47 protein-coding genes and 2 pseudogenes are annotated in these 55,278 nt (G+C 75.3%); 18 read left to right on the top strand and 31 right to left on the bottom strand.

What is annotated here, in order from left to right; genetic code table 11:
- Positions 1-142: 142 nt before the first annotated feature.
- Positions 143-1,846, bottom strand: coding sequence for a pentapeptide repeat-containing protein (locus LPA42_RS30205; RefSeq protein WP_228987037.1), 1,704 nt, complete (start codon positions 1,844-1,846; stop codon positions 143-145).
- 510 nt (positions 1,847-2,356) lie between these two features.
- Between LPA42_RS30205 and LPA42_RS30200 the strand changes: the two genes are divergently transcribed.
- The gene (locus LPA42_RS30200; RefSeq protein WP_077939908.1) at positions 2,357-2,719 is read left to right on the top strand and encodes a hypothetical protein; all 363 of its coding nucleotides are present in this window, start codon (positions 2,357-2,359) and stop codon (positions 2,717-2,719) included.
- A 218-nt stretch (positions 2,720-2,937) separates the two neighbouring features.
- Here the strand turns inward: LPA42_RS30200 and treZ are convergent, their stop codons facing one another.
- The 3 genes from treZ to glgX are packed head-to-tail and all read right to left on the bottom strand — an operon-like array spanning position 2,938 to position 9,150.
- Positions 2,938-4,671, bottom strand: coding sequence for a malto-oligosyltrehalose trehalohydrolase (gene treZ / locus LPA42_RS30195; protein ID WP_077939907.1), 1,734 nt, complete (start codon positions 4,669-4,671; stop codon positions 2,938-2,940).
- On the bottom strand, positions 4,668-7,025 hold the full coding sequence (gene treY / locus LPA42_RS30190; RefSeq protein ID WP_077939906.1) for a malto-oligosyltrehalose synthase: 2,358 nt from the start codon (positions 7,023-7,025) through the stop codon (positions 4,668-4,670). The genes treZ and treY overlap by 4 nt, the downstream gene beginning before the upstream one ends.
- A gap of 4 nt (positions 7,026-7,029) precedes the next feature.
- Positions 7,030-9,150 carry a glycogen debranching protein GlgX gene (gene glgX / locus LPA42_RS30185; protein WP_077939905.1) on the bottom strand — a complete coding sequence of 707 codons (2,121 nt, stop codon included), beginning with the start codon at positions 9,148-9,150 and terminating at the stop codon, positions 7,030-7,032.
- Between the two features lie 322 nt (positions 9,151-9,472).
- On the opposite strand from glgX, the gene LPA42_RS30180 reads away from it, so the two are divergent.
- Positions 9,473-10,891, top strand: coding sequence for a glycosyltransferase family 4 protein (locus LPA42_RS30180; protein ID WP_077939904.1), 1,419 nt, complete (start codon positions 9,473-9,475; stop codon positions 10,889-10,891).
- Between the two features lie 72 nt (positions 10,892-10,963).
- Here the strand turns inward: LPA42_RS30180 and LPA42_RS30175 are convergent, their stop codons facing one another.
- The 4 genes from LPA42_RS30175 to LPA42_RS30160 form a co-directional block, all read right to left on the bottom strand.
- The gene (locus LPA42_RS30175; protein WP_077939903.1) at positions 10,964-12,247 is read right to left on the bottom strand and encodes a citrate synthase; all 1,284 of its coding nucleotides are present in this window, start codon (positions 12,245-12,247) and stop codon (positions 10,964-10,966) included.
- Between the two features lie 241 nt (positions 12,248-12,488).
- Positions 12,489-14,552 (bottom strand): sulfatase-like hydrolase/transferase, encoded by a 2,064-nt coding sequence (locus tag LPA42_RS30170; protein ID WP_228987036.1) that lies wholly within the window; start codon positions 14,550-14,552, stop codon positions 12,489-12,491.
- The gene (locus LPA42_RS30165; protein WP_077939902.1) at positions 14,545-15,975 is read right to left on the bottom strand and encodes a bifunctional 2-polyprenyl-6-hydroxyphenol methylase/3-demethylubiquinol 3-O-methyltransferase UbiG; all 1,431 of its coding nucleotides are present in this window, start codon (positions 15,973-15,975) and stop codon (positions 14,545-14,547) included. Before LPA42_RS30165 ends, LPA42_RS30170 begins: the two co-directional genes overlap by 8 nt.
- 17 nt (positions 15,976-15,992) lie before the next feature.
- Positions 15,993-16,142 (bottom strand): hypothetical protein, encoded by a 150-nt coding sequence (locus tag LPA42_RS30160; protein ID WP_165949904.1) that lies wholly within the window; start codon positions 16,140-16,142, stop codon positions 15,993-15,995.
- 206 nt (positions 16,143-16,348) lie between these two features.
- Between LPA42_RS30160 and LPA42_RS30155 the strand changes: the two genes are divergently transcribed.
- The gene (locus LPA42_RS30155; RefSeq protein ID WP_077939901.1) at positions 16,349-16,747 is read left to right on the top strand and encodes a VOC family protein; all 399 of its coding nucleotides are present in this window, start codon (positions 16,349-16,351) and stop codon (positions 16,745-16,747) included.
- A 10-nt stretch (positions 16,748-16,757) separates the two neighbouring features.
- On the opposite strand, the gene LPA42_RS30150 is transcribed toward LPA42_RS30155, so the two are convergent.
- The 5 genes from LPA42_RS30150 to LPA42_RS30130 all read right to left on the bottom strand — a co-directional run bounded on the left by LPA42_RS30150 (position 16,758) and on the right by LPA42_RS30130 (position 23,470).
- Positions 16,758-17,438, bottom strand: a complete 681-nt coding sequence (locus LPA42_RS30150) for a helix-turn-helix domain-containing protein (protein ID WP_077939910.1) — start codon at positions 17,436-17,438, stop codon at positions 16,758-16,760.
- A 340-nt stretch (positions 17,439-17,778) separates the two neighbouring features.
- Entirely contained in the window at positions 17,779-19,086 is a 1,308-nt protein-coding gene (locus LPA42_RS30145) for a glycosyltransferase (RefSeq protein WP_077939900.1), read from the bottom strand.
- 4 nt (positions 19,087-19,090) lie between these two features.
- Positions 19,091-21,214, bottom strand: a complete 2,124-nt coding sequence (locus LPA42_RS30140) for a glycosyltransferase family 39 protein (RefSeq protein WP_077939899.1) — start codon at positions 21,212-21,214, stop codon at positions 19,091-19,093.
- Between the two features lie 44 nt (positions 21,215-21,258).
- Positions 21,259-22,752: a cell wall metabolism sensor histidine kinase WalK gene (locus LPA42_RS30135; RefSeq protein ID WP_077939898.1), complete on the bottom strand. Its 1,494-nt coding sequence runs from the start codon at positions 22,750-22,752 to the stop codon at positions 21,259-21,261.
- Positions 22,730-23,470, bottom strand: a complete 741-nt coding sequence (locus LPA42_RS30130; protein ID WP_091284281.1) for a response regulator transcription factor — start codon at positions 23,468-23,470, stop codon at positions 22,730-22,732. The genes LPA42_RS30135 and LPA42_RS30130 overlap by 23 nt, the downstream gene beginning before the upstream one ends.
- A gap of 162 nt (positions 23,471-23,632) precedes the next feature.
- Here LPA42_RS30130 and LPA42_RS30125 point away from each other — a divergent pair, with 162 nt between their 5' ends.
- The 4 genes from LPA42_RS30125 (at position 23,633) to LPA42_RS30110 (ending at position 27,155) form a co-directional block, all read left to right on the top strand.
- Positions 23,633-24,463: an FAD:protein FMN transferase gene (locus tag LPA42_RS30125; protein ID WP_228987035.1), complete on the top strand. Its 831-nt coding sequence runs from the start codon at positions 23,633-23,635 to the stop codon at positions 24,461-24,463.
- A 143-nt stretch (positions 24,464-24,606) separates the two neighbouring features.
- On the top strand, positions 24,607-25,578 hold the full coding sequence (locus LPA42_RS30120; protein ID WP_077939896.1) for a serine/threonine-protein kinase: 972 nt from the start codon (positions 24,607-24,609) through the stop codon (positions 25,576-25,578).
- A gap of 11 nt (positions 25,579-25,589) precedes the next feature.
- Positions 25,590-26,015, top strand: a complete 426-nt coding sequence (locus tag LPA42_RS30115; RefSeq protein ID WP_077939895.1) for an OsmC family protein — start codon at positions 25,590-25,592, stop codon at positions 26,013-26,015.
- Between the two features lie 384 nt (positions 26,016-26,399).
- On the top strand, positions 26,400-27,155 hold the full coding sequence (locus tag LPA42_RS30110) for a hypothetical protein (RefSeq protein WP_228987038.1): 756 nt from the start codon (positions 26,400-26,402) through the stop codon (positions 27,153-27,155).
- A gap of 6 nt (positions 27,156-27,161) precedes the next feature.
- Here the strand turns inward: LPA42_RS30110 and LPA42_RS30105 are convergent, their stop codons facing one another.
- The 5 genes from LPA42_RS30105 to LPA42_RS30085 all read right to left on the bottom strand — a co-directional run bounded on the left by LPA42_RS30105 (position 27,162) and on the right by LPA42_RS30085 (position 31,643).
- On the bottom strand, positions 27,162-27,701 hold the full coding sequence (locus LPA42_RS30105) for an ATPase (protein WP_077939894.1): 540 nt from the start codon (positions 27,699-27,701) through the stop codon (positions 27,162-27,164).
- Positions 27,702-27,864: 163 nt separating this feature from the next.
- On the bottom strand, positions 27,865-28,311 hold the full coding sequence (locus LPA42_RS30100; RefSeq protein WP_043968664.1) for a response regulator: 447 nt from the start codon (positions 28,309-28,311) through the stop codon (positions 27,865-27,867).
- 68 nt (positions 28,312-28,379) lie between these two features.
- Positions 28,380-28,727 (bottom strand): STAS domain-containing protein, encoded by a 348-nt coding sequence (locus LPA42_RS30095; RefSeq protein ID WP_077939893.1) that lies wholly within the window; start codon positions 28,725-28,727, stop codon positions 28,380-28,382.
- Positions 28,728-28,812: 85 nt separating this feature from the next.
- On the bottom strand, positions 28,813-29,862 hold the full coding sequence (locus tag LPA42_RS30090) for a B12-binding domain-containing protein (RefSeq protein ID WP_077939892.1): 1,050 nt from the start codon (positions 29,860-29,862) through the stop codon (positions 28,813-28,815).
- Positions 29,863-29,903: 41 nt separating this feature from the next.
- The gene (locus LPA42_RS30085) at positions 29,904-31,643 is read right to left on the bottom strand and encodes a PP2C family protein-serine/threonine phosphatase (RefSeq protein ID WP_077939891.1); all 1,740 of its coding nucleotides are present in this window, start codon (positions 31,641-31,643) and stop codon (positions 29,904-29,906) included.
- A gap of 217 nt (positions 31,644-31,860) precedes the next feature.
- Between LPA42_RS30085 and LPA42_RS30080 the strand changes: the two genes are divergently transcribed.
- From LPA42_RS30080 to LPA42_RS30055, 6 genes and pseudogenes are all read left to right on the top strand, one after another.
- Positions 31,861-32,268 (top strand): STAS domain-containing protein, encoded by a 408-nt coding sequence (locus LPA42_RS30080; RefSeq protein WP_228987034.1) that lies wholly within the window; start codon positions 31,861-31,863, stop codon positions 32,266-32,268.
- Between the two features lie 46 nt (positions 32,269-32,314).
- Positions 32,315-32,656: an STAS domain-containing protein gene (locus LPA42_RS30075; protein WP_228987033.1), complete on the top strand. Its 342-nt coding sequence runs from the start codon at positions 32,315-32,317 to the stop codon at positions 32,654-32,656.
- 219 nt (positions 32,657-32,875) lie between these two features.
- On the top strand, positions 32,876-33,817 hold the full coding sequence (gene bla, locus LPA42_RS30070) for a class A beta-lactamase (RefSeq protein ID WP_198956752.1): 942 nt from the start codon (positions 32,876-32,878) through the stop codon (positions 33,815-33,817).
- 365 nt (positions 33,818-34,182) lie between these two features.
- Positions 34,183-34,830 (top strand): annotated as a pseudogene (locus LPA42_RS30065) (DUF2267 domain-containing protein); the annotation flags it as partial.
- A gap of 97 nt (positions 34,831-34,927) precedes the next feature.
- The gene (locus LPA42_RS30060; protein ID WP_077939888.1) at positions 34,928-35,719 is read left to right on the top strand and encodes a spermidine synthase; all 792 of its coding nucleotides are present in this window, start codon (positions 34,928-34,930) and stop codon (positions 35,717-35,719) included.
- A gap of 127 nt (positions 35,720-35,846) precedes the next feature.
- A complete protein-coding gene (locus LPA42_RS30055) occupies positions 35,847-36,881 on the top strand; it encodes an AI-2E family transporter (RefSeq protein ID WP_077939887.1) in 1,035 nt (344 codons plus the stop codon).
- Between the two features lie 37 nt (positions 36,882-36,918).
- Here the strand turns inward: LPA42_RS30055 and LPA42_RS30050 are convergent, their stop codons facing one another.
- Positions 36,919-38,220, bottom strand: a complete 1,302-nt coding sequence (locus LPA42_RS30050) for an NAD(P)/FAD-dependent oxidoreductase (RefSeq protein WP_077939886.1) — start codon at positions 38,218-38,220, stop codon at positions 36,919-36,921.
- Positions 38,221-38,281: 61 nt separating this feature from the next.
- On the opposite strand from LPA42_RS30050, the pseudogene LPA42_RS30045 reads away from it, so the two are divergent.
- Positions 38,282-39,163 (top strand): annotated as a pseudogene (locus tag LPA42_RS30045) (collagen-binding domain-containing protein); the annotation flags it as partial.
- A 95-nt stretch (positions 39,164-39,258) separates the two neighbouring features.
- Here the strand turns inward: LPA42_RS30045 and LPA42_RS30040 are convergent.
- Entirely contained in the window at positions 39,259-40,905 is a 1,647-nt protein-coding gene (locus tag LPA42_RS30040) for an L-lactate permease (protein WP_077939885.1), read from the bottom strand.
- Between the two features lie 162 nt (positions 40,906-41,067).
- Between LPA42_RS30040 and LPA42_RS30035 the strand changes: the two genes are divergently transcribed.
- Complete coding sequence (locus tag LPA42_RS30035) at positions 41,068-42,390, top strand: NAD(P)/FAD-dependent oxidoreductase (protein WP_077939884.1); 1,323 nt, start codon at positions 41,068-41,070, stop codon at positions 42,388-42,390.
- Positions 42,391-42,425: 35 nt separating this feature from the next.
- Here the strand turns inward: LPA42_RS30035 and LPA42_RS30030 are convergent, their stop codons facing one another.
- The 7 genes from LPA42_RS30030 to LPA42_RS30000 all read right to left on the bottom strand — a co-directional run bounded on the left by LPA42_RS30030 (position 42,426) and on the right by LPA42_RS30000 (position 49,177).
- Positions 42,426-43,625, bottom strand: coding sequence for an alpha/beta hydrolase-fold protein (locus LPA42_RS30030; protein WP_228987032.1), 1,200 nt, complete (start codon positions 43,623-43,625; stop codon positions 42,426-42,428).
- A 269-nt stretch (positions 43,626-43,894) separates the two neighbouring features.
- Positions 43,895-45,160, bottom strand: coding sequence for a hypothetical protein (locus tag LPA42_RS30025; RefSeq protein WP_077939881.1), 1,266 nt, complete (start codon positions 45,158-45,160; stop codon positions 43,895-43,897).
- On the bottom strand, positions 45,157-46,314 hold the full coding sequence (locus tag LPA42_RS30020) for a ThiF family adenylyltransferase (protein ID WP_198956749.1): 1,158 nt from the start codon (positions 46,312-46,314) through the stop codon (positions 45,157-45,159). Before LPA42_RS30020 ends, LPA42_RS30025 begins: the two co-directional genes overlap by 4 nt.
- Positions 46,315-46,451: 137 nt before the next feature.
- Positions 46,452-46,724: a DUF6510 family protein gene (locus LPA42_RS30015; RefSeq protein ID WP_043968643.1), complete on the bottom strand. Its 273-nt coding sequence runs from the start codon at positions 46,722-46,724 to the stop codon at positions 46,452-46,454.
- 19 nt (positions 46,725-46,743) lie between these two features.
- Positions 46,744-47,490 carry a ferredoxin reductase gene (locus LPA42_RS30010; protein ID WP_228987031.1) on the bottom strand — a complete coding sequence of 249 codons (747 nt, stop codon included), beginning with the start codon at positions 47,488-47,490 and terminating at the stop codon, positions 46,744-46,746.
- Positions 47,487-48,077, bottom strand: a complete 591-nt coding sequence (locus LPA42_RS30005) for a sulfite oxidase-like oxidoreductase (protein ID WP_198956748.1) — start codon at positions 48,075-48,077, stop codon at positions 47,487-47,489. Before LPA42_RS30005 ends, LPA42_RS30010 begins: the two co-directional genes overlap by 4 nt.
- A gap of 80 nt (positions 48,078-48,157) precedes the next feature.
- A complete protein-coding gene (locus LPA42_RS30000) occupies positions 48,158-49,177 on the bottom strand; it encodes a TerC/Alx family metal homeostasis membrane protein (RefSeq protein WP_077939877.1) in 1,020 nt (339 codons plus the stop codon).
- 259 nt (positions 49,178-49,436) lie between these two features.
- Here LPA42_RS30000 and LPA42_RS29995 point away from each other — a divergent pair, with 259 nt between their 5' ends.
- A complete protein-coding gene (locus tag LPA42_RS29995; protein ID WP_077939876.1) occupies positions 49,437-50,636 on the top strand; it encodes a CaiB/BaiF CoA-transferase family protein in 1,200 nt (399 codons plus the stop codon).
- A 69-nt stretch (positions 50,637-50,705) separates the two neighbouring features.
- On the opposite strand, the gene LPA42_RS29990 is transcribed toward LPA42_RS29995, so the two are convergent.
- Positions 50,706-51,119, bottom strand: coding sequence for a DUF2267 domain-containing protein (locus LPA42_RS29990; RefSeq protein ID WP_077939875.1), 414 nt, complete (start codon positions 51,117-51,119; stop codon positions 50,706-50,708).
- Positions 51,120-51,305: 186 nt separating this feature from the next.
- On the opposite strand from LPA42_RS29990, the gene LPA42_RS29985 reads away from it, so the two are divergent.
- Both LPA42_RS29985 and LPA42_RS29980 read left to right on the top strand, forming a co-directional pair.
- Positions 51,306-51,575, top strand: a complete 270-nt coding sequence (locus LPA42_RS29985) for a DUF2795 domain-containing protein (protein ID WP_043968632.1) — start codon at positions 51,306-51,308, stop codon at positions 51,573-51,575.
- Between the two features lie 23 nt (positions 51,576-51,598).
- On the top strand, positions 51,599-52,261 hold the full coding sequence (locus LPA42_RS29980) for a DUF1345 domain-containing protein (protein WP_198956747.1): 663 nt from the start codon (positions 51,599-51,601) through the stop codon (positions 52,259-52,261).
- Positions 52,262-52,480: 219 nt separating this feature from the next.
- Here LPA42_RS29980 and LPA42_RS29975 read toward each other — a convergent pair whose 3' ends face one another.
- The 3 genes from LPA42_RS29975 to LPA42_RS29965 form a co-directional block, all read right to left on the bottom strand.
- A complete protein-coding gene (locus LPA42_RS29975) occupies positions 52,481-53,143 on the bottom strand; it encodes a hypothetical protein (RefSeq protein ID WP_077939873.1) in 663 nt (220 codons plus the stop codon).
- Positions 53,144-53,206: 63 nt separating this feature from the next.
- Complete coding sequence (locus tag LPA42_RS29970) at positions 53,207-54,178, bottom strand: pirin family protein (RefSeq protein ID WP_077939872.1); 972 nt, start codon at positions 54,176-54,178, stop codon at positions 53,207-53,209.
- Positions 54,179-54,193: 15 nt separating this feature from the next.
- Positions 54,194-55,048 (bottom strand): hypothetical protein, encoded by an 855-nt coding sequence (locus LPA42_RS29965; RefSeq protein WP_228987030.1) that lies wholly within the window; start codon positions 55,046-55,048, stop codon positions 54,194-54,196.
- Positions 55,049-55,278: the final 230 nt, after the last annotated feature.

Raw genomic sequence — 55,278 nt, 5'->3', positions numbered from 1 at the left:
CCACCCCCCACGCCCCTCCCCCGCTCTCCCCGCTCGCCCCGCGATCTTGCACTTGAGGCCCCCGGTTCGCCCGTTATCAACGTTATGCGGGGGCCGAAACTGCAAGATCGCGGAGAACGGGGGCGCGGGCGGGGGGCGTTAGTCAGGGGGTGGGGGTGGGGGTGGGGAGGTCGTGGGTGGCGTGGAAGATGACCGCGCCGAGGACCTCCGCCGGGGCGCGGAACCTGTCGAGGCGCGCGTCGGCGAAGGTGACGTCGCCGTGGAACGAGGCGCGCCCCTCCGGGCCGCCGAGCCGGAACACCGCACCCTCGAACGTGGACCCGTCGAAGCGGGTGACCCCGTGGAACTGGGCGGCCGTGAAGTCGGCGTAGTCCACCGCGCACCCGCTGAGGTCGAGGTCGACGAGGGTCGCGCCGGACAGCGACAGGCTCATGCCCGCCCAGTTCACCGCCCCGGAAGCCGGCCCGCCCGGCCCATCCGGCCCATCCGGCTCGTTCGGCCCGCCCGGCTCATCCGGCCCGCCCGGCCCGTTCCGCTCGTCGAGCCTGCCCGAACCGCCCGGCTCACCCGGGGCACCGGCCCCCTGGCGCAGGCGTGCGGCGAGGAGTCGCTGGGCGGCGCGGCGCAGCTCCACCTCGCCGGCCTGCGCGGCGTCCAGCTCGCCGGTCACGTGGAACGGCAGCGGGACGCGCAGGTAGCCGCAGACGGCGTCCACCACCCGCTGGCGCAGCTCCGGTCGAGCATCGCCCAACTCGCCGAGGACGCGCAGGCCGACCCGACGCACCTCGGGATCGGGATCGGCGAGCTGGCGGGCGTACGGCGCGACGGAGCCGTCGGGCACGAGCACCGCCGCGCCGCCCGGGGCGGCCGGTCCCTGTGCGCCGGACGGCCCCTGCGGACCGGCCGGTTCGGTCGCGTCGTCCGGGCCGAGTTCCGACGTCCAGCCGAGGGGCCAGCACATCGGCTCGTCGTCGGCCGAGCCGGCCCACCGGGCGTCGGTGAGGTCCACGGCCGGCTGGTCCAGGTGCACAGGCCCACCGAACCACGCCCCGCCGAAGGTCGCCTCCGCGCCGAAGCGCGCCTTGTAGAACCAGGCCGGGCCGGCGAAGCGGGCCCGGCGGAACGAAGCCGGGCCGACGAAGCGGGCCCCGTCACCGCCTTCGGTCCACTCCTGGTAGTCGCCCATCAGCACCGCCACCGGCCAGCCGGGGTCGTCCTCGTTCGGCTCGTCCCACTCAGCGGGCCGGACCTCCTCGATGGTGTCCCAGGCCGGGTCGTCCTCCCAGAACTCCTCCTCGCCGCGCCCGAACCAGGCCAGCCCGCCGAACGCCGCGCCCGCGAAGCTCGCCGGCCCCCGGAACCGGGCCCGCCCGAACACGGCGTCGGCGGCGAAGTGCGCCTCGTCGAAGCGGGCCGCACCGTGGAAGAGCGCGCGGGCGAAGATCGCCTCGCCGGTGAACCGGGCCCCGGCGAACGAGGCCGTCCCCAGGAAACGGGCGTCGTCGAACCGGGCCCCGGCCAGCACGCAGCCGCCGAGATCGGCGTCGACGAGGGTCGCCCCGGCCAGGTCGACGCCGACGGCTGACGCACCCGCGTCGGGCCGGAGCAGCCCGGCGAGCACGCGCCCCGCCACCCGCCGCCCGTCGGCGTCCAGGTTGGCAGGACCGTCAGCCGGCGTACGCAGGTATGCGCACACCGCGTCGGCGGCATCCTGCCGCAGGTCGGGGTGGGCCGCGCCAACCTCGGCGAGCCGCCGCAGGGCGGCCTCCCGCTGCCCACCCGCCGCAGCCAGCACCTGCCGGCCGGCCGCCCGGCACTCCTCGACGCCCGCCGCATCGTCCACCACGTGACCCCCTCCGCACCCGACGGCCACCCCGCACACCGGCCCCGCTGCCGGGTCGGCCCCGACGCGTCGGCGCAGGATAGCCGCAACGACCGACATCGGCGCAGGCACCGGAGAATCGGAACTGTGCCGTGTCCGTCGGCACACGGTCGGGGCGCCGTCATCGTCGACCTGCCGGCGGCGTGCTGGTGGGTCCACCACCGGGCCACCCCGTACGGGCTGCGCCGGCAACAAACGGTGCCAGCACTGCCCGCCCGCGGTTCCTGAGATCACCTCGCGCCCAGTCAGGCTTGACGGGTGACACCCATGACCCGCGAGACAGAACCTGCCGCAAACGAAAGAATGCCAACGAATTCGTAAATGCTTGTGAACTTCCTTCGCCATCGTGGAAGTTGTGCATCAAATCGATTACTGTCATTTTGCCAGCTTGGCGAATTTACGGGGATGGGAGATCCTGTGAGAATGAGAGCTATACCGCCGGCGATTGCTCTGGTGGGTGCGTCGGCAGGAGCGATGATTCTGCTGACCGGAAGCCCGGCCATGGCCGCCGACACCGCCTACCTGGAGCAGACCCAGTACCTCACCAGCACCCCCACGGACTCGCTGGCCACCACGTGCACCAGCAAACGGATCACCCTGGCGGCGGGGGACTACACCTGGGGCAACTACTACCCCGGCTCGGTCCAGGATCAGTACCTCGGCGCCACCACCTACACGTGGACGACCTGCCTGGACCCGAAGAACGGGTACTACCGGCAGACGACGACGCTGGACCCGGATCATTCCGGATGGGCCAACGCCACCATCAGCGATGATTTCGTCATCTCCCCGTCCGGCAACTGGACCTGGGGTTCCTATATCGACCCCCACTTCTGATCCAGCCTCCACCACGGGTGCCCGGGGCGCGTCGCTCCGGGCACCCGGCCGGGTGGGGCGGGGGTGGTTCGCGCGATTCGATCGGAAATCGGGACCCTGGCGCCGGACCGATCGGAGTGGGCGAAGCCGCACGCGGCATGATCGTCTGCTGTTTCCGGAGAACTCGTCCGGCGTGTCGTCTCACTGATCAGCAGACGATCACGCCAGCCGCGCTCCCCTCACAGGGCCACCACCGCCGCCGACTCCGGGGGGAGTTCGATGCGGTCGCGGGTGACCGAGACGCCCTCCTCCGTGGTCAGCAGCACCCGCCGCGCCACGCCCGGCAGGGTGATCCGCTGCGCCCGGCCGGCGAGGTTCGCCACCACCATCCGCTCACCCCGGTGCATCACCAGGAACTGGTCGCCGTGCCGGACGTCGACGGCGTCGAGCCGGGGGTCGGACAGGTCGGGGTCGCTCTTGCGCAGGGCGATGAGTCGCCGGTAGAAGTCGTACATCCGGCGGTGTTCGGGCTTGTCCAGCTCGGCCCAGTCGAGCCGGGAGCGCAGGAACGTCGCCCGGTCCTGCGGGTCCGGCACGTCGCCGGGCGGCCAGCCGTGCGCGGCGAACTCGCGCCTGCGCCCGGTGGCGACGGCGGTGGCCAGCTCCGGCTCCGGGTGGCTGGTGAAGAACTGCCACGGGGTGCTCGCCGCCCACTCCTCCCCCATGAACAGCATCGGGGTGAACGGGCCGGTGAGCAGCAGCGTCGCGCCGACGCGCAGCAGCGCCGGGGAGAGCGTCGCGGAGATCCGGTCGCCGGTGGCCCGGTTGCCGATCTGGTCGTGGTTCTGCAGGTACGCCACGAAGCGGTGCCCCGGCACGCGCTGCCGGTCGACGGGCCGGCCGTGGCTGCGTTCGCGGAAGCTGGACCAGGTGCCGGCGTGGTAGAACCCGCCGGTCAGCACCTGCGCCAGGCACTCCAGGGAGCCGAAGTCGGCGTAGTAGCCCTGCCGTTCCCCGGTGAGCAGGGTGTGCAGGGCGTGGTGGGCGTCGTCGTTCCACTGGGCGTGCAGGCCGTACCCGCCGGCCTCGCGGGGGGTGACCAGCCTCGGGTCGTTGAGGTCGGACTCGGCGATCAGCGACAGCGGCCGACCCAGCCGGGTCGACAGGGCCTCCACCGCGACCGCGATCTCCTCCAGCAGGTGGGTGGCGCGGGAGTCGGGCATGGCGTGCACGGCGTCGAGGCGCAGGCCGTCGACGTGGTAGTCGCGCAGCCACATCACGATGCTGTCGACGATGTAGCGGCGTACCTCGTCGGAGTGGGGGCCGTCGAGGTTGACGGTGCGACCCCAGGTGTTGCTCCGCTCGGTCAGGTACGGCGCGAACATCGGCGCGTAGGCCCCGGAGGGCCCGAAATGGTTGTAGACGACGTCGAGGATCACCCCCAGCCCTTTGGCGTGGGCGGCGTCGACGAACCGTTTCAGCCCGTCGGGGCCGCCGTACGGTTCGTGCGGGGCGAACCAGCAGACCCCGTCGTACCCCCAGTTGTGCTCGCCGTTGAAGGCGTTGACCGGCAGCAGCTCGACCAGGTCGACGCCGAGGTCGACGAGGTGGTCGAGGCGCTCGATCGCCGCGTCGAAGGTGCCCTCGGGGGTGAACGTGCCGATGTGCAGCTCGTAGAGGATGCTGCCGGGCAGTTGCCGGCCGGTCCAGCCGGCGTCGCCCCAGCGGTGGGCGGCGTGGTCGTAGCGCCGGCTCGGCCCGTGCACCCCGGCGGGCTGCCAGGGCGAGCGGGGGTCGGGCAGGGCCGGGCCGTCGTCGCCGAGGACGAACGCGTAGTCGGTGCCGGGGCCCGCGCCGGGCACCTCGGCCCGCCACCAGCCGCCCGGCTCGGGGCGCATCTCGTGGTCGTCGTCACCGGCCAGCCGCAGCCGGACCCGGGCGGCCTCGGGCGCCCACACGGTGAACTCGGTCATGCGGCAGCCTCCACGGAGTCGGTGGGTGCGAGGAGGGCGACGGGGAGAGTGTCGAGCAGATCGTCCAGCAGCAGCTCACTGCCACTGTAGACCCGCCCGGTGAACACGTCGGTAACACTGTTGCCGCCCAGCGACAGGCGGGTGCCCCGCCAGCCGCCGGCGCGGGCCAGCCGCAGCGGCAGCCGGGTGGCCACGGCGAGGGCCCCGGGCGGGTGCGAACCGCCCGCAGAGAAGACGCCCCGGTCGGCGGTGCCCCGGTCGAAGGCGACGACGTGGGCGGCGGCGGGGCCGTGCGCGGGCACCGGGCGGTAGCCGGCGAACAGCTCCGGGTGGTCGCGGCGCAGCCGCAGCGTCCGCGACACCACGAGCAGCTTCGCCGCGCCGGACGCGTCCACCGCCGGGGACAGGCCGGCGTCGAGCCGCGCCAGCTTCTCCCGGCGTACGCCGAAGTCGACCGGGCGGCGGTTGTCGGGGTCGACGAGGGAGTTGTCCCACAGCTCGGTGCCCTGGTAGGTGTCGGGCACCCCGGGCATGGCGAGCTGGACGAGCTTCTGCCCCAGCGAGTTGGACCAGCCGGCGGGGGTGATCTCGGTGGCGAACGCGGTCAGCTCGGCGTGCAGCTCCGGGTCGTCGTACATGCGGTCGACCAGGGCGTGCATGGCGCGTTCGAAGCCGGGGTCGGGGTCGGCCCAGCTGGTGGCCGCCGACGCCTCCCGGGCGGCCTTCTCGGCGTACCCGTGCAGGCGCTCCCGCTCGATGGGCCACGCGCCGACGGCGGTCTGCCAGAGCAGGTGGGCGAACGCCGGGTCGGGCAGCGGCGCGGCGGCCGTCCACCGGGTGACCCGCTCGGCCCAGCGGTCGGGCAGTTCGGAGAGCACGGCGAGGCGGGCCCGGACGTCCTCGCCGCGCTTGGTGTCGTGGGTGGAGAGGGTGGTCATGGCCGCCGGCCAGCGCACCTGGCGGGCGGCGGCGAACCGGTGGAACTCGGCCGGCGGGGTGCCGAAGTGGGCGGGGCTGCCGCCGACCTCGTTGAGCGCGACGAACCGGCTCCACCGGTAGTAGGCGGTGTCCTCGACGCCTTTGGCCATCACCGCGCCGCTCAGCTGCGGGAAGCGTACGCCCAGCTCGTCGTCGGGGTCGCGGAGCCGGCGGGTGACCGCGTCGAGGGCGGGGGCCAGGTCGGGGCGGCGGCGGCCGGCCTCGGCGCGGGCGGCGGCGAGGTGGCGGGCCCCGTGCGGCGGGTAGCCCCGGTAGACCGGGAAGCAGGCGGCCAGCTCCGCCAGGGCGGCGCGGGCGGAGTCGGGGGCCAGCTCGGGGGCGAGCGCGGCGAGGCGGGTCAGCTCGGCGGCGAGCAGCCGGGTGGCGGCCTCCAGCTTGGTGTCGTGGGTGAGGTCCTGCCAGGAGGTGTGCCGGCCGGTGAGCCGGGCGTCGAGGGCGGTGAAGTCGGCCTCGGCGGCGCCGTCGACGAACAGGCCGCCCACGGCGGCGAGGGCGTCGTAGCCGGTGGTGCCGTCGACCGGCCAGTCGGGCAGTTCCTCGCCGTACTCCAGGATCTTCTCCACCAGCAGCCACGCCTGTGGCGCGGCGGCGCGCAGCCGGGCCAGGTAGCCGGCGGGGTCGCGCAGCCCGTCGGGGTGGTCGACGCGGATGCCGTCGACCTCGCCGGCCGCCGCCCACCGCAGGATCTCGGCGTGGGTGGCGGCGAAGACCTCCGGGTCCTCCACGCGCAGGCCGGCGAGGTCGGCGACGGCGAAGAACCGGCGGTACGTCAGCTCGCGGTCGCCGCGCCGCCAGGAGACCAGCTCGTAGTGCTGCCGGTCGTGCACCTGCCGGGGGCTGCCGTCGCCAGTGCCGTCGGCGATCGGGAAGCGGTGCTCGTGGTAGCGCAGCTCCCCGTCGGCGATGGTGAGGTCGTCCAGGGCCTCGGGGGTGTCGGCGAGCACGGGCAGCAGCAGCCGGCCCCGGTCCCAGTCGATGTCGAACCAGCGCGCGTACGCCGAGTCGCGGCCCCGGCGCAGCACGTCCCACCAGGCGGGGTTGGCCGCCGGCCGGGCCACCCCGGCGTGGTTGGGCACGATGTCGACGACGAGGCCGAGCCCGGCGGCGCGCAGCGCCCGCACCAGCCGCACCCGGGCGGCCTCGCCGCCCAGCTCGGGGTTGACGGCCCGGTGGTCGACCACGTCGTAGCCGTGCTGCGAGCCGGGGGTGGCGGTGAGCAGCGGGGCGCTGTAGAGGTGGGTGACGCCGAGGTCGGCCAGGTAGCCGGCGAGGCCGGCGGTGGTGTCGAGGTCGAAGCCGGGGCGGACCTGCACCCGGTAGGTCGAGCCGACGGGCACGGAGGGGGTGTCGGGCATCGGCTCAGACCGTCCTCTCCAGGACCACGAGGCAGCGGTCGGGCACGCAGATGGTGCCGCCCGCCTCGACGAGGGTCGGCTTCTCCGGGTCCGGGTCGGCGGTGCTGATCACCTGTTCCCAGCGCTGGCCGAACTCCTCCCCGGGCAGGGTGAAGTCGAGCGGGGCGTCGTGGGCGTTGAAGCAGAGCAGGAAGGACGAGTCGTGGTGGCGCTGGCCGTACTGGCCGCGTTCGCGGATGCCGTCGCCGTTGACGAACAGGGCCACCGAGCGGCCGAAGTCGTTGCCCCAGTCCTCGCCGGTCATCTCCCGGCCGTCGGGGGTGTACCAGGCCAGGTCGGGCAGCCCCGAGCCGGCGGCCCGGCCGCCGACGGGCAGGCCGGTGAAGAAGCGGCGGCGGCGGAACACCTGGTGGTTGCGGCGGAAGTCGACCAGCTTCCGGACGAAGTCCAGCAGCGGCTCGTCGGCGTCGTCCCAGTCGACCCAGGCCAGCTCGCTGTCCTGGCAGTAGGCGTTGTTGTTGCCGCGCTGGGTGCGGCCCAGCTCGTCGCCGTGGCCGAGCATCGGCACGCCCTGCGACAGGATCAGGGTGGCCAGGAAGTTGCGCCGCTGCCGCTGCCGCAGGGCCAGCACGCCGGGGTCGTCGGTCTCCCCCTCGACGCCGCAGTTCCAGGACCGGTTGTGGCCCTCGCCGTCGCGGTTGTCCTCGCCGTTGGCCTCGTTGTGCTTGTCGTTGTATGACACCAGGTCGTTGAGGGTGAACCCGTCGTGGCAGGTGACGAAGTTGATGCTGTGGAACGGGCGGCGGCCGTCGTCCTGGTAGAGGTCGGCGGAGCCGGAGATGCGGGAGGCGAACTCGGCGAGGGTGGCGGGCTCGCCACGCCAGAAGTCGCGCACCGTGTCGCGGTACTTTCCGTTCCACTCGGTCCACAGCGGCGGGAAGTTGCCCACCTGGTAGCCGCCGGGGCCGACGTCCCACGGCTCGGCGATGAGCTTGACCTGGCTGACCACCGGGTCCTGCTGGACCACCTCGAAGAACGTCGACAGCCGGTCGACCTCGTAGAACTCGCGGGCCAGGGTGGCCGCGAGGTCGAACCGGAAGCCGTCGACGTGCATCTCGGTGACCCAGTAGCGCAGCGAGTCCATGATCAGTTGGAGGGAGTGGGGGCTGCGGACGTTGAGGCTGTTGCCGGTGCCGGTGTAGTCGACGAAGTAGCGCCGGTCCTCTTCCGAGAGCCGGTAGTAGCTGGGGTTGTCGACGCCCTTGAAGCTCAGCGTCGGGCCGAGGTGGTTGCCCTCGGCGGTGTGGTTGTAGACCACGTCGAGGATGACCTCGATGCCGGCGGCGTGCAGCGTCTTGACCATGCCCCGGAACTCCTGCACCTGCTGGCCGAGGCCGCCGAGGGCCGCGTACCCGTGGTGGGGGGCGAAGAAGCCGATCGTGTTGTAGCCCCAGTAGTTGCGCAGCCCCAGGTCGGCCAGCCGGTGGTCGTGCACGAACTGGTGCACCGGCATCAGCTCCACGGCGGTGACCCCGAGCCGCTGGAAGTATTCGATCATGACCGGGGAGGCGATGGCCGCGTACGTGCCGCGCAGCTCCTCGGGGATGCCGGGGTGGCGCATGGTCAGCCCGCGCACGTGCGCCTCGTAGATCACCGAGTGGTGGTACGGGGTGCGCGGCGGCCGGTCGTTGCCCCAGTCGAAGTACGGGTTCACCACCACCGACTTCGGCATGAACGGGGCCGAGTCGGTCTCCGACATCCGGTTCTCGTCGCCGCCCACCTCGTAGTCGTAGACGGCCGGATTCCACTCGACGTCACCGTCGACGGCCTTCGCGTACGGGTCGAGCAGCAGCTTGTTCGGGTTGCAGCGGATCCCGTTCGCCGGGTCCCACGGGCCGTGGACCCGGTAGCCGTAGCGCTGCCCCGGCTCGATGCCCGGGATGTAGCAGTGCCAGACGTACGCGTCGACCTCGCGCAGCTCGACGCGGCGCTCGGCGCCGGTGTCCCACTCGTCGAACAGGCAGAGCTCGACGCGCTCGGCCACCTCGGAGAAGATCGCGAAGTTTGTGCCCATCCCGTCGTGGGTGGCTCCCAGCGGGTACCGCTCGCCCGGCCAGACCTGCATGTCGCTCCTCAGCCCATGATGATGAGCGCCCCGGACGGGGCCGTGCCCGCCGGGTGCGCACGCCGCTAATGCCCCGCCGTCGGTCGGCCCAATCCACCCGTTGGTGCCGTAACCATTTCCACCCACCTGATACCGACTAGACCTTTGGGTGGTGTCCGTCACCTTGGGCCCTCTCAGGATGCGGTTCGGGCCCGGATGCCCTTTCCTTGATACGGGGGCGTGTGGAAGCGCGCGTTCCCGCTCGGCCCTCGGCCACCCCACCATGTCCTGTCACGCCGCCATCGTTGCCGGCGCGTTCCACCCTGCACGGACGGAGTTCGATGTGACGACCCTGCGGGCCGGCGAGCAGACCGCCACCGCCGCGGACCGGCTCTGCCGGCCCAGCACCACCTCACGGTCCCTGATCCCGCAGCCGGCGCTCCCGCAGCCCGTCGGCTCCGGGGTGCCCCCGCAGACCCGCCGCATCCTCATGCTCTCCTGGGAGTACCCGCCGGTGCTCGTCGGCGGCCTCGGCCGCCACGTGCACGCCCTCTCCGTCGCCCTCGCCGCCGCCGGCCACGAGGTCACCGTCGTCACCCGCCACGCCGACGGCGCACCCCTGGAGGAGTACGCCGACGGCGTCCGCGTCCTGCGCGCCGCCGAGGACCCCGTCGCCTTCCCCCTGGCCACCGGCAGCCTCCTCGCCTGGACCATGGCCTTCAACCACACCCTCACCCGCGCCGCCCTGCGCGCCACCGAGAGCGGCTCCTACGACGTCATCCACGCCCACGACTGGCTCGTCGCGCACACCGCGATGACCCTGCGGGACCACCTCGACATCCCGCTGGTCAGCACGATCCACGCGACGGAGGCGGGCCGGCACCAGGGCTGGCTGCCGCAGGAGATGAACCGCACCATCCACGGCGTCGAGCAGTGGCTCAGCGGCGAGTCCAACCGGGTGATCGTCTGCTCGGCGTACATGCGCGACGAGGTCGGCGCGCTGTTCGACGTGCCGGCCGCCCGGGTCGACGTGGTGCCCAACGGGGTGGAGCCGCACCGCTGGAAGGTGCCGACGTCGGCGGTCGCCTCGGCGCGGGCCCGGTTCGCCGGGGACGGCCCGCTGGTCACCTTCGCCGGCCGGCTGGTCTACGAGAAGGGCGTGCAGCACCTGCTGGCCGGGCTGCCCCGGCTGCGGGAGCGGCACCCGGGGCTGCGCGCGGTGATCGTCGGCGACGGGCCGTACAAGCCGGCGCTGGAGGCCGAGGTGCACCGGCTCGGCCTCGGCGGCACGGTCAGCATGCCGGGCTTCCTCGGCGGCACCGACCTGCCCGCGGTGATGGCCGCCTCGGACTGCTTCGCGGTGCCGAGCATCTACGAGCCGTTCGGCATGGTCGCCCTGGAGGGGGCGGCGGCCGGCGCGCCCCTCGCGGTCGCCTCGACGGGCGGCCTGGCCGAGATCGTCGAGCCGGGCGTGACCGGGATGACGTTCGCCCCGCAGGACCCGGCGGGGCTGACCGAGGCGGTGCACGCCCTGCTGTCCGACACCGAGCGCGCCCGGGCGCTGGCCCGCCGGGCCCGCAGGATGGTCCACGAGCAGTACGGCTGGGCCGCCATCGCGCGCCGCACGGCCGACGCGTACGCCTCGGCGATCGCCAAGGCCCCGGCGTTCACCGCCGAGCGCGCCGAGCGGCGGATGAGCGGGGGCGCCGCCCTGCGGCGGGTCGCCGAGGGCAACCTGCTGGCCGCCGCCGGCCTGCGCTGAGGCGCAAGGAAGGGCCCCCTGTTAACGCTATCTGCATAGCAGGGGGCCCTTCTTAACAGCGCACAGGCAGCGTCAGCGGTCGGCGGGCCGCTCGTACGCGCGCTCCGGGGAGCCGATGTAGATCTGCCGCGGGCGGCCGATCTTGGTCTCCGCGTCGCCGAGCATCTCGCGGTACTGGGCGATCCAGCCGGGGAGCCGGCCGAGGGCGAACAGCACGGTGAACATCTTCGTCGGGAAGCCCATGGCCTTGTAGATCAGGCCGGTGTAGAAGTCCACGTTCGGGTAGAGCCGACGGGAGACGAAGAAGTCGTCCGCGAGGGCGATCTCCTCCAGCTGCATCGCGATGTCCAGCAGCGGGTCCGGCTTGGCCATCCGGCCGAGGACGTCCTGCGCGGCCTTCTTCACGATCGCGGCCCGGGGGTCGTAGTTCTTGTAGACCCGGTGGCCGAAGCCCATCAGCTTGACGCCGTCCTGCTTGTCCTTGACCTTGCGGACGAAGGACTGCACGTCGCCGCCGTCGAGCTGGATCTTCTCCAGCATCTCCAGCACGGCCTGGTTGGCGCCGCCGTGCAGCGGGCCGAACAGGGCGTTCACCCCGGCCGAGACCGAGGCGAAGAGGTTGGCGTTGCTGGAGCCGACCAGCCGCACGGTCGACGTGGAGCAGTTCTGCTCGTGGTCGGCGTGCAGGATGAACAGCATGTCCAGCACCTTGGCCATGACCGGGTCGACCTCGTACGGCTCCGCCGGCACGCCGAACGTCATCCGCAGGAAGTTCTCCACGTAGCCCAGGGAGTTGTCCGGGTACAGCAGCGGCTGCCCGATCGACTTCTTGTACGCGTACGAGGCGATGGTGGGGACCTTCGCCATCAGCCGGACCGTGGACATCTCGACGTGGTCGGAGTCGAACGGGTCCAGGCTGTCCTGGTAGAAGGTCGAGATGGCGCTGACGGCCGAGGAGAGCACGGCCATCGGGTGCGCGTCGCGCGGGAAGCCGTCGAAGAAGCGACGCATCTCCTCGTGCAGCAGCGAGTGCCGCCGGATCCGCTCGCTGAACTCGTCGAGCTGCTGCTGGCCGGGCAGCTCACCGTAGATGAGCAGGTACGAGACCTCCAGGAAGGAGGACTTCTCGGCCAGCTGCTCGATCGGGTAGCCCCGGTACCGCAGGATGCCCGCGTCGCCGTCGATGTAGGTGATCGCGGAGGAGCAGGCCGCGGTGTTCACGAAACCGGGATCGTACGTTGTCATCCCGGTTTCCTTGAGGAGCTTGCTCACGCCGATGCCGGCGGGGCCCTCGACCGCCGACTGCACCGGCATCGACAGCTGCCCACCGGGGTGATCGAGCTTGACTTCCGTCATGTGTTCCTCGCTTCGCCGGCAGATCTACGTTGAAATTGCCTTCGCTTTTACCGTAAACACGGTTGCGGGGACACCGCCCGTCGTGGTTCCGCAGGTGAGGTATGCGTCACCCGATTCCCGGGAGGTGGGCGCGGAAACCCGGGGGCCGGGGACCGACCTCGAACGGGGCCAATGTGACAAAAGGCCCCCGATCACGCACGAAGCGTGACCGGGGGCCCGGTGGGCAGCGGGAACGAAACTCTCAGGAAATACTCAGGTGACGCAGCTCGCCGCCCGGGCCGATCTGGTACAGGTCCACGCGGTTGTCCCCGGCGCGGAACAACCGGTCGTCGGTGAGGAAGGCCGCGAACCGGCGACCGCCGACATCCGGCGGCACCACCGGGACGACCGCCCCGATCCGCCCGTTGACGGCGACGGCGAGCAGCGTGCCGTCGCGTACCGAAGCCGGCACCGTGCCCCAGACCAGGGCCGGCAGCTCGCCGGTGTCCGGGTCCACGGCGCGGAACGCGGCGAGGTCGGCGACCCGCGCCGACCCGCCGGCCGGCCGCTGGCCCACGGTCGTGCCGACCAGCGGGTGCGGCTTCGGCGGCGGCAGCGCAGCGGGCACCCCGCCGGAGATCGTGACCGGCTCCGCCGGCCGGTCGTAGAAGCGCTTGTCGGCGCGCTCGCGCGGGGCCTGCCGGGCCGAGCGCCCGTCGACCTGCCAGGGGATCCGCACGTGCGCGTAGTCGGCGACGGTGGGCAGCAGGTCGACGTGCTCCCAGTTGCGGTCGTCGACCCGGCCGGCGCGCTGCCCGGGCTCCTTGACGAACATCGGCACCCACGCCACCTGCCCGGCCGCCGCGCGGATCGCGTCCATCCCCCGCCCCTGGGCGCCGTTGTCGAAGCTGACCCCGTGGTCGGCGGTGACCATCACCAGGGCCCGGTCGTACAGGCCGGTGGCGCGCAGCGTACGCAGCGTCTCGCCGATCAGCCGGTCGGTGTACTCCAGTTGGGCCAGGTGCCGCCGCCGGGCCAGGTCGACCCAGCCCGCGCCGTCGTTGGGCAGGTCCTCCGGGGCGGCGTAGCGGGCCCCCGAGGGCAGGAACTGCCACGGCGCGTGCGGCATCAGCAGGTGCAGGAAGTGCAGGGTGGGCCGGTCGCTGGGGCGCAGCCCGGCCAGGAAGCTGGTGAACCGGGCCGGCTGGTTGGCGTTCAGCCGGTCCCAGCGGAACTTCGGGTCGGCGGGGACGGGCTCGGCCGCGTCCAGGCCCGCCTCGGCGGCGGTCTGCTCGCGGTAGGACTCCTCCGGGTCGACGTGGCTGTCGACCGGGGCGGTGACCTGGCGCAGCAGCTTCCCGCTCTCCCGGACCAGGGTGCCGAGCCCCTGCCGGGGGCTGACCGGCTGGTCGCACCGGCTGGGCGGGCAGAGCCGGGTGATGCTCTCCTCGGCCCGGATGTCGTACAGGCCGCCGAGGGCGGTGAACAGGTTGTCCGGGTACTGCGAGTAGTGCGGGGCGACCGGCTTCGCCGGGTAGCGGCCGGTGAGCATGGCCGGCAGCGCGTACGGCGTCCAGCCGCTGACCCCGGTGGCGTTGCGGTACCAGGTGGAGCCGCCGGCCAGCTCGGCGAAGTGCGGGTAGCGGGCGGCGTCGATCCGCCCATCGGGGCCGAGCAGGGAGACCAGGGGCAGCTCGTCGAGGATCAGCATGACCACCGGCGGGTGCCCGCCCGGGGCGGCCACCCCGGCCGCGCCGGCGTCGCCGCGCGGCAGCACCACCGCCGAGGCCGGCGAGGCGAACAGGAACAGCGCCACGAAGGCCGCCGGCCCGGCCGCGGCCACCCGCAGCGCCAGGCCCGGCCAGCGCCACCGCCGGTGCGCCGCCGTCCCGGCCGCGCCGGCCAGCACGGCGACCACCAGCAGCGGTACGCCCCGCAGCGGCGTGACGTGCCGGCCCACCTGCACGGCGAGGGCGGCCAGCAGCAGGCCGACGAGCACCGTGTGCACGGCCGAGCGGGCGGACCGCCCCGCCAGCCGGCTCGCCGCCCCGAGCAGCGCCAGCGCCACCGTGGGCGCGACGGCGATCAGCGCGACGAGGGCCAGGATCTCGCCCCGGGTGGCCCGGTGGAACAGGAAGAAGTCGGGGCCGCGGCCCAGCACGTCCAGCATCGGCTGGGTGACCACCAGCCCGACCAGGGCCGTCACCTCCAGCAGCCGGCGCAGCTCGGCCCGCCAGCCGGCCGGCCTTCCGGGGCGGTCCGGGGTCGCCGCGGCGGCGGGCGGCGCGGCGGCCGGCGGTACGGGCGCGAGGGCCGCGTCAGCCACCCACCACCGCCTGGTAGAGCGTCCGGGTGCCGCCGGGCAGCTCGACCCGCCGCTCGACGCGGCACCGGGCGGCGAGCAGCCGGGCGAACTCGTCGGGCCGGTAGTCGGGGAAGAGACCGGCAGGCTTGTTGGCCAGCAGCCGCCGGGCCATCGGGTCCTCGGGGTGGACGAACTCGACCACCAGCCGACCCCCGGGGAGGCAGGCGTCGGCGAGCTGGTCGACGACCTGCGGCAGCGGCACGTTGCGCCCGATCGCCAGGTGGTGCACGACGGCGAGGGCCAGCACCAGGTCGGCCCGTCCTCGGGTGGCGAACGCGGCCCGCTCGACACCGCGCCAGCCGCCGCCGGGCGACGGATCGGCCAGGTCCATCACCAGCGGCAGCACCCGCCGCTGCTCGTCGGCGCGCAGCGCCGCGTACACCTCGTCGACCACGGCCGGGTCCTGCTCGACGGCGACGACGTAGCCGGCGTACCGGGCGGCGAGGCGGGCGTACCGGCCGTCGTTGGCGCCGAGGTCGAGCACCAGGCCGGGCGGTCCCGCGGCGGTCAGCGCCAGCTCGACGAAGCGCTCCTTGGCGGCGCGGTCGGCGGCGGAGTAGCTGCACGTGCGCTGGTAGTCGGCCCAGTGGCTGCGCACGTGGCGGGGGCGCAGCCGCCGGACCAGCCGCTCGATCCGGCGGACGGCGGCCAACGCCAGCTCCCGGGAGAAGCCGGCACCGCGCAGCTGCTCGCGTACCTCGCCGCTGGCCGCGTCGGCGTTGCGCTGCTGCATCGCCGAGTGCAGGTGCACGTGGGTGGGCACGCCGGGCAGCAGCCGCCGGACGCCGGTGAACAGCCGGCGCATCTGCTCCGGTGGGATGCCGTCGACCTGGGCCCGCAGCCAGGGCTGGAAGTCCACGCCGAGGTGCGCGGTGAGCAGCAGCGGGTAGAGCATGGTCTGGCAGAACTGCCGGTAGCCGGCCCAGGGCTCGCCGTCGCGGGCCGGCTCGAACGAGCCGACGTCGATGAAGACCGGCTCGACGCCGCGCCACTGCAGGTTGTAGGCCGAGCCGTCCTTCGTGGTGAAGCCGGCGGTCAGCGCGGCGCGCAGGATCTCCAGGTGCAGCAGGGCGGCGTCGCGCAGCATGCCGAACGACCACTCGTACGGGTGGGAGACGAACGGGATGCGTTCGTGGCGCAGCACCGCCGCCCACTGCGCGCCGGCCACGGCGGCGAACCGGGCCGGTTCGACGGCCTCGGTGCCGCAGACCTTGCCGGCCGCGAGCAGCGGCGGGAAGAAGTCGCTGGCGGACAGGGCCCGCCAGTCGCGCGCCGCCCGGGCGTCGAGGCCGCGCAGCACCTCCCCGTCGGCGTAGAAGACCCGGTTGGCCGGGTCGCGGAACGAGCCCGGATCGGTCCGGACGTCGGTGTGCGGGATGGTCATCGCCGGTGTGCCCCCGCTCAGGAACGGTCGGTGCGCTGGCGGCGGTACCGGGCCGTCAGCCGGCGCCAGTAGAGCTTCGCGGCCACCGCCGCTCCGGCCACCCCGCCGACCACCGCCTGCACGATCAGGCTGCCGGATCCCGCATCCAGGTAGGCCAGGTGCATCACGGCCGCTCCTTCCCCTCGCCGTCTCGGAGCCGACCCGGGCACCCGCCACTCTGGGGTGTTCGTGCCCAAAAGCCGGACTTGTCTCATTGCCACCGTACGCGACGCTCCGTCCCGTCGAGGCAACACCGGCCACTCCGGCCCGCCCGATCGGCGCGGTGTCCGTTCCGTTCAAGACGCCCGGCCACCCCGGCCGTACGGTCGGCGGTATGACACCTCAGTTCGATCTCGTCGGCACGACGGTCGCCGACATGGCCCGCACCCTCGACTTCTACCGCCGCCTCGGGCTGGACATCCCGGCCGGCGCGGAGGCCGAACCGCACGTGGAGCTCACGTTGGACAACGGGCTGCGGCTGGCCTGGGACACGGTGGAGACGATCCGTTCCTTCGACCCGGGCTGGACGCCGCCGACCGGCTCGCCCCGGATGAGCCTGGCGTTCCGGTGCGCGGACCCGGCGGAGGTGGACCGCCGCTGGGCCGAGCTGACCGGGGCCGGGTTCCACGGCCACCTGCCGCCGTGGGACGCGGTCTGGGGCCAGCGGTACGCCGTCCTGCACGACCCCGAGGGCAACGGGGTGGACCTGTTCGCCCCGCTGCCGGCCGGCTGACCGGGGCGGTTCAGCCGCGCAGCAGAGCGGCGGGCGCGACGCCGGCCAGGTCGCGCACGTCCCGGCTCAGGTGCGCCTGGTCGGCGTAGCCGCTGGCGGCGGCCACCTCCGCCAGCGGCGTCCCGGCCCTGGCCAGGGCGAGCGCCCGGCGCATCCGCAGGATGCGGGCGAGGGTCTTCGGGCCGTACCCGAACAGGGCCCGGCAGCGTCGGTGCAGCGCCCGGGGGGTCAGGCCGACCTCGGCGGCGGCCCCGGCGACCGGCCGCCCCGCGGCGAGCAGCCCGGCGACGCGCGCGCCGAGCGGGTCGGGGCCCCCGGCCGCGGCGAGCCGGTCGGCCGCGAGCGCCGCCAGCCCGGCGCCAGTGGGCGGTCCGCCCAGCCGCTCGGCGGCCTCGCGGGCCGCCCGGCCCCACAGCGCCTCCAGCGGCACCCGGGCGTCGCGCAGCTCGTCGGCGGGGACGCCGAAGACCGCCGGGCCGACGCCGGGCGGCAGGCGCAGCCCCAGCCACCGCTCCCCCGGCGCGGAGACGCTCAACTGCGCCGTGCGGTCGGGGCCGGCGACCAGCAGCCCGGAGCGGCTGGACCAGAGCAGGTCGAGGCAGCCGTCGGGCAGCACCCGGCTCGGGGTGCCGTCGCTGGTGGCGGTCCACAGCACCGCTCCGGGCAGCGCCGCCGGCCGTTCCTGGTACATCCGGCCCAGCATCCCACGCTGCCGCCGCATTGCCACCCGCACCGCCTTCCGCTCCCGCCGCTCCCGCTTTCACGCCGCCCAGTCTCGCCTGCGCCGCCAGCATTCGGTCACGCTCCGCAGCGTCCGGGTCCGACGTTGCGCTCCGTCACGACCTCCGGACCTCGTCCCACGCCTCGCGCCTCCTTTGCTCTGCACCCACATCCGCAACATGCGGCTGAGCTTGACCTTCATCGGATCAGGTCGGGCGTGACGCGTCGCCGCCGGTTACGCAGCGTGCACCGTTGCGCATGCGGGTGCAGAGCAAAGGGGTTCGCCGGGAGTGGAGCCAGTCGATCGGAGATTACCCAGCGTCATGAGCCGGCGGCGTGGCCGCCTCGCTCACCGGCGCGGGCTGGTCCCGGTGCCCGGCGACGGCGGCCGGCGATCGGCGGTGGTGCATCGCGGCGCGCAGCAGGACGAAGCGCAGGGCCGTGGCGGCCAGGTTGGCCGCCACCAGCACCGTGAGCTCGACCGCGCGGGGTGGTGCCGCCGCGACGGCGTGCAGGGCCGCCAGGGAGCCGCTGGTCAGCGCCAGGCCCAGGCCGAACGCCAGCAGGCCCTGCAGGTGGTGGCGGCCGGCGTGCCGGCCGCCACTGATGCCGAAGGTCAGCCGCCGGTTCGCCGCCGTGTTCGCCACGGCCGTCACCAGCAACGCCGTCAGGTTCGCCCACTGGGGGCCGAGCGCTCCCCGGGTGGCGACGAAGAGCACGAGGTACGCCAGCGTGCTCGCCACACCCACCGCGGCGAACCGGGCGAGCTGGCGCGGCAGCCCGACCGGCACCCGGGCCGGCGGCGGGGCCAGCGGGGCCCGGCCGAGTTGCGCGCGCAGCTCCGCCAGGGGCAGCGACCCGGTCAGCAGGGCCCGACCCAGCCGCCAGATGCCCCGCAGGTCGGCCAGGGCGGTGGCGACGATGTCCACCCGGCTGTCCGGGTCGTCCACCCAGTCGACCGGCACCTCGTGGATGCGCAGCCCGGCCCGCTGGGCCAGCACCAGCAGCTCGGTGTCGAAGAACCACCCGGTGTCGCGCACGAGCGGCAGCAGCCCGGCGGCCACGTCCGCGCGGATCGCCTTGAACCCGCACTGGGCGTCGGAGAAGCTCACCGCGAGGGTGCCGCGCAGCAGCAGGTTGTAGCCGCGCGAGATGACCTCCCGCTTCGTGCCCCGCACGACCCGGGAGGTGCGGGCCAGCCGGGTGCCGATCGCCAGGTCGGAGTGGCCGGAGATGAGCGGCGCGACCAGTGGCAGCAGCGCGGCCAGGTCGGTGGACAGGTCCACGTCCATGTACGCCAGCACCGGCGCGTCCGACGCCGACCAGGCCGCCCGCAGCGCCCGGCCCCGGCCCTTGGCGTCCAGGTGCCGCACCGTGACCTGCGGCAGCTCGGCGGCGAGGCCGTCGGCCACGGCCAGGGTGCCGTCGGTGCTGGCGTTGTCGGCGACGGTGATCCGGAACGGGTACGGGAAGTGCGCGGTGAGGTGCGCGTGCAGCCGCCGCACGCAGGGCCCGAGGTCGGTCTCCTCGTTGTAGACGGGGATCACCACGTCGAGCACCGCGGGCGGGGCGGCGACGCGGGCGTCCACGGTGGGGCGCGGCTCGGTGGATGCGGTCATCGGCTCAGCCCTCCTGTCCGCTGGTCAGGTCGTAGACGGTGACGCCGTCGACGGTCTTCGCCTCGAAGGCCTCGGCGACCCAGGCAGCGATCTCCTGCGAGGCGGAGCTGCCACCGTTGGCGCGGAACCCGCTGCCGCCGACGAAGTAGTGGATCTTGCCCTCGGCCACGTACCGCTGGAACTGCGCGAGCGTCGGGGACGGGTCGCTGCCGTTGAACCCGCCGATCGACATGACCGGTTCGCCCGTGGCGAGCTGGTAGCCGGAGGCGTTCTGGGAGCCGATGGTGGCCGCCACCCAGGTGTAGTCGACGGCGTTGGCCTCCAGCAGGCTGCGCAGCTCGGCGCTGGGCTCCCGGGAGTCCAGCAGGCCGCCCATGCCGCCGCCGGCCGGGCCACGGCCCTGGCCGCCCCCGCCGGGCAGTTGGCCGCCGCCCTGGGCCTGACCGCCGCCGGGGGCGCCGGGAACCTGGCCGCCCGGTGCCTGGGCACCGCCGGGGAAGGCGAACTGGCCGTCGGTACGGTTCTGGCCGCCCGGCGCGTTCTGGCCGCCGTCACGCATCCGACCGCCGCCGGGGAAGCCGCCCCGGCCCGGGCCGGAGCCGCCCTCCACGGCGGGGCCGGCGCTGGGGATCGACCCGGTGTGCGGGGTCGCGGCGGTCTGGATCGAGTACGCCACCGGGCCGGCGAGCGCCGCCGTCGCGCCCAGCGCCACGAGCACCGGGACGGCCCGTCGGGCCAGCCGGTCGGCGACGACCAGCAGCACCGCCGCGGCCAGGCCGCCGGCCAGCACGGCCGTGCGCAGCCAGGGGTACCAGTCAGGGCTGCGGCCGAGCAGCCGCCACGACCACCAGGCGGTGACGGCGAGGGTGACGGCCAGGGTGGCGGTCGCCGCGAGCGCCTGCCAGCGGGGCGCGCCCGTCGTCCGGCGCTGCCACAGCAGGGTGACGCCGATGCCGACGAGGGCGCCGACGGCCGGGGCCAGCGCCACCGAGTAGTACGCGTGGAAGATCCCCGACATGAAGCTGAAGATGACGCCGGTGACCAGGAGCCAGCCGCCCCACAGCAGCAGCCCGGCCCGCCTGCGGTCGGTACGCGCCGCCCGCCCGGCCAGCAGCAGGCCGGCGACCAGCAGGATCAGCGCGGCCGGCAGCAGCCAGGAGATCTGCCCGCCGTTCTCGGTGTCGAACAGCCGCCCGAGCCCGGTCTGCCCGGACGCCGGCCCGCGACCGCCGACGCTGCCCTCCTCCGCGCCGGTGATCCGGCCCAGCCCGTTGTAGCCGAGGGTCAGCTCCAGGATGCTGTTGCCCTGCGAGCCGCCGATGTACGGGCGGGCGCTGGCCGGCACCAGCTCGACGATCGCCACCCACCAGCCGGCGGCCACCACGACGCCGAGGCCGGCGGCCAGCACCTGCCGTACCCGCCGCCAGAAGCCGGTGGGCGCGGCCAGCAGGTAGACGCCCGCGAAGACCGGGATCACCAGGAACGCCTGGAGCATCTTGGTGAGGAAGCCGAAGCCGACCAGCGCTCCCGCGAGGACGATCCACCGGGTGCCGGCGGTCTCCACCGCCCGGACGGTGGCGTACGCGGCGCCGATCAGCAGCAGCACGAGCAGGGCGTCGGGGTTGTTGAACCGGAACATCAGCGTCGCCACCGGGGTGACGGCGAGGACCGCGCCGGCGATCAGGCCGGCCGCCGGGCCGTACCAGCGGCGGACGGTGGCGAACAGCACGCCGACGGAGGCGACGCCGAGCAGGGCCTGCGGGACGAGGATCGCCCAGCTGTTCAGGCCGAAGACGCGCACCGACAGCGCCATCAGCCACAGCGACGCCGGCGTCTTGTCGACGGTGATCGCGTTCGCCGCGTCCGACGAGCCGTAGAAGAACGCCTTCCAGCTCTGCGAGCCGGCCTGGGCGGCGGCCGAGTAGAACGAGTTGGCCCAGCCGGACGCGCCCAGCCCCCACAGGTAGAGCAGCGCGGTGGCCAGCAGCAGGGCCGCCAGCGCCGGGCGTACCCAGGCCGGGTCCCGCCGCCCACGCGCGGGCGGGCCGGCGGCGGCCGTGGCGTCCGTCGGCGTGGGGCCGGTCGACGCCGGCGGGGGCAGGGTCAGCAGGCTCTCTGTCTTGTCCATGCCGCCACTCTGCGCGACCCCACTGGCGACGGGCCGTGGGCGGCCTATGCGGTGGCTGTGGGGTCCGTGAACGCCGGCAACACGACGGTGAACGCCGTGCGACCAGGGCGGCTGGCGACCTCGACCCGGCCATGGTGGGCGTCCACCACGGCCGCCACGATGGCCAGGCCGAGGCCGGTGCTGCCGTGGGCGCGCGAGCGGGAGCTGTCGCCCCGGGCGAAGCGTTCGAAGACCTCGCCCTGCAGGTCGGGCGGGATGCCGGGGCCGTCGTCGGTGACGGTGAGCACCACCCCGTCGGGCTGGGCGGCGAGCCGGGCGGTGACGGTCGTGCCGGGCGGGGTGTGCACCCGGGCGTTGGCCAGCAGGTTCGCCACCACCTGGTGCAGCCGGGCGGCGTCGCCCGGCACCACCAGCTCCGCCTCGGGCAGGTCGAGCTGCCAGTGGTGCTCGGGGCCGGCGACGTGGGCGTCGCTGACCGCGTCGACGACGAGGGCGGTCAGGTCCACCGGCTCGACGGCGAGGGGCCGGCCGGAGTCGAGCCGGGCCAGCAGCAGCAGGTCGTCGACGAGGCTGGTCATCCGGGTGCTCTCCGACTCGACCCGGCGCAGCGCGTGCGCCACGTCCGGCGGGACGCGGTCGCGACCCCGGCGGGCGACCTCGGCGTACCCCCGGATGGCGGCGAGGGGGGTGCGCAGCTCGTGGCTGGCGTCGGCGACGAACTGGCGTACCCGCGTCTCGCTGGCCTGCCGGGCGGCGAGCGCGGCGGCGACGTGCCCGAGCATCCGGTTGAGGGCGCCGCCGACCTGGCCGACCTCGGTGCGCGGGTCGGTGTCGGCGGCCGGCACCCGCACCGACAGGGCCACCTCGCCGCGGTCCAGCGGCAGCTCGGTGACGCGGGTGGCGGTGGCGGCGACCCGGCGCAGCGGGCGCAGGGTGGCCTGGACGATGAGCGCGCCGAGGCTGCCGGCGACGAGCAGGCCGGCGGTGGCGACGCCGGCCTGGGCCAGCACCATCCACCAGACCGTCTCCTCGACGCCCTCCAGCGGCAGGGCGAAGATCAGCGTCTGGCCGTCGACGTACTGCCGGGCCACGGCCCGGTAGTCGCCCCGTTCGCCGAGGTCGATGGTGCGGGGACGGCCGTCGGGCGTGAGCCCGGCCAGCGGGGCGGCCGCGTCGGCGGCGAGCTGTTCGGTCGCGTCGGCCGCGGTGCGGGTGGTCGCCGACTGGACGCGGCCGTCGACGACCCGGGCCGCGATCGAGCCGGCCGGGAAGCCGGGCGGCAGGTCGACGGGACGCTGCGACGACGGGGGCGGGTTGGTGAACCACGGCGGCCGGTCACCGGGGCGGCGGCGCTGGTCGAAGGTGAGCTGGTCGTCGACCTGGGCGATGAGGAAGTGGTGCAGCGCCACCGTGGTCAGCGCGCCGATGCCGACGCTGACGAAGGCAAGCAGCGCCACCACGGTCACCACCAGCCGGGTGCGCAGGGACCAGCCGGCCAGCCACCGGCGCGCCCGGTCAGTCGGCGGGTTTGAGGACATACCCCGCGCCGCGCAGCGTGTGGATCATCGGCGCCCGCCCGGCGTCGATCTTCTTCCGCAGGTACGAGATGTAGAGCTCGACGACGTTGGCCTGCCCGCCGAAGTCGTAGTTCCAGACGTGGTCGAGGATCTGCGCCTTGCTCAACACCCGGCGGGGGTTGCGCATGAGGTAGCGCAGCAGCTCGAACTCGGTGGCGGTGAGGGTGATCAACTGGTCGCCGCGGCGCACCTCGTGGCTGTCCTCGTCGAGGCTGAGGTCGCCGACGGTCAGCACGGCGTCCTCCCGGGTGGCGATCGCGAAGCCCGAGCGGCGCAGCAGCGCCCGCAGGCGGGCGATCACCTCCTCCAGGCTGAACGGCTTGGTCACGTAGTCGTCGCCGCCGACGGTGAGCCCGGCGATGCGCTCCTCGACCGCGTCGCGGGCGGTGAGGAAGAGCACCGGCACGGTCGGGGTGTGCTCGCGCAGCCGGCGCAGCACCTGGAAGCCGTCGAGGTCGGGCAGCATCACGTCGAGCACCACCGCGTCCGGCTGGAACTGGCGGGCGGTGCTCAGCGCCGCCATCCCGTTGCCGGCGGTGCGGACCTGCCAGCCCTCGTAGCGCAGGGCCATCGAGAGCAGGTCGGTGAGCGTGGGCTCGTCGTCGACCACCAGCACCCGGACGGGCTCGCCGTCCGGTCGGCGCAGCTCGATGCGGCCCTGCGCGGCCTGCCCCTCCATGACCATGCCCCCCATCGTGGGCACGCCCGCTGTGCCCCACCCCAGCAGATCCTGTGTACCAGCTGTGGGAGTCGGGCGGGGCCCGATCCGGCCCGCCGCCGCACAGCCCGGGCACAGCCTCGCCCCAAGCCCGGTCCAGCCGGGCCCGGCAGGCTGCCCGGCATGGACAGGGAGCCGGGCCACACCTGGGAGAGCCGCTGGACGCACCGGGGCCGGCCGATGCGGGTGGCGGTGACCGACCGGCACGTGCTGCCGGCGGCCCGCCGGGAGCTGACGCTGCTGCTGGCCGGTCTGCGTCGCGGCGACGCCACGCTGGCCCGGGCGCTGCGGGCCGCCGGCCGGCCGGTGCCGGTCGGCCCGCGGCTGCGGGACCTCGTCGGCGTCGCGCTCGGCGCGGCCGAGGCCAGCGACGGGGCGGTGGACCCCACCGTCGAGGCGGCCCGGCTGCGCCGTCGGCGGACGCCGGGGCTGCTGCCGGTCTGCGGCGGCGCGGCGGCCGGCCCGGTCCCGGTGGCGAACTGGCGGGCGGTGACGCTCGCCGGAGACCTGCTGGCCCTGCCGCCGACCCTGCCGCTGGGCCTGGCCGCCACGGCGACCGCCCAGCTCGCCCGGCGCTGCGCGCAGCGGATCTCGGCCCGAACCGGGGCGGGGGTGCTGGTCGGCGTCGGGAACCGGGTCGCCGTCGCCGGTCCCGCCCCGCCGGGCGGCTGGCCGGTCGCCGCCGGCGACCGGGTCGTCGCGCTCACCGCCGGCGGGCTGGCCACCGCCGACGTGCGGGTCGACGGCGGGGTGCTGGATCCGCGCACGGGCGCGGCGCCGGTCTCGCCGTGGGCGTCGGTCACGGTGGTCGCCCCGGACGCGGTCCGCGCCGCGATGCTCGCCGTCGGGGCGCTGGCTAACGGCCCGCACGGCCCGGACTGGCTCGCCGCGCGGATCGGCGACGGCGTCGCGTACCCGACGCCCGGCCGTGCGGTGGCGCCGGCCCCCGGCTGAGCGGTCGGCGGCGGGCGGGACCGTCCCGCCGGGGATCCGGGGCGACACCCCCGGCGGTTTGCCCAGCTCGGGGGCCGGGTATCGGGGCAGGCAGCGCCGCCGTCGACGGGCGGCGTCGGGGCACGAGCGACGAGGAGCGGTCGATGAGGACGCTGGACGGGCGGTACCAGCTCGAACAGCGCATCGGCGTCGGCGGGATGTCCGAGGTGTGGCGGGCCCACGACACCGTGCTGGACCGGCCGGTCGCGGTGAAGCTCATCTCCCCCGGGCGCGAGGACGTCCCGGTGGAGCGGATCCGGGCCGAGGCCCGCTCGGCGGCCCGGCTGGTGCACCCGAACGTGGCCAGCGTGCACGACTTCGGCACGTCCTCGACCCTGCCGGGCCGGCCGGTGCCGTACATCGTGATGGAGCTGGCCGAGGGGGAGACCCTCGCGGCGCACCTGCGCGCCGGGCCGCTGGACTGGCGCATCGCGGTACGCGTCTGCGCCGAGATCGCCGCGGCGCTGGCCGCCGCGCACGCGCACGGGATCGTCCACCGGGACGTGAAGCCGGCCAACGTGATCCTCACCCCGTGCGGGGTGAAGGTGCTGGACTTCGGCATCGCCACCCCGGCCGGGGTGCCGGACGAGGCGCCGGCCGGCATCGTGGTGGGCACCCCCGCGTACCTGGCCCCCGAGCAGCTCGACCGGCAGCCGGCGACCCCGGCGGCCGACATGTACGCCCTCGGGGTGCTGCTCTACTACTGCCTCGCCGGGCGGCTGCCGTACCCGGCCGACAGCACCACCGAGCTGCTGGGGGCGCGCCGCCGGCGTCCGGCCGAGCCGCTGCCGCCGATCGACGGCCTGCCGGCGGAGGTGGCCGGGCTGTGCCGGCAGCTGATGGCCGACGACCCGACGCGGCGGCCGAGCAGCCTGATGGCGGCGCTGCTGCTGGCCGAGGCCGTCGACGCCCGGGTGTACGTGCCGATGCTCGCCACGGCCCCGCCGAGGCAGCGCGGCGGCGCCGGGGTGTCCCCGTGGACCCGGGAGGCGGCGGCCGAGGCGACCCAGGCGGCGACGGTGGGCGGAAGCCCCGGTTTCGCCGGGCGCGCGTCGGGTAGCCGGGCGGGTGACTGAGGGGGGACGCGATGCCGGATCCGAGTTCCTGGCTGCACGAGGCCACCGCCACCGCCGAGGGTGGTCACGTCCGCACCGACGACGGCGGGTTGTCCACCGCGCTGGCGTCCCCGCTGGCGCCGCACTGCACGGGGCTGACGCCGGAACAGCTGCTGGCGGCGGCGTTCGCGTCCTGCCTGCACCACGCCGCGGTGGAGGCGGCCGGGCAGATCACCGACGAGGCGCACACGGTGCAGGTGCGCGCGGAGGCGCGGCTGGGTCGCGACGACGACGGCCGCTACCGCGCCGACGTGCACGCCTCGATCTCCTCCGCCGGGCTGAGCCGTCAGCAGCTCGCCGAGCTGGTCGCGCACGCCGACCGGTTGTGGCCGTTCTCCAGCGGTGACAACAGCCGGCACCGGTTGACGGTCACGCCGGCGGAGAACGGGCGCGGCTGACCTTCTCCGCCACCGCCGGGACCGGCGTCGGTCGGCCCCGGGCCGGCCCGTCCGGTCGGGCACCGGGCCGTCGGCCGAACGCCCGACCCCGGCGTCGCCGCGCGAGCGCGTGGCACGCCCGCCGACTCGACGCCTTTCCGAACGGCGAATCGGTCATACCGTAAACGGGGCAATGGCGAGCTTGGACCGGGTTGCCATCCTTCTCGGGCGGCTCGTCCGGGGGGAAACCCGCAAACTGTGACGCATGCCACCAACCACCCCGGTGGCAGGGCGCTGCGGACTATCTAGCCTCGGCGGGTGCGTCCCTACGAACCCGCCGAACCGAAGCAGGCCCACGACCGAGCGGATGGCCGACCGGCCGAGGCCGCCTCCGCCGAACGGGCGGTGGGCCGGCACCGGCGTCCCGACCCGCCCCGGCGCGCGCTGCTGACGTCCACCCGGGTGCGCGCGGCCCTGGTCACGGGGGTGAGCTGCTGCCTCGGCGTCGCCGCGTTCGCCGGCACCCGCCAGGCCGACGGCCCCGCGGAGCCGGTCCAGGGGGCCCTCGTCGATCGGGCCGCGGCCGCCGCCGAGGCCGAGCAGCGCGCCTCCCGCTCCCTCGACCGCTCCCCGGCGGTCCCGGTCACCATCTCGCCCAGCCCGACGGCGAAGCCCAGCCCCAGCGCCACCCGCAAGCCGAAGCCGAAGCCCGCCAAGCCGGCGCGCCCCCGCCCCGTCGCCGGGCTCAGCCAGCTCCAGATGGACAACGCGAAGACCATCGTCGACGTGGGCCGGGACATGAAGCTGCCCCGGCGGGGACTCGTCGTCGCGGTGGCCACCGCCATGCAGGAGAGCAACCTGCACAACCTGGCCAGCGACGTGCTCCCCGAGTCCGCCAACTACCCGCACCAGGGCAGCGGCTCCGACCACGACTCGGTCGGGCTGTTCCAGCAGCGGCCCAGCAGCGGCTGGGGCACCGTCCGGGACCTGATGCGCCCCGCGTACGCGGCCCGCGTCTTCTACGAGGCGCTGCTGGAGGTGCCCGGCTGGGAGGAGATGAGCGTGACCGCCGCCGCCCAGGCCGTGCAGATCTCGGCGTTCCCCGACGCGTACGCGCAGCACGAGGAGCGGGCCACCACGGTCGTGGCGGCGCTGACCTGAGCCGGCTCAGGCGACCCGGCTGCCCCAGTCGCCCGGCGGCTCGATGGTGACGCCGGCCGTGCCGACCCGGGTGCTCGGCACGCCGCCGCTCGGCACGCCCGCCGCGGCCGTGGGCGTGTCCACCGCGACGGCCGGCCCGGCGAGGATCTCGTCCACCCGGGCCTCCCGGCGTCGGCGCGCGGCCAGGGCGGCCTCGAAGTCCCGGCGGGCGCTCAGCGCCTCGGCGTACACCTGCTCGCGGACACGCCGGGCCTCCTCGCGGGCCGCGTCCAGCTCGAACCGGGCCTGGGCCAGGATCCCGGCGGCCTCCCGCTCGACGTCGCCCAGCGCCGCCCGCGCGCCGTCGGCCCCGGCGGCCAGCTCGGGCCGGTGCTCGACCAGCTCGCACAGGCGGGCCGCCTCGTCCCGGAACCGGTCCCAGTCCCGGCCCGCCCCGGCGGCGCCCTCCGCGCGCGCCGCCAGCCGGCTCAACCGGACCGCCAACTGATCGAGGCAGGAGTCGACCTGCCGCCGGTCGTAGCCGAACTCCACGACGGAGAACCTCATACTGTCGCCCCCAGGCAGCCGATGTTTCTTCCCCACCTGGAATCCTCGGCGGCGCGGCCGGGCGGCGTGCGCGTTCGGGAAAAATGTTCAGCATCCGAGCGGCGACGCCCCGGGCGGCGTCAGCCGGGGCGCGGGGTGGGGCGTCAGCCCGGGGGCGCGGGCGTCAGACCCGCTTGGGCAGCACGACGACCCGCCCGAAGAACTCGTCGATGCGGCGCACCACGTCGTTGAAGTCGTCCAGGTCGATCGGCTTGGTCACGTACGCGTTGGCCTGGAGCGTGTAGCTGCCCACGATGTCGGTGTCGGCGTTGGAGGTGGTGAGCACCACGATCGGGATGGTCCGCAGGTCGTCGTCCTGCTTGACCTCGCCGAGCACCTGCCGCCCGTCCATCCGAGGCATGTTCAGATCGAGCAGGATCACGTCCGGCCGGCGGGCCTCGGTGTGCCGGCCGGACTGACGCAGGAACTCCATCGCCTCCTGGCCGTCGCTGACCACGTCGATCACCTTGTCGACGTCGGAGTCGGCGAGGGCCTCCTCGATCATCAGGACGTCGCCCGGGTCGTCGTCGACCACGAGGATACGAACGGGGCCGGGGGTGCTTCCAGCCATGGGAACCTGCCTCGGGTCGACGCGGACGGCGACCTCACGATCGCCTGCTGGCGGGGAAATCTAGCCCATCACGGAGCGGACCGCACTGTCGGGTGGCCCGTGTCGGGCGGGTAGCCCAGCACCTCCGCCAGCCCCGTCAACCGCAGCACCCGCTCCACCCGGCCGGTGGCGCCGGTGACCCGCAGCCACCCGCCCCGAGCCGTGGCCCGGTTGTCGCCCCGGACGAAGGCGGCGATGCCGGTGGAGTCGCAGAAGGTCAGCTCGGCGAGGTCGACCAGCAGGTGCCGCTCCCCCTGCTCGGTGAGCCGGTCGAGCACCGCGGTGAGCTCCGGCGCGGTGCTCATGTCGAGCTCGCCGGCGAGTCGCAGGCACGCCCCACCGCCGTCCCGCTGGGCGTACGTGACGGTGAACGTCAACGTGGTCCCTCTCGCTCCATCGCAGCCGAATGCTTGCAGTGCAGCAAGTATAAGCAGGGGGCCGCCGGAGGCCGGCACGCCACGGTCACCGCGCCGACGCGCCCGCCTGCTGGGCGAGCAGCGCCAGCCCACCGGCCAGGAAGCCCGCGGCGCGCGGGAAGTCCCGCAGCTCACCCGCGAGGTGGTCGAGGGTGAGGGCCACCGCCGCGGCCGGCACCCCCCGGCTGACCAGGATGCCGGTCAACCACTCGACGAACTCGGTGAACAGCGTGCCGTCGTCGACGAAGACGGCGGCGGCGAGGAAGTCGACGATGTGGCCGAGGTCGCTGACGGTCGAGTCGAGCTGGACCGCGTCGTACTCCCGCACGCCCGGCACCCGCGCGCGCAGATCGCCCAGGGCGCTGTCGATCAGCGCAGCCCGCCGCTTCACGAGGCTCGCGTACTCGTCGTCGGCGAGGTGGGCCAGGTCGACCGGGGGGACGCGGCGCAGGGCCCGCTCGTCGGCCACCAGGTCGGCCGCCCCCGGCGCGTCGGGCGCCCACGCCACCCCGAGGCGGCGGGCCCACCGCCCGTCCCGGCCGAAGCCGCGCCCGCCGACCACCACCGGCACGTCGGAGCGGCGACACGCCTCGACCATGCGGTACGCGTGCGGCAGCCGCATCGGCAGCGCGCAGGCCAGCGCCACGGCGTGCGCGTCGTGCCGGTGCAGGTACGACACCAGGTGCGCCGCCGGGACGCTGGCCCCGAGGAACGTGACCTGCCAGCCGCGCAGCCGCAGCACCTCGGCGACCAGCCGGGGCGGCAGCGCGTGCCACTCGCCGTCCATGCACGCCACCACGATCCGCCCCCGGGTGGCACGGGGGTTGGCCCGGGCCGCGACGGCCGCCACCACCCGCTCGCTGATGTGGGTGGCCGCATGCTCCTGGGCGACGCTCCACGCGTTGCTGGCCCACCGCCGGCCCACCTCGACCTGCGCGGGGGCCACCAGCTCCAGCAGCACCCGTTCGGCCGGCACCCCGGCGTCGACCAGCCCGAGGGCGGTCTCGATCGCCGCGTACTCGTCGGCGGACTCCAACGCCAGCAGGAAGCCGGGGCAGGCGTCGGCCGGTGAGCCGACGGCGGCGGGGACGGTCACGCGGTGGTCTCCTTCGGGCGGTGGAACGGTCGGGCGGGCGGTCAGGGCAGCGCCGGCACCGCGTGCAGGTGCCGGGCCGGACGGCTGTGCGGCCCGGTCGCCCGCAGCGCGAGCACCGCGATGTCGTCGTGGTCGCCGTGGGCCAGCCAGTCGCAGGTCACCTGCTCGATCCGTTCGGCCAGCGCCGGGGCCGGCATCCGGTGGCAGCCGCCGAGCGCGTGCAGCAGCCGGTCGACGCCGAACTGCTCGTCGCCGCGCCGGCCGCCCCGGGCCTCGGTCACCCCGTCGCTGTAGAGCAGGCAGGTCTCGCCCGGCGCCAGCTCGACGGTCACCTCCCCGATGCGGGGGTCGGGCACCACGCCGATCAGCATGCCGCTCAGGCCGACCGTCTCCACCTCCCCGGAGGAGCGCAGCACGAGCGGCGGCAGGTGGCCGCCGCCGGACATGGTCAGGGTGACGCCGCCGTCGCGCCGGGGACGCACCACGCCGAGCACCATGGTGGCGAAGCGGCCCTGCCCGTGCGCCAGGGTGGTCTCCAGCAGCGCGTCGTTGAGCAGCCCCAGCAGCCGGGCGGGGTGCGACTCCACCCGGTGCAGGGCCTGCAGGCACTGGCGCAGCTGGCCGGTGAAGACGGCCGCCTCGACGCCCTTGCCGGCGACGTCGCCGAGGAAGAACACCGCGCCGCCGTCGGGCAGCCGGTGCGAACCGTAGAAGTCACCGCCGATGCGCAGCCCCGCCTGCGCCGGCCGGTAGGCCGTGCCCCACTGGACGCCGGGCACCTCGGCCGGCTCCACCGGCAGCAGGCTGGCCTGGAGGGTGTCGGCGACCTCGGCCTGGTCGCGGTAGAGCACGGCCGTGGTCAGCGCCGCGCCGGCCCGGGCCGCGAACGCGCGGAGCAGGTCGACGTCGGCCTCGTCGTAGTAGCGGGCCGAGCGCCGGGCGACGAGCAGGGCGCCCGCCGGCAGGTCCCGTCCGGGCAGCGGCACCACGCGCACGCTGACGTCGACGGCGTCCAGGCCGGGCAGCCAGCCCGCCTCGACCGCCTGCTCGACGAGCCAGTCCAGCGTGTGCGGCTCGGCGCCGGCCAGCCCCTCGTCGATGGCCGCCGGCAGGTCGACGGCGTTGAGCACGCCGCTGTCCACGCCCGGGGCCTCGTCGTCGACCCGGGTGGCCCGCCACCAGCGCGCCCGGCCCGACCGGGGGGCGAGCACCAGCACGGCCACCTCGGCGAGGGTCGGCACGGCGAGCCGGACCACGGCGGCGGCCGCACGATCCGGGTGCAGCGGGTTGCCGAGCTTCTCCCCGACCACGGCCAGGAAGGCCGAACGGGCCCGCTCGGCCAGCAGGGCGTCGGCCCGGGTGACGCTCTCGGTGACGTCCTCGACGTAGTGGCAGCTCCGGCCGGCGGACAGCGGCACCTCGCGGACGCGCAGCCGGCGGCCCCGGTGGCCGAACTCGCCCCCGGCCGGCGACGTCCGCAGGCCCGCCACCCCGGACGCGGCGAGCAGCTCGCCGACGGCCACCTCGGGCAGCAGCCGCTCGGCGACCGGGCTCAGTTGGCGCACCACGCCGGCGTCGTCGCAGACGATCAGGCCCTCGCGGAAGTGCTCGACGACCTCCGCCCAGTCGGGCGCGGGCGGGCCCCGGTCGGGAGCCAGGGGTGGCAGCGCGGCGGGAGGCCGCACCGGCACGTCGGCGGACCACGCCGGGGCCCGGGCAGCACTCGGCGTGGCGATCCGTCCGTCGCCCGGGTCCCAGTCCCTGACGTCGGTAGCAGTCACCAGCTGAGCCCCACTCCCTCTCGACACCCGCCCGACACCCGCGGGCCACCGGAAACGGCGTATGTGGTCCAATCTCCTCACCCCACCCTACGCCGGTCCACCGGTACCGCCACCCCACGCTGCCCTGAGCTGCCGAATCGTTCTCGACGGGCGACACCCGCCGGGGATTGTTACGATCCGAGACGAACCTGCCCGACCGGCAGCCCTGCGGAAAGGCGTGATCGTGGTACCCCAGGGGAGGAAACCCGAGGCGACGCCGCTGACCATGTCCGTCGATCTGACCGAGCCCGGCGCGCCCCTCATCCGGGTCGGTGGTGATCTCGCCTTCACCACCGCCGCGCCGCTGCGCCACGAGGTGGACCGGCGGCTCGCCGAGCACCCGTCAGTGCTCGTGCTCGACTTCGCCGACCTGCAGTTCATCGACAGCACCGGGCTCTCGGTGATCGTGCACGCCTGGCGGGAGGGGCAGCAGAGCGGCACCACCCTCCGGCTGCGCTCGACGCCCCGGTTCCTGGACACCATCCTCGACATGACCGGCGTCACCGGGCTGCTCGCCCGCCCGCTGCCCGATGGCGAGCAGTCCGTGGGAGGGCCCGGTTCGCGCCGGTCGGCGGCGTCCGCCTGAGACCCCCCAGCGTTTGTCGATCACCCTAGGCTGGGAACATGGAGGCATGGCAGCTCCGCTGTTGACCATCGAGGTGAGCTGGCCCGCCCCCGGGCGCGCCCGGCTTCGGCTGGCCGGCGAGCTGGACTACGACACCGCGCCGGAGCTGGTGGAAGCCGCCGCCCGGTTGCGCCGGGACGGCTGCACCGAGCTGGAGATCGACCTCGGCGCGATCACCCTCTGCGACTCCTCCGGCCTGAGCGCGCTCGTGGTGATCCACCGCAACGGCACCGGGCCGATCCGGTTGACCGGCACGAGCGACCAGCTCCAGCAGCTGCTCGACCGCACGGGCCTCGCCGAGGTGCTCGCCACCGCCCACCACCCCGCAAACCCCGCCGCCACAGCCTGACCCCCGCCCCGCCGGCCCGCCCAGCCCTCGCCGCAGGCCGCTTCGCCTCGGTGATCAAGAGGTTTGCGTCATCGCAGAGATCAACCTTGACGCTTTTCTCTTGATCACCGGGCCGAGGGCGGGGTGGGGGTGGGGTGGGGGGTCGGTGTTGTCGGGGTATGGGGAGGGAGTCGCGTGATCTGGATCCGTTGGAGGGTGTCCCTGGGGGCGGTGTTCGTGGTGGGTCTCGCGGCCGGATGCACGGCGGCCCCGGACACGGCCACGCCCGGGGCCGCCACGTCCGGGGCCACCTCCGCGCCTGGTGCCGCCGCGTCCGGGGCCACCGCTGCGTCCAGCGGCACCGCGTCGGGGGTCACCGCGTCCGCGGTTCCCCCACCCGCCGAGCTGACCGCCCTGGAGCGGCGGTTCGACGCGCGGCTGGGCGTCTACGCGGTCGACACCGGCACCGGACGCACGCTCGCCCACCGGGCCGACGAGCGGTTCGCGTACGCCTCGACGATCAAGGCCCTCGCGGCCGGCGCGCTGCTCGCCGCGACGTCGGAGGCGGAGCTGGACCGCGTCGTCCGCTACGACCGCGCCGAACTCGTGTCCCACTCGCCGGTCACGCAGCGACACGTCGCGGACGGGATGACCCTGCGCGCGGTCGCCGACGCGGCCGTGCGCCACAGCGACAACACCGCCGCGAACCTGATGTTCACCGAACTCGGCGGCCCCGCCGGGCTCGGGCGGGCGCTGCGCGGCATCGGCGACACCGTCACCAACCCGGTGCGCACCGAGACGAGCCTCAACGAGGCCGCACCGGGCGACCTCCGCGACACCAGCACGCCCCGCGCGATGGCCGGCTCCCTGCGGGCGTACGCGCTCGGCGACGCCCTGTCCGCGGCCGACCGCGGCGTGCTGGTCGACTGGCTCCGGCGCAACACCACCGGGGCGACGCTGATCCGGGCCGGGGTGCCCGCTGGCTGGCAGGTCGGCGACAAGACCGGCGCGGGTGGATACGGCACCCGCAACGACATCGCCGTGCTGTGGCCGCCCGAGGGTGCCCCGATCGTGCTCGCCGTGCTGTCCCGCCGCGACGCGAAGGACGCGCAGCCCGACGACGCCCTGATCGCCGAGGCCGCCCGGGTGACGATCGACGCGCTGCGCGGCCCCGGCTCCTGAACACGGCGGCACGAGTACGGGGCCTGTGCCGACCCGCCCGGTGCTGCCCTGCCCTGTGCTGTGCTGTGCGCCGATCTTGCACTTCGGGCCCCCCGCGATGGGCGTTTTCAGCCGCTTTTTCGGGGCCGCAACTGCAAGATCGCGGGTGGGTGAGCGGCGGGACGCGGAGCCCAGGGCTGGCGAAAGCCGACAGCCCGGCCGCTCGTGGGGTGGCACCGCGTCGGGTGCCCTCACCCGGGCCGGGTGAGCGACACCCGGGGGTGCGTGGCGGGGCTCCCGGGCCGTTTCGGGCCCGACCGCGCCGGGAACGCGACCGCCGAGACAGGAGACGGAGACAGCGGACCGGAGAAGGAGCGAGGTGTGTCATGCGCAAGCAGATGGAGGGGGACAACCAGCGCCGCCGGGCACTCGCACGTCAGGCCCGGGAGCGCGGCCGCCAGGCCAGCGAGACCGGTGCGAGCCTGAGCGCCTCCAAGCAGCTCACCCACCTGGACCAGAGCAAGCGGGCCGGGCCGCCGCCGGCCGGGCGGCACAAGCCGGACAGCACCCGGGGTGGTCCCGCCCCGCCGCCCGCCACCCGGCCCCGCCCCGAGCGTGGCTCCGCCGCGACGCCCCGGTCCCAGCGTGGCCCCGGCGCGACGCCGGCGGCGGCCGGGATCGGCTACCGGGAACTGGTCGACGACGTGGGCCGACGGGCCGGTGTCGACTTCGACACGGCGAAGGTCGCGGCCGAGGCGACGGTACTCGCCCTGGCCTGGGCGCTGGACCAGGGGGCGCGGGAGCGGCTGCTCCAGGCGGTGCCCGTGAAGCTGCACGACGTGGTGCCCGTCGACGGCATCGAACGCCACCGGGACCTGCCGGGCTTCGTCGGCGAGGTGGCCCGGATCAGCGGGCGTACCCCGGAACAGGCCCGGCGGCAGGCGGAGGCGACGCTCGCCGCGCTGGCCGACCACGACGGCGACCTCGTCGCCGCGCTGCACGTACCGGACGGGCTGCGCGATCTGCTCGGCCCGGCGGCCGGCGGTTGAGCGCGCGGGCCGGCGGGCCCCCGCGCCCGCCGGCCCGGCCGGCGGCTTCGGTGCCGGTGCGCCCGCCGGCTACGGTGCCGGGATGCACTCCGCCGCCGAGGGACCGGAACTCGTGGCCGACCCGGCCCGCCGCACCGGGCGCACCCTGCTCGCCGGGGGCGTCGCCCAGTCCTACGTCGACGTCGCCGACCCCCGCCACCTGTACTTCGAGTACGTCCGCCGGATGGCCGCCGTGGTCGATCTCGCCGCGCCGCCCGGCGCGCCGGTCGCCGCGCTGCACCTCGGCGGGGGCGCGCTGACCCTGCCCCGTTACGTCGGGGCGACGCGGCCCGGCTCGGCACAGCTCGTGGTGGAGCGCGATCCGGCCGTCGTCGACCTGGTCCGCCGGGAACTTCCCGCGCCACCGCCGGGGGTACGCGTCGACGTCGCCGACGCGCGCGCGGCGGTGCAGGCGGCCCCGGCGCAGGCGTACGACCTGGTCCTCGCCGACGTCTACCGGGCCGCCCGGATGCCGGGGCACGTGGCGACCGTCGAGTTCGCCGCCGAGGTGGCCCGGGTGCTGCGCCCCGACGGGATCCTCCTGGTCAACGTCACCGACCTGCCGCCGCTGGTGTTCACCCGCGCCCGGGTGGCCACCCTGCGGGCCGAGTTCGCCGACGTCTGCCTGCTCGCCGACCGGCGGATGCTGCGCGGGCGGCGCTACGGCAACCTGGTGCTCGCCGCGGCGCGCCGGCCGGGCCGGCTGCCGGTGGGCCGGCTGGCGACGCGGGCGGCCCGCGACCCGGTGCCGGGGCAGGTGCTGCACGGCGCGGCCCTCGACGAGTTCGTCGGCGGGGCACGCCCGGGCACCGATGCGGCCCTCGGCGTCGGCTGACGCGGCAGAGGAGCGCCCGCGGGCGGATGCGGTGGCGGGGCCCGCCCGGACGGGTGACGCGGCACCGGGCGGGCCGGCCGAGGCGCGCGCCGGGTTTCCGTCGCGCCGGCCGGGGTAGCCGCGCCGGATGAGGAACGCCGCGGACCAGGTGACCGCCCGGCGGGCGGCCATCGTCATCGGCCTGGTGCTGGCGACCCTGGTCGTGTTGGCCCTGGCCTGGGCCACCCGGCGGGTGCTGACCTGGACGGTCGTCGCCGTCTTCTTCGCCGTCGCGCTGAAGCCGCCCGTCGACGCCCTGCAACGACGCCTCGTGCGGCGCCGCGCGGTGGCCACGCTGCTGGTCTTCCTCGCCGCGTTCGGCCTGCTCGCCGCGCTGGCGGCGGGGATCGTCCTGCCCCTGCTGGACGAGCTGGGCCGCGCGGCCGACCGGGCCCCGGAGGTGCTGCGGGAGACCCGGGCCGGTCGGGGGCCGTTCGGCGAGGCCCTCGAACGGCTGCGGCTGCGGCAGTACGTGGTCGGGCACTCGGCGCAGGTGCAGCAGTACGGCAGCCGGCTGCGCGATCCGACGGTGGGGCTGGTCCGCAGTGTGCTGGAGACCCTCGCCGGGCTGGTCACCGTGGTCGTGCTGGCGTACCTGATGGTGCTGGAGGCCCCGAAGATCATCTCGGCGGGGCTGGGGCGGCTCGGCCAGGGGCCGGCGCGGCGGGCGCGGCGGGTCGGTCAGGGCGTCTCCCGGGTGGTGACCGGCTACCTGAGCGGGAACCTGCTGATCAGCGTCATCTGCGGCGTGCTGACGTTCCTGGTGCTGGTCCTGACCGGGGTGCCGTTCGCCGGGGTGATCGCGCTGCTGGTGGCGATCGCCGACCTGGTGCCGCTGGTCGGGGCGACCATCGGCGCCATCCTCGCCGGCGGCGCCGGTTTCCTGCACTCCCCCACCGCCGGCATCGTGGTGCTCGTCTTCTTCGTGGTCTACCAGCAGGTGGAGAACCACCTGCTGCAACCGCTGATCATGTCCCGGGCGGTCCGGCTGAACCCGCTCACGGTCCTGGTCAGCGTGCTGTTCGCGGCGGAGCTGGCCGGGCTGGTCGGCGCGCTGCTGGCCATCCCCGTCGTCGGCGTGGGGCAGGTGCTGCTGCGCGAATTCGCCCCGCGCCGGGGTTAGGCGGGCGCGGGGCGAACTCGCGCGGGCGGGAAGCGCGTCAGCGGGGGTAGGCCGGGACCTCCGGCGACGAACTCTCCAGCGGCACCGCGTTGGCCGGCACCAGGCCGAGCTGCATCGCCGGGCGGGGCAGGGCGGCGTCGAGCAGCCAGTCCGCCCCGACCCGGGCCCGGTTGCCGGGCATCGCCAGCAGGTGGTAGCCCCGGGTGACGGCCTTGGCCGGCAGGCCGGCCAGCGAGACCTTCAGCGGGTTCGCCGCCGCGTCCTTGCCGCCGAGGTCGACCACCCAGCCCAGGTCGTGGTGCTTGTACGGGCGGCGCCGACCCTGTCCGTAGGAGGCGGCGATATTGTGCGCCACGAGCTTGCCCTGCCGCTGGGCGTGTTGGGCGGTCATCGTGCAGATCTTGCCGGGTCGGGTCAGGTCGGGCACCGCCGCCGCGTCCCCGCAGGCGTACACCTCGGGGAAGCCCGGCACGGTGAGGTACTCGTCCACGACGAGGCGGCCCTTCTCGGTGCGCAGGCCGAGCTCGGCGACGAACGGGTCGGGGCGCACGCCGACGCACCAGATGAGGCTGCACGTGGGCACGTACTCGCCGTCGGTGAGCATCACCCCGTCGGGGGTGGCCTCCGCCACGGAGGTGCCCATCCGCACGTCGACGCCGCGCCGCCGCAGCACCCGGTCGGCGGTGCGGGACATCCGCTCGTCCAGCTCCGGCAGCACCCGGGGGGCCACGTCGAGCAGCATCCAGCGGGGGCGGACGTCGAGGTGCGGGCGCTGGGCGACCAGGCGGTCGGTGAACAGCTGCCCGTGGGCGGCGACCTCCGTGCCGGTGTAGCCGGCGCCGACGACCACGAAGGTGGTGCGGGCCCGCTGCTCGGCCGGGTCGTCGGTCAGCTCCGCCAGCTCGACCTGGCGTACCACGTGGTCGTGCAGGTAGAGCGCCTCGGGCAGGCCGCGGAACCCGTGGGCGTACTCGGTCACGCCGGGGATGGGCAGCAGCTTGTTGACGCTGCCGACGGCGAGCACCAGCCGGTCGTAGGCGAGCCGGCCGCCGTCGCCCTCCGGCATCCGGTAGCCGACCCAACGGTTCTGCAGGTCGACCCGGTCGGCCTCGCCGACGACCACCCGCACGCCGTCGAGGGTGCCGCTGAGCGGCACGCTGAGCCGCCCGGGTTCGACCACGCCGGCGGCCACCTCGGGCAGCAGCGGCAGGTAGAGGAAGTAGTCGGTCGAGTTCAGCAGCACGATCTCGGCCCTGTTGCGGGCGGTCCGGCTCAACGTCTTCGCCGCGTGGTAACCGGCGAACCCGGCCCCCACGATCACCACACGAGGTTTCGTCATGACGGGTGCCGTTCCCGCCCTCGCCGGGGACAAACGTGGCAGAGCGTACGGGCTCGCCCGTCGGGTGCTGCCCAGCGACGACTACGACGCGTTTCCCCGCATCGAGCTGGTCACCCGCCAGCCGGTGGCCAGCGTCGGGCCGGCCTCCCCGATCGACTTCGCCGCCGCGTTCGCCAGCTTCCGCCAGACGTCGACCGATCTCGCCGAGTGTCCGCAGAACGTCGTGCTGCGGACCCCGAACGGCGACCCGCTGCCCCGCCCGGTCCCACCGGGCAGCAACGCGGTGGTCACCCTCACCCCGGGCGTGACCAACGTGCTGGACATCAGCGCGACGGACCTGGCGAACATCGCGGTCCTCACCTTCGCTACCCCGCCCACCGCCGACACGCCGCTGCTGGTCAACGTGGACACCACCGACGTGGCCGACGCCCCGAACGCGGACGTCGACGCCCTCACCAACAGCAACATCGAGGGCAGCGTGATCACCCGGACCCTGGTCCACGACGGCGGCGAGATCCACGACCGCCCGTTCTCGACGACCCTCGACTGCCCGCAGCCCACCGGGAGCCCGACGGCCACCCCGACGGGCAGCCCCACGGCCACCCCCACCCAGACGCCGACGGTCGGCCCCACGGGCAGCCCGACCCAGCCGACCCCGGACCCGACCCAGCCGACGCAGACCCCCACGGCCGGCCCCACCCAGCCGACCCCGGACCCGACCCAGCCGACGCAGACCCCCACGGCCGGCCCCACCCAGCCCACGCCGGAGCCGACCGCGCCCACGCCGACGTACTCCCCGGGACCGCACCCGACGCGGACGAAGCATCCGCTGCCGGTCACCGGGTCGTCGAGCCTGCCACTGTTCGGTGCGGGCGCCGCCGCGGTGGGCGTCGGCCTGGCCCTGCTGCTGATCGCCGCCGACCGGCGTCGCGTCCGCCGCTGACCGCTGCCGAGACCGGCCCGGGGCGCGGCAACGCCCCGGGCCGGCCGCCGAGAGCAACCCCGACGGGGTACGCCGCCGCAGGCGGCCGGGCCGGGCTAGGGCACCATCCAGGACAGCACCGGCGTGGCCTGCAGTCCCACCAGCAGACACATCAGGGCGAGCAGCAGCACGCTCCAGCCGAACATCCGCCGGAACAGGTCGCCCTCCCGGCCGCTGAGCCCGACGGCCGCGGCGGCGATGGTGAGGTTCTGCAGGCTGATCATCTTGCCCAGCGTGCCGCCGGAGGCGTTGGCGGCGGCGAGCAGGACCGGGTCGAGGCCGGCCCGCTGCGCCGCCGCGACCTGCAGCGCGCCGAACAGCGAGTTCGACGACGTGTCCGAGCCGGTCAGGGCGACCCCGAGCCAGCCGAGGACGGGCGCCAGGACGGCGAACAGGGTGCCCGCGCCGGCCATCCAGACGCCGAGGGTGGCGATCTGCCCGGACGCGTTCATCGTGAACGACAGCGCCAACAGCCCAACCACCGTCAGCACGGCCCACCGCAGCTCGTACAGGGTGCGCCCGTACAGCCGCCCGGCCTCGCGGGGGGACACCCGCAGCAGCGCCATCGTGACCAGGCCGGCCACCAGCAGCAGCGAGCCCGGCGCGGCGAGCCAGGCGAAGCGGAAGGTCGACAGGGGCGACGGGGTGCCGGCGGCGGTGAGCACGTGCAGGCCGGGCCAGGAGACCGCGAGCGTGCCGGCGTCCAGCAGGCGCTTGACGGCCGGCACCTGGGAGACGGCGAAGACGGCCACGATGGTCACATACGGCGCGTACGCCAGCCACGCCCGGCCCGGGGACGGCCTGGCGGCCTCCGGCGGGCCCTGTGGCGGCGCGGTGGACGCCGACGACGCGGCGGGCTCCGGCGGGCCGTCGCCGGCCGGTACGGGCACCGGCCGGCGTGCCCGGCGGGTGACGAGCAGCAGCACGCCCGCCCCCGCGAAGGCGGCCGCGATGTCGGCGAGCGCGGCCGTCAGGAAGTTCGCGGTGGCGAACTGGGCCAGCGCGAACGCGACGCCGCAGGCCAGCGCCGGACGCCACAGCTCCCGCACGCCCCGGCGGCCGTCGACGACGACGAGCAGCACGAGCGGGACGACGACCGCCACCACGGGGACCTGCCGGCCGGCCATCATGCCCAGCTCCGTGGCGGGCAGCCCGGTCACCCCGGCCAGCGTGGTGATCGGCAGGCCGAGCGGGCCGAACGCGGCCGGCACCGTGTTGGCGACCAGCGCCACGGTGGCCGCCCGGACCGGGGTGAACCCGAGGGCCAGCAGCATGACCGTGGTGACGGCCACCGGCGTGCCCTGACCGGCCAGCGCCTCCAGCAGCGACCCGAAGCAGAACGCGATCACCATGGCCTGCACACGCCGGTCGTCGCTGATCCGGGCGAAGCCACGCCGCAGCGTGTCGAAGTGTCCCGTGTGCACGGTCATCCGGTAGATCCAGATCGCCGTGCCGAACGTCCACACGAGAGGGAAGAGCGCGAACGTCGCGCCCTGGCCGGCGGCCAGCAGCGTCTGCGCCAGCGGCATCCGCCACAGCGCCCAGGCCAGCACGACCGCCACGGCCAGCGCGCCGAACGCCGCGACCCAGGCCCACGCGCGCACGACTCCGAGCAGGAGGAAGAGGGTCAGCAGGGGCAGCGCGGCGCAGGCGGCGCTCAGCGCGAGCGACCCGGCCACCGGTTGCAGGGGTTGCTGATACATCGAGACCACCTCGGGTGCGACGCCCCCCGGTCCCGGCGGCGTGGAGTAGGGCTCATCCCACCCAAGACCCCCGCGCGACGCTTCTTCGAGGTTGCCCTGCCGCCGGACCGGTTGCGCAACCTCGGAGAGGACACCCCGCCCCGGGCCGCCTACCGTCGCAGCATGAGCCGAGCGGGCAACGCCGTGGTGCTGGGCGCCAGCATGGCCGGGCTGATCGCCGCCCGGGTGCTCAGCGAGGCGTACGACAGCGTCACGCTCGTCGACCGCGACGCGCTGCCCGACACGGTCGCGCACCGGCGCGGGGTGCCCCAGTCGCGGCAGCTGCACGTGCTGCTGGCCCGGGGCCGGGCGGCGCTCGACGAGCTGTTCGACGGCCTCAGCGACGAGCTGCACGCCGCCGGCGCGCCCCTGGTCGACCTCAACGGGCAGGTGCACTGGTACAACGACGGCTACCTGATGCGCCGGTCCGCGTCCGACCTGGTCGGGGTGGGCGTGAGCCGTCCCCTGCTGGAGCGCACGGTGCGGGCCCGGGTGGAGAGGCTGGCCAACGTCCGCTTCCGCCCACCCGCGGAGGTGACCGCCCTGTGCGGCTCCGACGACCGTCGCCGGGTCACCGGGGTCCTGCTGACGCCGCGCGGCGGGGCGGCGTACCGGCTCGACGCCGACCTGGTGGTCGACGCCTGCGGCCGGGCGTCGCGCAGCCCCACCTGGCTGGCGGCGCTCGGCTACCCGGCCCCGGCCGAGCAGCGGGTCGCCGTCGACGTCACCTACGTCACCCGCACCTACGAGCGGGACCCCCGCCACCTCGACGGCCTGCTCGGCGCGTTGACCAACGCCGTACCGGGGCGTCCGCGCACCGGGATCGTCGCCGCGCAGGAGGACGGCCGCTTCGCAGTGGCGCTGAGCGGCGTGCTCGGCGAGCAGCCGCCCCTGGACGACGAGGGCTACGCCCGGTTCGCCGAGTCGCTCGGCCAGCCGCTGATCAGCCAGGTGGTGCGCGAGGCCACGCCGGTAGGCGGGCCGGCGCTGATGCGCTACCCGGCGAGCGTGCGGCGGCGCTACGAGCGGCTGCGCCGCTTCCCCGACGGGTACCTGGTGTTCGGCGACGCGCTGTGCAGCTTCAACCCCGTCTACGGTCAGGGCATGACGGTCGCGGCCGGCGAGGGGCTGCTGCTGCGGCGGCTGCTGGCCGGCGACCGGCGTCGGTTGTGGCGGCGGTTCTTCCGCGGCGCCGGCCGGCTGATCGACGGGCCGTGGTCCATCGCGGTCGGCACGGACCTGCGGTTCCCCGAGGTGGCCGGGCCCCGCACGCCGCGGGTCCGGCTCGTCAACGCGTACGTGCACCGGCTGCACGCGGCGGCGCGCACCGACGCGGTCCTGGGCACCGCGTTCCTGCGGGTGCTCAACCTCGTCGACCCGCCGCACCGGCTGCTGCGCCCGGCGATCGTGGCCCGGGTGCTGCGGGGCGGCGCCCGGGGCGGGTGAGCGTCGGGGCGGGTGAGCGTCGGACCGGGTCGGCGTCAGGACCCGCCGAGGACGGCGAGCAGCCCCTCGGCGAAGGTGCGCCGCCAGTTGACGTAGTCGTGCCCGCCCCGGTACTCGGCGTAGGTCACCTGGTGGCCGCGCGCGACCAGCAGGTCCCGGAACCGGCGGTTGACGGAGAGCTGGTCGACCTGCCCGGGCCGGGGCCAGGTGTTCTCCCGGTCCCCCACGTCCAGGTAGAACCGCACGGGCGCGGCGGGCCAGCCGGCGTACGCGCGGGTCAGCCACTCCCGCTCGCCGGGCTGCCCCGACGCCGGCCACCAGAAGCTGCCGGACTGGGCGATCACCGCGCCGAACGCCCCGGGGGCGGCCAGCGCCACGTACGCGGCGGCGAGCCCGCCCAGCGACGAGCCCGCGATGACCCGCCGGGCGGGGTCGTCGGTGACCGCCCAGCGCCGGCGGGCCCAGGGCAGCAGCTCCCGGGTGACGAACGCACGCAGCGCGGCCGACGGGCGCAGCTCGGCCATCCGGCGCGCCCCGCTGGGAGCCGAGACGAACAGCGCCAGGGTCGGCGGGATCCGCCCGGCGGCGATGAGGTTGTCCAGCGTCGCGGGCACCCGCAGCAGCGCCCGGGACAGGTAGCCGTCGAAGACCACCAGCAGGGGCAGCGGCCCGGCGGCCGGGACCGCCGGGCGGTAGACCGCGACGCGTCGCCGGCCGCCCCACGCGGCGGTGCGCACGCCCGTGCTCAACACGGTGCCCCGGGGCACGCCGGGGTGGTGCCGGATCCAAGGCTCGTCGGGGGCCTTCGGCAGCTCCAGCAGGGAGGCCCACAGCTCCCGGTCGTTGGGGTCGGCGGGGTCGGCGGGCAACCGGAACGGGTGGCGGTTGAGCACGTCGAGGTGGGTGGGGCCCCGGCCGGTGGCGTCGGTCGGCAGCTCCGGCGAGCCGTGCCGCAGGAAGTAGATGGTGCGCAGGTCGACCGGCAGCCGCTGGGAGCCGTGCCACAGGTCGGTGCCCGGGACGCGGCGCAGCGTCAGGTCGATGCCCCAGCCGGTGGTGGTCTGGGCCGCCTCGCCCCGCCACAGGAAGGTCACCAGGGCGCTGTCGCCGTCGACCCGCTCGATCAGGGGCGTGCCCCGGGCGGCGACCTCCCGCCAGAAGTCGGCGAGCACCTGCGCGCCGCCGGCGCGCAGGTCGTGCAGCAGGCGGGCGATGCGAGGGCTGGTCTCGGGCACGGCTGGTCCCTGTCTGTCTGGTCGATCGGGTCGGAGGGGCGGGTGGTGGATCGGGGTGGTGGGGCGGTGGATCAGGGTGCTGGGGGCCGACGCCCGGGGCGGGGCGGGCGCGGCGGCGGGGCGGCCGACGGCAGCCGGCGCCGCCGCGCCGCCGACACCGGCACGCCGAGGGCGCGCCGGCGGGGCCCCGGCTCAGTTGCCGCTGGGGTTGCTCGCACTGGTCGTCTCCACCTTGTCCAGCTTCCGAATGACGATCTGCTCCACGTCTCTCACCTCCCTCCCGTCGACTCGTGACCGGCCATCCCCGCCACCGCCTGCGGCCCGGCCCGGCGGGCGCGGCGACGGGCGTGCAGCCGCCGCCCGTGCCGCCGCCACCACGCCCAGCCCCACACCGCCCAGGAGCCGCCGAGCACGGCGGCGGTGACGGCGGCGTCGAACCGGTCGACCGGGTCGCCGCCCGGGCGCAGGCCGCCGGCGGCGTCGACGAGCAGCGCGAGGGTGAACGGCACGGTGACGGTGGCGGCGACGGCCAGGCAGGCGGCGGTGCCGACGACCAGCAGCAGCGCGTACCAGCGGACGGCCCGGCGTTCCCGGGCGGGCAGCGCCAGGCTCGGGTCGGCGCCGGGCCGGCGGGTCGCCCGCCGCAGCCACCACCGGGCGTACGCGGCGCCGTCGGCGTAGAGGTTGCGCGCGCCCGCCACGTCCTGCAGGACGAAGTAGACGTCGGTGCGCATGAAGACGAGGAACTGCACCGGCAGCGGCAGCACGGCGAGCAGCAGCACCACGGCGGCGGCCCGGTCGACCGGGGTGCCCGGCGCGGCGGCGGCCCGGACGAGCACGGCCACGGACGCGACGACGACGTTGACCACCATGCCGGCGAGGTAGACGGTGAGCCGGGCCGACCGGGGCGCGGCCCAGATGCCGCTCACGTCGGTCTGGGCGACCAGGAACTGCAGCCGGGTGCCCAGCCCCAGCCGGCCCGGCACCCCGTGGGCCCGCGCGGTCAGCAGGTGCGCCAGCTCGTGCAGCAGGACGATCGACCAGGCGACGGCCGCGTTGCCGGCCAGCACGAGGCTGGCGTGCGGGCTCCAGAGCAGGTCGCGGTGGCTCGGCAGGACGCCGGGGGCGAGCAGCGCCGTCACCGCGGCGGCCCCGGTCACCGCCAGCACCGCGACGGCGACGGGGCGGGCGACGAGCCACCGCACGTGCCGCGGGCGCAGCCGGGGCAGGGTCGGCGCGGGCACCGGCGCGCCGGGCACCGGCCGGCCGTCGACGGCGGCGACGAAGCCCAACCCGACCAGGTCGCGGACGAACCCGGCGACGTCGATCTCGCGCCCCCGCTCGGCGCGCAGCCGCCGGTGGGTCTCGTCGACGCTGTGCCCCGCCCCGAGCAGCCGCAGGGCGGCCGCCGCGATCTCCGGCACGGCGACGAAGTCACCGGTGTCGACCCGCCCGACGATCCAGTCGTCACCGTCGGGGCGCAGGCGCAGCTCGTGCAGCAGGACCCGGCAGGAGCCGGCCACCTCGACGCTCACCGGCGCTGCGCCCGGCCGGTGGCGACCACCGTGTCGGCCTCCTCGCCGCCGCAGCCGGCCGGGCAGCGCGGGTGCGGCGGGTGGGCGATGAGGAAGTGCTGGTCGGCGGCGACCAGGTTGATCCCCTGGAGCTGGCCGGGGCGCACGGCCGGCACGCCGGTGAGCAGCGCCGACGCCAGGTGGGCGGCGAGGTGGCCGGAGAGCCCGGCGGAGGCGGCGCTGACGGCGCTGCTGCTCTCCCGCTCCACCGTGTACTCGGCGGCCGGGTCGTCGCGGCGGCGCTTGTCGTGCTCGGCCAGCCAGAAGCACTCGTAGCAGGGCCCGAGGCCGGGCAGGTAGGCCGCCGCCGTCACCACCGGGCCGTGGTAGCCGGCGTCGACCCACGGGGTGCCGGTGTCCAGGCAGACCCGGTTGGCCCAGGCCCGAATGGCACCCGGCCGGTCGGCGCAGAGCACCAGCACGTCGCGGTCGGCGGCCAGCCGCCGCAGGTCGGCCGGCCCGCGCACCTCCGCCCGCTCGCCGGTGACCTCGATGTCGGAGTTGAGCTGGCGCAGCCGGGCGACGGCGACGTCCACCTTGGGCCGGCCGATGTCGTCCTCGACGTACACGGTCTGTCGGTTGAGGTTGGACAGCTCGACCACGTCGGGGTCGACGCAGTGCAGCCGCCCCACGCCGCTGGCGGCGAGGGCGAGCGCGACGGCCCCGCCGGTGCCGCCCAGCCCGACGACGACCGCCCGGGCCCGCTTCAGGGCCACCTGCGGCTCCCAGGAGGTGGCGCGCGGGACCAGGTCGATCCACCGGTGGAGACGGCGGCTGCGGTCGTAGCGTTCCCGGTCGCGGTCGGTGAGCTCCGGCGGGTCGGGGGCCGCCGCGTCGTCGAGGTAGCCGGCGGCGGCGAACTGGTCCAGCGCGGCGCGCACCGCCCGCGCCGTCTCGGTGGGATGCGCGGCGAGGACGCGGGCGACGATCTCCTCGGCGCTGCGGGTGCCGTCGGCGGCGCGCAGCGTCGTCCAGATCGCGCCGGTGGTGTCGAGCACCTCGGCCGCGATGCCGTAGACCGAGCCGCCGATGCGGACCCGCCCGCCGGGCAGCCGGTGCAGACCGTGCTCGGGTTTCACCTGCGGATACCACCCGGACGTGATGAGTGAAGCCATCGATCCTCGCCCCCGTACGGCAGATCGCTGTCTTGGCGATCAGCCTGGCGGACGGCGGCGACGAATGCAACACCCCGTGTCCGAACGGTTACCCAACGGTAGGCCCGCGCCGTCCGCGGGCCCGGCCCCGGCCGTCGCTAGGCCGGCGGCAGCGGCACCTGGAGGAAGGTGGTGCCGCGCAGGTCGAGCCAGGCCCGGTCGGGCCCGCGCACCAGGCGCAGCATCACCTCCGCGCAGGCCGGGCAGCGGGCCACCAGGCCGGGCGCGTGGGAGTAGACCCGCAGGCCCGCCATCGGACCGGTCGCGCCGCACGACGCGCAGCGCCCGGTGGCCCCGCTGACGTCCACCGCGAAGACCTCCCGCAGCGGGCCGTCGAGCATGTTGCCGTCCAGGTAGGACATGTCGGTCATGGGGTCTCCTCGTCGGCGGTCAGCCGGTGGGGCCGAAGCGTTCGGTGCGGACGCGGCGCGGCGGGTGGCCCAGCCCCACCAGCAGGTCCGCCACCGTCTCCACGAAGCCGGTCGGGCCGCAGACGTAGCACAGTGGCTCCAGCTCGGCCGGCCAGCCGTGGGTGTTCACGTCGGCCAGCCCGATGCGGTGCGGCTCGCCCCGCCAGCCGTCCGGGGCGGTGCGGGTATAGACGTACGCCACGTCGAGGCCCTGGTCGTCGCGGGCCCGGCGGCGCAGCTCGTCGGCGTAGATCACGTCGGCCTGCGTGCGCGCGGAGTAGATCAGCCGGAACGGGGCCCGGCTGCCGGCGGCGCGGCGCGCGCGGACCATCGCCATCAGCGGCACCACGCCCGAGCCGCCGGCGACCAGCAGCACCGGCGCGGTCTCGGTCGGCCGCCACACGAACCACCCGCCGACGGGGCCGCGCACCTCCACCGGGTCGCCGGTCGCCCAGGTGTCGATCAGGTACGGCGAGACCTCCCCGTCGGGCACGCGCTGCACGGTCAGCGCGACGCGGTCGCCCTCGGCGGGCCCGGCGAGGGAGTACGACCGGGCGGCCTGGTAGCCGTCGGGGGCGGTGAGCCGGACGTCGACGTGCTGGCCGGGCAGGTGGCCGGGCCAGCCGGGAACGTCGAGCACGAGGGTCTGCGCGGTCGGCGTCTCGGTGCGGCGCTCGACGAGCCGGGCCACCCGCCAGCCCAGCGGGGCCGCCAGCGGGGCGCTCAATCGCCGGCGTAGCGCTGCTCGCGCCACGGGTCGCCGTAGTCGTGGTAGCCGGCGGTCTCCCAGAAGCCGGGGGTGTCGGTGACGCCGAGCCGGATGCCGCGCACCCACTTGGCGGACTTCCACAGGTAGAGGTGGGGCACCAGCAGCCGGGCCGGTCCGCCGTGCTCGGCGGGCAGGTCCCGGCCGTCGTAGCCGTGCACCACCCAGGCGCGTCCGCCACGCAGGTCGGCCAGCGGCAGGTTCGTGGTGTACCCGCCGTAGGAGTGGACCAGCGCGTACGCCGCGTCGGTGTCGACGCCGTCGAGCAGCACGTCGAGCGAGACGCCCTGCCATGTGGTGCCGAGCTTGGACCAGCGGGTCACGCAGTGGATGTCGACCGTCGGGGTCTCCTGCGGCAGGGCGGTGAACTCGGCCCACGTCCAGCGGTGCTCCGCGCCGGTCTCGGTGGTGACGACGAACTCCCAGGCGTCCGGTCGCACCCTCGGCGTCGGGCCGGCGGAGAGCACCGGGAAGTCCTCGGTGAGGTACTGCCCGGGCGGCAGGGCCGGCCCCGCGGAGCGGCGCCGGCCCTGGAAGCCTGGTGACACGATTCCCACCCGTCAGTCGTACCACCTGTGGGATTGCGGCGGTACCGTTCGCCCGGACCCACGTCGCGGGCGCTTTCGGGTCAGTGCCGGTCGGCGACGACCTCCTTGTCGCCCGGCGAGGCGTGGCGGGTGGCCCGGAGGCTGGTGAGCGTGACGACGACCAGCACGCCGATGATCACGCCGAGCGAGGCCAGGGTCGGGATCTCCGGCACGCCGGACCAGATGCCGTGCGCCCAGTGCAGGCCGAGCTTGACGCCGATGAAGGCGAGGATGATCGCCAGACCGTAGCTGAGGTGCACGAGCCGGCTGAGCGCGGCGTGCAGCACGAAGTAGAGCGCCCGCAGCCCGAGCAGCGCGAAGGCGTTGGTGGCGAAGACCAGGTACGGGTCCTCGGTGATGCCGTAGACGGCCGGCACCGAGTCGACGGCGAAGACCACGTCGGTGGCGAGCACCGCGACCACCACGAGCGCGAGGGGGGTGAGCGCCCGGCGGCCGTTCAGCCGGACGGTCATCTTCGTGCCCTGGTATTCGTCGACGACCGGCATGAACCTGCGCAGCAGCTTCACCGACCGCATCTTGTTGATGTCCACCTCCTGCTCGTGGCCGGAGAGGGCGTCGCGGAGCAGCTTGACGGCGGTGGCGATCAGGATGATGGCGAAGAGCAGGAAGGCGAAGTCCAGGGTCTGCAGCGCCGCCGCGCCGAGGGCGATGAAGACGGCGCGCAGCACCAGCGCACCGGCGATGCCGTAGAGCAGCACCCGCTGGGCGAGCACGGCCGGCACCGCGAACGCGGCCAGCAGCAGCATGAAGACGAAGAGGTTGTCGACCGAGAGCGACTTCTCCACCAGGTAACCGGTGAGGTATTCCACGCCCTGCTGGGAGCCGTAGCGCGACCAGATCCACGCGCCGAAGGCCAGCGGGAGTGCGACGTAGAACGCCGACCAGCCGAGCGCTTCCCTGATCGACACCTCGTGCGGACGGCGGGTGACGAGGAAGTCCAGCACGAGCAGCGCGAGCACCCCGGCGATGGTCACCGCCCAGAGGGTGGGGGTGCCGATCGAGGACAGCGCGCCGGCAGCAAGAAGGGACGATTCGGTCATATGGGTCTCCTCGAACACCGTGTCATGTTCGAGGTCTCCTTCACCCACGGTTCCGTGGGCAACCACCCGAGGCGCGCCCGGGGCACGCCGTACTGACCGGAATGGTTCGTGGGAAGTACTCCCCTCGTGCGACCAGGTTAGGCCAGTCCCGGGCGACTCGCCAAGCGGACACCCGCCCGTCACCAGGGGTGATGCCCCGGTGGCTGTGGCGGTCCGTGCGGCCTGTCCCCGGACGCCCGCCCGCGCCTATGGTGTCCGGGTGAGCGAGCGCGCGCACCACCCCGACGCGGACCCGTCGGCCGGCGGCCCGGTCGGCCCCCTCACCGGGGTACGCGTGATCGAACTGGCCGGCATCGGGCCCGGCCCGTTCGCCGCGATGATGCTGGCCGACCTGGGCGCCGACGTGATCCGGGTGGACCGGGCCACCGACGTGGACCCGGCCGCCTTCGGCACCCCGCACCCGGACCTGCTCAACCGGGGCCGACGCTCCATCGCCGTCGACCTCAAGTCGGCCGGGGGCCGGGAGGCGGTACGCGCCCTGGCCGGCGGCGCGGACGCGCTGATCGAGGGTTTCCGCCCCGGGGTGACCGAACGCCTGGGCCTCGGCCCCGCCGACTGCCTCGCGGCCAACCCCCGCCTGGTGTACGGGCGGATGACCGGGTGGGGGCAGGACGGCCCGCTGGCCCCGTACGCCGGGCACGACATCGACTACCTGGCGCTGACCGGGGCGCTGCACGGCGTCGGCCGGGCCGGGGAGCGCCCGGTGCCGCCGATGAACCTGCTCGGCGACTTCGGCGGCGGCGGGATGATGCTGGCCCTGGGCGTCGTCGCCGCCCTCTACGCCGTCCGCGCCGGGGCGCCGGGCCAGGTCGTCGACGCGGCCATCGTGGACGGCGTGTCGGTGCTCACCACGATGATCCACTCGCTGCGCGGGGTCGGCAGGTGGCAGGACCCGCGCGGGGTGAACCTGCTCGACGGCGGCGCGCCGTTCTACGACACGTACGAGTGCGCCGACGGCCGGCACCTCGCGGTCGGCGCCCTGGAGCCCCGCTTCTACGACGAACTGGTGCGCCGCACCGGGTTCCCGCTGCCCGGCGACGACGCGCCGGAGCGCACCGACCCGGCGAACTGGCCGGCCCTGCGGGCCGCTTGGGCGCGGCTGTTCCGCACCCGCACCCGCGACGAGTGGGCGGCCCTGCTCGGCGACTCGGACGCCTGCGTCGCGCCGGTGCTCGACTGGCGGGAGGCCCCGCAGCATCCGCACCTGGCGGCCCGGCGGGTGTTCGTGGAGCACGCCGGTGCGACCCAGCCGGCCCCGGCGCCCCGGTTCTCCGGTACGCCGACGGCCCTGCGCCGGCCGCCCCCGCACCCCGGCGAGCACACCGACGAGGTCCTGGCGGAGGCCGGCTTCGCCGCCGGCCGGATCGCCGCCCTCCGCGCCGCCGGCGCGGTCGCCTGAGGTGCAAGGAAGGGCCCCCTGTTAACGCATTCTGTCGTACAGGGGTCCCTTCCTAACCGCGCCGGACGGTCAGGGCCGGCGCGGGACGGCCGCGCCCGGGGCGAGCGCCGGCTCCACCATGTCCCGGTAGTCGCGCGGCATCTGCACCACGATGTCGTCGAACTCCCCGCCGGTCACCGCCTCGCGCAGCGTGGTGAAGACCGCCCGGACGGCCTCCCGGGCGGCCCGCTCGTCGAGCCCGGCCCGCTGGCCCACCCGGGCAACGAACTCGGCCGCGCCGAACCGGTCGGCGGCCTCGGTGTCCGGGCTGGGCCGCAGCACCAGCTGCAGCGGCTTCGGCAGCTGCGCCGCGAGGTCGAGCACCTCGCCGCCGGTCAACCGCTCGGCGAGCGTCTCCAGCGTGGCCCGGGTCAGCTCGACGGCCCGCCCGCCGGGGACCCGCGCCCGCAGGGCCACCTGGTCGACGAAGGTGTCGTAGTTCATGACGGCGCTCCTTCCGCTGCCTCGGGCCGGTCGCGCCCGCAGGAGGGGGTCGCGTACCCGCCGGACAGGGGTGGAAACGGCGGCCGGGCGGCGACGATCGCAGGCCCCCGCGCGGGCGTGGGCGGCCGCACGGTGGGTAACCGCCGCCGGTCGGGAACCCCGATCGCGGCGACGAGGAGCGCACCCATGGCGAGCTACGACGACGTCCTGCAGTACCTGTCCAGCCTCGACTACCCGGCGGACAAGGCCGACGTGGTCCGCGAGGCGGAACGGGAGGGCGCCCCGCCGGACGTGCTGCGCGCCCTGCGGGCCCTGCCCCCCGTGGACTACGCCAACGGCACCGAGGTGGCCCGGTCCGCCGGCATCGAGGCCGCCCCCGAGGCCGGCCCGGCGCGGCGGGCGGCGCAGGCCCGGGAGCCGCACACCCGCGTCTCGCAGCACCTGCGGCGCATCTGACCGCCCGCCGGCGGCGCGGGCGAGTGGGTACGCGGCCGGTACGGCGCGCGGACGGTCACCCCCCGGCGGCGGCGCAGCTGCTCGTGATGGCGCTGGTCGGGCTGCTGGCCGGCGGCCTGTTCGCGCTCGTCGGCTCGCCGCGGCTCGGCCCGCTCGTCGGCTGGGACGCGGCGGCGCTGAGCTGGCTGGTGCTGGTGTGGCGCACGCTGTGGCCGCTGGACGGCGAGGGCACCGCCCGGCTCGCCGGCCGGGAGGACCCGAGCCGCGCCGTGCGCGACGTGCTGCTGCTGGTCGCCTGCCTGGCCAGCCTGCTGGCGGTGGCGGTCGTGCTGCTGTACGCGCACAGCGCCCCGCCGGGGCCGCGCCGCGACGCGTACGGCGGGCTGGGCGTGGTGAGCGTGCTGCTCTCCTGGCTCGTGGTGCACACCGTCCACACCGCCCGGTACGCGCGGATCTACTACACGGGACCCGACGGCGGGGTGATGTTCCACCAGCGGGAGCGCCCCCGCTACTCGGACTTCGCCTACCTGGCGTTCACCGTGGGGATGACCTTCCAGGTCTCCGACACGAACCTGACCAGCAACGAGATGCGCACCACGGTGCTGCGGCACTCGCTGCTGTCGTACCTGTTCGGGGCGGTCATCATCGCCGCGACGGTGAACCTGGTGGTGGGGCTGGCCGGGTGAGCGGGCCGTCGCGACAGACAAACGGGCGCCCCGGGCCGCGAACCGCGACCCGGGGCGCCACGCAGAACCTGTGCCCCGACGGTGAACGCGGCCCGAACCGGACCGCACCGCCGGGCGGCCACTCCCACCCGATGAGGCCGGGAGTCAACTGCCGAGATCATCCTACCGGCACCATCGTCCGAACGGTCAGTTCTCGGGAAAACTGTGGGCCAGCGCACCTCAGGTGAGCTCGGCGTACCGCTGCTCCAGGTCCACCCGGGCGAGCGCGCCGACCAGCCAGGCGAGCCGCTCCGACTCGCCGCCGCCCGCCAGGACGGCCAGGTCGGCCGCCGACCCGCCCAGCCCCAGCCGGCGGGCCGCCGCCAGCGCCCGCCGGTCCGCCACCGGGGCCACCTCCCGCCACAACGCCTGCGCCTCGCGCAGGAACAACGCCACCGCCTCGCCGTCGACGCCCGGCAACCCGGCCAGCAGCGTCCGCTCGACGGCCGGGTCGTGGTGGGCTGCACCGCGCAGCCGGCGCAGGTCGCCCCGGTAGCGCTCCACGACCGTACGGGCGAGGTCGCCGAGGCCATCGGCGAGCGCGTCGACGTCGCCGCGCAACCCGGCCCCGCGCAACACGCGCACCCGATCGGCGTGCAACGACCGGGCCAGCCGGGCGGCGCTGTCCCAACCGGAGTCACGCAGCGCCGCCGCGGCGGCCACGGCACACCGGAAGTCACCCCGGCGGGCCAGCAGGACCGACAGGGTGAGCAGCTGGAACAGGCTGGACGGGTTGTTGGTGACCCGGAAGCCGTACTGCTCGGCGAAACCGCGCCCGTCGCCCGCCAGGCGGCGTACCAGGCGCTTCTTGTCCTCGATGCTGGAGATCGCGGTGGTCGGCATGCCCGCGACTACCCGCGACACCGCCGGCCACGCCTGGCGGGCGGCGGCGGGTGGGCGGTCGGCTCAGCGCACGATCTCGCCGTGCCGGGTGCGGGCCAGCAGCCGGGTGGTCGGCAGGGCGGGCGCCGGCAGCGGCGGGGCCGCGTCGTCCGCCACCACCCCGAAGCGGCGGCCGGCCGTCCAGTCCTCGCGCGCCGCGGCGATCTCCTCGTGCGACCGGCCGACGAAGTTCCACCACATCACCAGCGGCTCCTCGAACGGCTCCCCGCCGAGCAGCAGCAGGCGGCTGCCCGGGGCGGCGGCCAGGGTCAGGCTCTCCCGCCCCAGGCCGAGATAGAGCAGCGCGCCCGGCTCCACCGACACGTCACCCACCTCGGCGGCACCGGACATCGCCAGCAGCGCGTACTCGAAGTCGCGGCGCAACGGCAGTCGGGCCGGCGCCGCGCCCCGGGCGGTGAGCTGCGCGCCGAGCAGCGGAGTGTGCACGACGGCCGGGGAACGCTCCCCGCCCAGCTCGCCCACCAGCAGCGTCACGTCGGTGTCCCCGTCGCGCCACACCGGCAGGTCCTCGTGGTGGGCGAAGTCCGGCCCACCGGCCCGCGCCGGGTCCGGCAGGGCCACCCACAACTGCACCCCGTGCATCACCGGCGGATGCTGCGCCGGCGACCGCTCCGAGTGCGCGATGCCGTGGCCGGAGGTCATCACGTTGAGCTGCCCCGGGCGGATCGGCTGCACGTTGCCGAGGCTGTCCCGGTGCACGATCTCACCGTCGAGCAGCCAGGTCACCGTCTGCAGGCCCGTGTGCGGGTGGGGCGGCACCTCCATGCCGGGCCGCTGCGCGACGTCGTCCGGGCCGAAGTGGTCGACGAAGCACCAGGCCCCGACCATCCGCCGCTGGCGCTGCGGCAGCAGCCGACGCACCGTCGTGTAGCGGCCGAGCGGCACGTCGTGGCCCGGCAGCAACACGCTGCCCGGGTCGGCGGGTGCCACACCCGGCGGACGGGTCTGCGCCGGCAGAGATTCCGTACGATCCACCGCCCGACTGTACGCTCAGGTCCCCTCGACGGTCACCGTGTTGGCCCCGGCCACCATGTCGACGTACACCCGGTCGGCCCGGCGGTCCCAGTCCGGCGAGCTGATCACCGCGCCGGCCGCCACCCCCTGACGGTGCCGGTCGTAGACGGTGACCGCGCCCGCGCCGGCACCCGAACGGACCCGCGTCGGCAGCGCCCCGGGCACCCGGACCACCAGCTGGTTGATCCCGCCGGTCAGCCGCACCGTCAGCGTGCCGACGACCCGGGGCAGGCGCAGGTCGACGCGGGTGGCCCCGGCGGCCAGTTCCAGCCCGGCGAGCCGACCCCGGGTCAGGTCCAGCACCTGCTCGGTCACCCCGCCGGCCAGCCGCAGCCGCCAGGTCACCCGGGAGTTCAACACGACCTCCGCGACGGCCGGGCCGCGCCGCCCGCTCGGCGCCATCCGCAGCCGCATCCGGTCGCCGACGAGCTCCGGCCGGGGATCCACCCCGCCGTCGGCGGGGCTGGCGATCCGGTACAGGTCCTCGCCGAGGTCGTCGATCCGCAGGTCGAACGTGGTCAGCCCGTCGACCAGCTCGAAACTCGCCCGGGTCCGCCCGGCCAGGGGCGCGGTGAGCACCCGGCCGTCCGCCGACGCTCCCCCGCCGCCGGGCTCGGCCGCCAGCGGCACCGTCGACCCGACGTCCGGCCGGCCACCGGAGAACGCCACCCCCAGCCGGTCCGGGTTGGCCAGGGTCACCGCCACCGCACCCGCGCCCAGCGCCAGCACCACGACCGCGGCGGCGACCATGAGGCGTACGCCGCGCGGCCAGGCCGGGGCGGGCGGCTCCGGGACGGGGTCCCCGGTCACCTCGACGACCGGTGCGGGCACCGGAGGAGCGACCCCCGGGCGGCGGTACGCGTCATGCTCCGAACCCGGCATGTGCTCCCCTTTCGCGGTCCCCGCCAGGCAGTACGTACCCGACCCGGGTTCGGATCAGTCCGCCCCTCGGCTTGCAAGGAAGGGCCCCTTGTTAACGCTTTCTGTATAGGAGGGGCCCCTTCCTAACACTCGGCTGCTGAGGTGAAGACGCTGCCGGCCGGGCCCCTGTTGTCGGGGCC

Source organism: Micromonospora sp. DH13 (assembly GCF_020873825.1).
Taxonomy (GTDB): Bacteria; Actinomycetota; Actinomycetes; order Mycobacteriales; family Micromonosporaceae; genus Micromonospora; species Micromonospora haikouensis.
The sequence above is the reverse complement of the archived record's forward strand: the minus strand, read 5'-3'. Positions and strand labels throughout refer to the sequence as shown.

Coding starts and splice junctions, on each gene's coding strand:
- LPA42_RS30200 (WP_077939908.1), top strand. CDS start 2,357: ATGATTCTGCTGACCGGAAGCCCGGCCATGGCCGCCGACACCGCCTAC.
- treZ (WP_077939907.1), bottom strand. CDS start 4,671: ATGACCGAGTTCACCGTGTGGGCGCCCGAGGCCGCCCGGGTCCGGCTG.
- treY (WP_077939906.1), bottom strand. CDS start 7,025: ATGCCCGACACCCCCTCCGTGCCCGTCGGCTCGACCTACCGGGTGCAG.
- glgX (WP_077939905.1), bottom strand. CDS start 9,150: ATGCAGGTCTGGCCGGGCGAGCGGTACCCGCTGGGAGCCACCCACGAC.
- LPA42_RS30175 (WP_077939903.1), bottom strand. CDS start 12,247: ATGACGGAAGTCAAGCTCGATCACCCCGGTGGGCAGCTGTCGATGCCG.
- LPA42_RS30165 (WP_077939902.1), bottom strand. CDS start 15,975: ATGACCATCCCGCACACCGACGTCCGGACCGATCCGGGCTCGTTCCGC.
- LPA42_RS30155 (WP_077939901.1), top strand. CDS start 16,349: ATGACACCTCAGTTCGATCTCGTCGGCACGACGGTCGCCGACATGGCC.
- LPA42_RS30150 (WP_077939910.1), bottom strand. CDS start 17,438: ATGTACCAGGAACGGCCGGCGGCGCTGCCCGGAGCGGTGCTGTGGACC.
- LPA42_RS30145 (WP_077939900.1), bottom strand. CDS start 19,086: ATGACCGCATCCACCGAGCCGCGCCCCACCGTGGACGCCCGCGTCGCC.
- LPA42_RS30140 (WP_077939899.1), bottom strand. CDS start 21,214: ATGGACAAGACAGAGAGCCTGCTGACCCTGCCCCCGCCGGCGTCGACC.
- LPA42_RS30135 (WP_077939898.1), bottom strand. CDS start 22,752: ATGTCCTCAAACCCGCCGACTGACCGGGCGCGCCGGTGGCTGGCCGGC.
- LPA42_RS30130 (WP_091284281.1), bottom strand. CDS start 23,470: ATGGAGGGGCAGGCCGCGCAGGGCCGCATCGAGCTGCGCCGACCGGAC.
- LPA42_RS30125 (WP_228987035.1), top strand. CDS start 23,633: ATGGACAGGGAGCCGGGCCACACCTGGGAGAGCCGCTGGACGCACCGG.
- LPA42_RS30120 (WP_077939896.1), top strand. CDS start 24,607: ATGAGGACGCTGGACGGGCGGTACCAGCTCGAACAGCGCATCGGCGTC.
- LPA42_RS30115 (WP_077939895.1), top strand. CDS start 25,590: ATGCCGGATCCGAGTTCCTGGCTGCACGAGGCCACCGCCACCGCCGAG.
- LPA42_RS30105 (WP_077939894.1), bottom strand. CDS start 27,701: ATGAGGTTCTCCGTCGTGGAGTTCGGCTACGACCGGCGGCAGGTCGAC.
- LPA42_RS30100 (WP_043968664.1), bottom strand. CDS start 28,311: ATGGCTGGAAGCACCCCCGGCCCCGTTCGTATCCTCGTGGTCGACGAC.
- LPA42_RS30075 (WP_228987033.1), top strand. CDS start 32,315: ATGGCAGCTCCGCTGTTGACCATCGAGGTGAGCTGGCCCGCCCCCGGG.
- LPA42_RS30060 (WP_077939888.1), top strand. CDS start 34,928: ATGCACTCCGCCGCCGAGGGACCGGAACTCGTGGCCGACCCGGCCCGC.
- LPA42_RS30055 (WP_077939887.1), top strand. CDS start 35,847: ATGAGGAACGCCGCGGACCAGGTGACCGCCCGGCGGGCGGCCATCGTC.
- LPA42_RS30050 (WP_077939886.1), bottom strand. CDS start 38,220: ATGACGAAACCTCGTGTGGTGATCGTGGGGGCCGGGTTCGCCGGTTAC.
- LPA42_RS30040 (WP_077939885.1), bottom strand. CDS start 40,905: ATGTATCAGCAACCCCTGCAACCGGTGGCCGGGTCGCTCGCGCTGAGC.
- LPA42_RS30035 (WP_077939884.1), top strand. CDS start 41,068: ATGAGCCGAGCGGGCAACGCCGTGGTGCTGGGCGCCAGCATGGCCGGG.
- LPA42_RS30020 (WP_198956749.1), bottom strand. CDS start 46,314: ATGGCTTCACTCATCACGTCCGGGTGGTATCCGCAGGTGAAACCCGAG.
- LPA42_RS30015 (WP_043968643.1), bottom strand. CDS start 46,724: ATGACCGACATGTCCTACCTGGACGGCAACATGCTCGACGGCCCGCTG.
- LPA42_RS30000 (WP_077939877.1), bottom strand. CDS start 49,177: ATGACCGAATCGTCCCTTCTTGCTGCCGGCGCGCTGTCCTCGATCGGC.
- LPA42_RS29990 (WP_077939875.1), bottom strand. CDS start 51,119: ATGAACTACGACACCTTCGTCGACCAGGTGGCCCTGCGGGCGCGGGTC.
- LPA42_RS29985 (WP_043968632.1), top strand. CDS start 51,306: ATGGCGAGCTACGACGACGTCCTGCAGTACCTGTCCAGCCTCGACTAC.
- LPA42_RS29975 (WP_077939873.1), bottom strand. CDS start 53,143: ATGCCGACCACCGCGATCTCCAGCATCGAGGACAAGAAGCGCCTGGTA.